The 57,671-nt window shown below is 60.0% G+C and carries 52 protein-coding genes (2 of these 52 running past the window's edge); 19 read left to right on the top strand and 33 right to left on the bottom strand.

Going from position 1 to position 57,671, the window contains the following annotated elements:
• The 5 genes from AC3WRD_RS21670 to AC3WRD_RS21650 all read right to left on the bottom strand — a co-directional run.
• On the bottom strand, nucleotides 1-447 hold the 5' end (the start) of the coding sequence (locus tag AC3WRD_RS21670; RefSeq protein ID WP_102622623.1) for a tetratricopeptide repeat protein. The gene continues 1,692 nt to the left of window position 1, outside the view; only the first 447 of its 2,139 coding nucleotides appear in the window; its start codon is at nucleotides 445-447; its stop codon lies off the left edge, out of view.
• Nucleotides 434-1,630, bottom strand: a complete 1,197-nt coding sequence (locus AC3WRD_RS21665) for a DUF3142 domain-containing protein (RefSeq protein WP_102622624.1) — start codon at nucleotides 1,628-1,630, stop codon at nucleotides 434-436. Before AC3WRD_RS21665 ends, AC3WRD_RS21670 begins: the two co-directional genes overlap by 14 nt.
• Before the next feature lie 80 nt (nucleotides 1,631-1,710).
• Complete coding sequence (locus tag AC3WRD_RS21660; RefSeq protein ID WP_102622625.1) at nucleotides 1,711-2,526, bottom strand: class I SAM-dependent methyltransferase; 816 nt, start codon at nucleotides 2,524-2,526, stop codon at nucleotides 1,711-1,713.
• A gap of 103 nt (nucleotides 2,527-2,629) precedes the next feature.
• On the bottom strand, nucleotides 2,630-3,934 hold the full coding sequence (locus AC3WRD_RS21655) for a glycosyltransferase (protein WP_102622626.1): 1,305 nt from the start codon (nucleotides 3,932-3,934) through the stop codon (nucleotides 2,630-2,632).
• Nucleotides 3,928-5,490 carry a glycosyltransferase gene (locus AC3WRD_RS21650; protein WP_256580668.1) on the bottom strand — a complete coding sequence of 521 codons (1,563 nt, stop codon included), beginning with the start codon at nucleotides 5,488-5,490 and terminating at the stop codon, nucleotides 3,928-3,930. The genes AC3WRD_RS21655 and AC3WRD_RS21650 overlap by 7 nt, the downstream gene beginning before the upstream one ends.
• 424 nt (nucleotides 5,491-5,914) lie before the next feature.
• On the opposite strand from AC3WRD_RS21650, the gene AC3WRD_RS21645 reads away from it, so the two are divergent.
• From AC3WRD_RS21645 to AC3WRD_RS21610, 8 genes are read left to right on the top strand one after another with little or no spacing between them, the layout of a single operon-like run.
• Nucleotides 5,915-6,829: a GDP-mannose 4,6-dehydratase gene (locus tag AC3WRD_RS21645; protein WP_102622628.1), complete on the top strand. Its 915-nt coding sequence runs from the start codon at nucleotides 5,915-5,917 to the stop codon at nucleotides 6,827-6,829.
• Entirely contained in the window at nucleotides 6,826-7,797 is a 972-nt protein-coding gene (gene gmd / locus AC3WRD_RS21640; RefSeq protein WP_096817063.1) for a GDP-mannose 4,6-dehydratase, read from the top strand. Before AC3WRD_RS21645 ends, gmd begins: the two co-directional genes overlap by 4 nt.
• A gap of 3 nt (nucleotides 7,798-7,800) precedes the next feature.
• Nucleotides 7,801-9,243: a mannose-1-phosphate guanylyltransferase/mannose-6-phosphate isomerase gene (locus AC3WRD_RS21635; RefSeq protein WP_096817061.1), complete on the top strand. Its 1,443-nt coding sequence runs from the start codon at nucleotides 7,801-7,803 to the stop codon at nucleotides 9,241-9,243.
• Nucleotides 9,244-10,041: an ABC transporter permease gene (locus AC3WRD_RS21630; protein WP_096817060.1), complete on the top strand. Its 798-nt coding sequence runs from the start codon at nucleotides 9,244-9,246 to the stop codon at nucleotides 10,039-10,041.
• Nucleotides 10,041-11,294: an ABC transporter ATP-binding protein gene (locus AC3WRD_RS21625; RefSeq protein ID WP_096817058.1), complete on the top strand. Its 1,254-nt coding sequence runs from the start codon at nucleotides 10,041-10,043 to the stop codon at nucleotides 11,292-11,294. The genes AC3WRD_RS21630 and AC3WRD_RS21625 overlap by 1 nt, the downstream gene beginning before the upstream one ends.
• Nucleotides 11,291-12,658 (top strand): glycosyltransferase family 4 protein, encoded by a 1,368-nt coding sequence (locus AC3WRD_RS21620; protein WP_102622629.1) that lies wholly within the window; start codon nucleotides 11,291-11,293, stop codon nucleotides 12,656-12,658. Before AC3WRD_RS21625 ends, AC3WRD_RS21620 begins: the two co-directional genes overlap by 4 nt.
• Nucleotides 12,642-13,772 carry a glycosyltransferase family 4 protein gene (locus AC3WRD_RS21615; RefSeq protein ID WP_102622639.1) on the top strand — a complete coding sequence of 377 codons (1,131 nt, stop codon included), beginning with the start codon at nucleotides 12,642-12,644 and terminating at the stop codon, nucleotides 13,770-13,772. Before AC3WRD_RS21620 ends, AC3WRD_RS21615 begins: the two co-directional genes overlap by 17 nt.
• On the top strand, nucleotides 13,773-14,903 hold the full coding sequence (locus tag AC3WRD_RS21610; RefSeq protein ID WP_102622630.1) for a glycosyltransferase family 4 protein: 1,131 nt from the start codon (nucleotides 13,773-13,775) through the stop codon (nucleotides 14,901-14,903).
• 4 nt (nucleotides 14,904-14,907) lie between these two features.
• On the opposite strand, the gene AC3WRD_RS21605 is transcribed toward AC3WRD_RS21610, so the two are convergent.
• The 3 genes from AC3WRD_RS21605 to AC3WRD_RS21595 form a co-directional block, all read right to left on the bottom strand.
• Nucleotides 14,908-16,938 carry a 2Fe-2S iron-sulfur cluster-binding protein gene (locus tag AC3WRD_RS21605; protein WP_102622631.1) on the bottom strand — a complete coding sequence of 677 codons (2,031 nt, stop codon included), beginning with the start codon at nucleotides 16,936-16,938 and terminating at the stop codon, nucleotides 14,908-14,910.
• Between the two features lie 45 nt (nucleotides 16,939-16,983).
• Entirely contained in the window at nucleotides 16,984-17,610 is a 627-nt protein-coding gene (locus AC3WRD_RS21600; protein ID WP_102622632.1) for a glutathione S-transferase family protein, read from the bottom strand.
• A 104-nt stretch (nucleotides 17,611-17,714) separates the two neighbouring features.
• Complete coding sequence (locus AC3WRD_RS21595) at nucleotides 17,715-18,641, bottom strand: LysR family transcriptional regulator (protein ID WP_102622633.1); 927 nt, start codon at nucleotides 18,639-18,641, stop codon at nucleotides 17,715-17,717.
• 228 nt (nucleotides 18,642-18,869) lie between these two features.
• On the opposite strand from AC3WRD_RS21595, the gene AC3WRD_RS21590 reads away from it, so the two are divergent.
• The 6 genes from AC3WRD_RS21590 to AC3WRD_RS21565 all read left to right on the top strand — a co-directional run bounded on the left by AC3WRD_RS21590 (nucleotide 18,870) and on the right by AC3WRD_RS21565 (nucleotide 24,061).
• Nucleotides 18,870-19,646: an ABC transporter substrate-binding protein gene (locus AC3WRD_RS21590; protein ID WP_102622634.1), complete on the top strand. Its 777-nt coding sequence runs from the start codon at nucleotides 18,870-18,872 to the stop codon at nucleotides 19,644-19,646.
• Nucleotides 19,647-19,735: 89 nt separating this feature from the next.
• Nucleotides 19,736-20,425: an ABC transporter permease gene (locus tag AC3WRD_RS21585; RefSeq protein WP_096817045.1), complete on the top strand. Its 690-nt coding sequence runs from the start codon at nucleotides 19,736-19,738 to the stop codon at nucleotides 20,423-20,425.
• A gap of 13 nt (nucleotides 20,426-20,438) precedes the next feature.
• Nucleotides 20,439-21,137, top strand: a complete 699-nt coding sequence (locus AC3WRD_RS21580; RefSeq protein ID WP_102622635.1) for an ABC transporter permease — start codon at nucleotides 20,439-20,441, stop codon at nucleotides 21,135-21,137.
• A gap of 9 nt (nucleotides 21,138-21,146) precedes the next feature.
• Nucleotides 21,147-22,259, top strand: coding sequence for a succinylglutamate desuccinylase/aspartoacylase family protein (locus tag AC3WRD_RS21575; protein ID WP_102622636.1), 1,113 nt, complete (start codon nucleotides 21,147-21,149; stop codon nucleotides 22,257-22,259).
• A gap of 18 nt (nucleotides 22,260-22,277) precedes the next feature.
• Complete coding sequence (locus AC3WRD_RS21570; protein WP_102622637.1) at nucleotides 22,278-23,042, top strand: ABC transporter ATP-binding protein; 765 nt, start codon at nucleotides 22,278-22,280, stop codon at nucleotides 23,040-23,042.
• 110 nt (nucleotides 23,043-23,152) lie between these two features.
• Nucleotides 23,153-24,061, top strand: a complete 909-nt coding sequence (locus AC3WRD_RS21565) for a MurR/RpiR family transcriptional regulator (RefSeq protein ID WP_096817037.1) — start codon at nucleotides 23,153-23,155, stop codon at nucleotides 24,059-24,061.
• Nucleotides 24,062-24,108: 47 nt separating this feature from the next.
• On the opposite strand, the gene AC3WRD_RS21560 is transcribed toward AC3WRD_RS21565, so the two are convergent.
• The 24 genes from AC3WRD_RS21560 to rpmH all read right to left on the bottom strand — a co-directional run bounded on the left by AC3WRD_RS21560 (nucleotide 24,109) and on the right by rpmH (nucleotide 49,465).
• Nucleotides 24,109-25,515 (bottom strand): amino acid permease, encoded by a 1,407-nt coding sequence (locus AC3WRD_RS21560; RefSeq protein ID WP_102622638.1) that lies wholly within the window; start codon nucleotides 25,513-25,515, stop codon nucleotides 24,109-24,111.
• 97 nt (nucleotides 25,516-25,612) lie between these two features.
• On the bottom strand, nucleotides 25,613-27,145 hold the full coding sequence (gene hutH, locus AC3WRD_RS21555) for a histidine ammonia-lyase (protein WP_492574051.1): 1,533 nt from the start codon (nucleotides 27,143-27,145) through the stop codon (nucleotides 25,613-25,615).
• A gap of 2 nt (nucleotides 27,146-27,147) precedes the next feature.
• Nucleotides 27,148-28,839 carry a urocanate hydratase gene (gene hutU, locus AC3WRD_RS21550; RefSeq protein WP_492574052.1) on the bottom strand — a complete coding sequence of 564 codons (1,692 nt, stop codon included), beginning with the start codon at nucleotides 28,837-28,839 and terminating at the stop codon, nucleotides 27,148-27,150.
• Between the two features lie 410 nt (nucleotides 28,840-29,249).
• Nucleotides 29,250-31,082, bottom strand: coding sequence for a glutamine--fructose-6-phosphate transaminase (isomerizing) (gene glmS / locus AC3WRD_RS21545; RefSeq protein ID WP_096822374.1), 1,833 nt, complete (start codon nucleotides 31,080-31,082; stop codon nucleotides 29,250-29,252).
• A gap of 2 nt (nucleotides 31,083-31,084) precedes the next feature.
• Nucleotides 31,085-31,861, bottom strand: coding sequence for a DeoR/GlpR family DNA-binding transcription regulator (locus AC3WRD_RS21540; RefSeq protein WP_085713102.1), 777 nt, complete (start codon nucleotides 31,859-31,861; stop codon nucleotides 31,085-31,087).
• Nucleotides 31,862-31,994: 133 nt separating this feature from the next.
• Nucleotides 31,995-33,362 (bottom strand): bifunctional UDP-N-acetylglucosamine diphosphorylase/glucosamine-1-phosphate N-acetyltransferase GlmU, encoded by a 1,368-nt coding sequence (gene glmU / locus AC3WRD_RS21535; protein WP_096822376.1) that lies wholly within the window; start codon nucleotides 33,360-33,362, stop codon nucleotides 31,995-31,997.
• Nucleotides 33,363-33,480: 118 nt separating this feature from the next.
• A complete protein-coding gene (locus AC3WRD_RS21530; RefSeq protein ID WP_007954164.1) occupies nucleotides 33,481-33,906 on the bottom strand; it encodes a F0F1 ATP synthase subunit epsilon in 426 nt (141 codons plus the stop codon).
• A gap of 45 nt (nucleotides 33,907-33,951) precedes the next feature.
• Nucleotides 33,952-35,331, bottom strand: coding sequence for a F0F1 ATP synthase subunit beta (gene atpD / locus AC3WRD_RS21525; RefSeq protein ID WP_096822377.1), 1,380 nt, complete (start codon nucleotides 35,329-35,331; stop codon nucleotides 33,952-33,954).
• A gap of 27 nt (nucleotides 35,332-35,358) precedes the next feature.
• Nucleotides 35,359-36,219, bottom strand: coding sequence for a F0F1 ATP synthase subunit gamma (atpG, locus tag AC3WRD_RS21520; RefSeq protein WP_092297368.1), 861 nt, complete (start codon nucleotides 36,217-36,219; stop codon nucleotides 35,359-35,361).
• 50 nt (nucleotides 36,220-36,269) lie between these two features.
• On the bottom strand, nucleotides 36,270-37,814 hold the full coding sequence (gene atpA, locus AC3WRD_RS21515; RefSeq protein ID WP_096822378.1) for a F0F1 ATP synthase subunit alpha: 1,545 nt from the start codon (nucleotides 37,812-37,814) through the stop codon (nucleotides 36,270-36,272).
• A gap of 21 nt (nucleotides 37,815-37,835) precedes the next feature.
• The gene (locus tag AC3WRD_RS21510) at nucleotides 37,836-38,372 is read right to left on the bottom strand and encodes a F0F1 ATP synthase subunit delta (RefSeq protein WP_007911956.1); all 537 of its coding nucleotides are present in this window, start codon (nucleotides 38,370-38,372) and stop codon (nucleotides 37,836-37,838) included.
• 12 nt (nucleotides 38,373-38,384) lie between these two features.
• Complete coding sequence (locus AC3WRD_RS21505; RefSeq protein ID WP_007954149.1) at nucleotides 38,385-38,855, bottom strand: F0F1 ATP synthase subunit B; 471 nt, start codon at nucleotides 38,853-38,855, stop codon at nucleotides 38,385-38,387.
• Nucleotides 38,856-38,913: 58 nt separating this feature from the next.
• Complete coding sequence (gene atpE / locus AC3WRD_RS21500) at nucleotides 38,914-39,171, bottom strand: F0F1 ATP synthase subunit C (RefSeq protein ID WP_003097235.1); 258 nt, start codon at nucleotides 39,169-39,171, stop codon at nucleotides 38,914-38,916.
• 134 nt (nucleotides 39,172-39,305) lie between these two features.
• The gene (atpB, locus tag AC3WRD_RS21495) at nucleotides 39,306-40,175 is read right to left on the bottom strand and encodes a F0F1 ATP synthase subunit A (protein ID WP_034152183.1); all 870 of its coding nucleotides are present in this window, start codon (nucleotides 40,173-40,175) and stop codon (nucleotides 39,306-39,308) included.
• A 16-nt stretch (nucleotides 40,176-40,191) separates the two neighbouring features.
• Nucleotides 40,192-40,599 (bottom strand): F0F1 ATP synthase subunit I, encoded by a 408-nt coding sequence (locus tag AC3WRD_RS21490; protein WP_003229783.1) that lies wholly within the window; start codon nucleotides 40,597-40,599, stop codon nucleotides 40,192-40,194.
• Between the two features lie 148 nt (nucleotides 40,600-40,747).
• On the bottom strand, nucleotides 40,748-41,620 hold the full coding sequence (locus tag AC3WRD_RS21485; protein ID WP_064600630.1) for a ParB/RepB/Spo0J family partition protein: 873 nt from the start codon (nucleotides 41,618-41,620) through the stop codon (nucleotides 40,748-40,750).
• 9 nt (nucleotides 41,621-41,629) lie between these two features.
• On the bottom strand, nucleotides 41,630-42,427 hold the full coding sequence (locus AC3WRD_RS21480) for a ParA family protein (RefSeq protein ID WP_007954142.1): 798 nt from the start codon (nucleotides 42,425-42,427) through the stop codon (nucleotides 41,630-41,632).
• Between the two features lie 18 nt (nucleotides 42,428-42,445).
• Entirely contained in the window at nucleotides 42,446-43,090 is a 645-nt protein-coding gene (gene rsmG, locus AC3WRD_RS21475; RefSeq protein WP_007911906.1) for a 16S rRNA (guanine(527)-N(7))-methyltransferase RsmG, read from the bottom strand.
• On the bottom strand, nucleotides 43,087-44,985 hold the full coding sequence (gene mnmG, locus AC3WRD_RS21470) for a tRNA uridine-5-carboxymethylaminomethyl(34) synthesis enzyme MnmG (RefSeq protein WP_102621187.1): 1,899 nt from the start codon (nucleotides 44,983-44,985) through the stop codon (nucleotides 43,087-43,089). The genes rsmG and mnmG overlap by 4 nt, the downstream gene beginning before the upstream one ends.
• A gap of 552 nt (nucleotides 44,986-45,537) precedes the next feature.
• Nucleotides 45,538-46,908: a tRNA uridine-5-carboxymethylaminomethyl(34) synthesis GTPase MnmE gene (gene mnmE, locus AC3WRD_RS21465; protein ID WP_102621186.1), complete on the bottom strand. Its 1,371-nt coding sequence runs from the start codon at nucleotides 46,906-46,908 to the stop codon at nucleotides 45,538-45,540.
• Nucleotides 46,909-46,989: 81 nt separating this feature from the next.
• Entirely contained in the window at nucleotides 46,990-48,672 is a 1,683-nt protein-coding gene (gene yidC, locus AC3WRD_RS21460) for a membrane protein insertase YidC (protein ID WP_096822381.1), read from the bottom strand.
• Between the two features lie 2 nt (nucleotides 48,673-48,674).
• On the bottom strand, nucleotides 48,675-48,920 hold the full coding sequence (yidD, locus tag AC3WRD_RS21455) for a membrane protein insertion efficiency factor YidD (RefSeq protein ID WP_010465488.1): 246 nt from the start codon (nucleotides 48,918-48,920) through the stop codon (nucleotides 48,675-48,677).
• Nucleotides 48,913-49,314, bottom strand: coding sequence for a ribonuclease P protein component (rnpA, locus tag AC3WRD_RS21450; RefSeq protein WP_011336726.1), 402 nt, complete (start codon nucleotides 49,312-49,314; stop codon nucleotides 48,913-48,915). Before rnpA ends, yidD begins: the two co-directional genes overlap by 8 nt.
• A 16-nt stretch (nucleotides 49,315-49,330) precedes the next feature.
• Nucleotides 49,331-49,465 (bottom strand): 50S ribosomal protein L34, encoded by a 135-nt coding sequence (rpmH, locus tag AC3WRD_RS21445; RefSeq protein WP_003213577.1) that lies wholly within the window; start codon nucleotides 49,463-49,465, stop codon nucleotides 49,331-49,333.
• A 567-nt stretch (nucleotides 49,466-50,032) separates the two neighbouring features.
• Between rpmH and dnaA the strand changes: the two genes are divergently transcribed.
• The 5 genes from dnaA (at nucleotide 50,033) to dinD (ending at nucleotide 57,273) form a co-directional block, all read left to right on the top strand.
• Nucleotides 50,033-51,556, top strand: a complete 1,524-nt coding sequence (dnaA, locus tag AC3WRD_RS21440) for a chromosomal replication initiator protein DnaA (RefSeq protein ID WP_096822383.1) — start codon at nucleotides 50,033-50,035, stop codon at nucleotides 51,554-51,556.
• A 39-nt stretch (nucleotides 51,557-51,595) separates the two neighbouring features.
• Nucleotides 51,596-52,699 carry a DNA polymerase III subunit beta gene (dnaN, locus tag AC3WRD_RS21435; RefSeq protein ID WP_096822384.1) on the top strand — a complete coding sequence of 368 codons (1,104 nt, stop codon included), beginning with the start codon at nucleotides 51,596-51,598 and terminating at the stop codon, nucleotides 52,697-52,699.
• Between the two features lie 14 nt (nucleotides 52,700-52,713).
• Nucleotides 52,714-53,817, top strand: coding sequence for a DNA replication/repair protein RecF (recF, locus tag AC3WRD_RS21430; RefSeq protein ID WP_007911886.1), 1,104 nt, complete (start codon nucleotides 52,714-52,716; stop codon nucleotides 53,815-53,817).
• Between the two features lie 5 nt (nucleotides 53,818-53,822).
• The gene (gyrB, locus tag AC3WRD_RS21425) at nucleotides 53,823-56,240 is read left to right on the top strand and encodes a DNA topoisomerase (ATP-hydrolyzing) subunit B (protein WP_007954129.1); all 2,418 of its coding nucleotides are present in this window, start codon (nucleotides 53,823-53,825) and stop codon (nucleotides 56,238-56,240) included.
• A gap of 214 nt (nucleotides 56,241-56,454) precedes the next feature.
• Nucleotides 56,455-57,273, top strand: coding sequence for a DNA damage-inducible protein D (gene dinD / locus AC3WRD_RS21420; RefSeq protein WP_102621191.1), 819 nt, complete (start codon nucleotides 56,455-56,457; stop codon nucleotides 57,271-57,273).
• Nucleotides 57,274-57,296: 23 nt separating this feature from the next.
• Here the strand turns inward: dinD and AC3WRD_RS21415 are convergent, their stop codons facing one another.
• A protein-coding gene (locus AC3WRD_RS21415) for a response regulator transcription factor (RefSeq protein ID WP_102621185.1) crosses the window boundary here: on the bottom strand, nucleotides 57,297-57,671 show its 3' portion. The gene runs 339 nt beyond the window's last position; 375 of the gene's 714 nt are visible here — the last part of the coding sequence; the start codon falls outside the window, past its right edge; the stop codon is at nucleotides 57,297-57,299.

The raw sequence follows: 57,671 nt of genomic DNA, 5'->3' as shown, positions 1-57,671 counted from the left end.
GCGGAAGTACTCGACGGCCAGTTGATGATCACCGGCGCCGAACGCCACGGCGCCCGCCACATACAGACGCAGTTCCGCCGGCAGGTTCGCGCCCTGCACTTCGACCTGACGTGCATCGGTCAGGCTGCGCAGTTGCTTGACCAGCGCCTGCTGCTCCACGCTCAGGCCCTGCTGCTCGGCCTTCTCACGCAGTTCAGCGGGCTCCTTGGGTTCGCCATAGATGTCATCCGGGTTGTAGGTGACCGCCGTGACGTTCTTCAGCCCGGCAATGGTCTTGCCGAGGCGATTGATCTCGAACTTGAAGTTGCCCTCCGGCAGTTCCGCCAGCGATTGCCCGCGATCGTCGAGCAGACGCATCGGGAAATCCGGGCCGCAGGCCAGCGCCGATCCCAGCGGCAGGCTGAGGCTCAGGCAAAGCAGATGGCGGGGCCAGTTACGGGTCAACATGCGAACCTCCTTGATCAATATTTGCGCAACGTGCCCAACCGATCGCACGCTGCCCGCCCGCCGGCAATCGGCCGTCGCGCAAGCGGGTGAAGGTAAGCAGATCCGCAGTCTGTTGCAATGCATAACCGGCGAGCGCATCGGCGCCTTCACAGCCGCTGGCTTTTACCCGAACGCGCGCAGGCCAGGGGCTATCAAGGTTGCCAGCGTTGCCGAGCGTGATGTCGTAGAGGCCGTCCTGCACCTTGAAGCTCAAGTCGAGTTTGCTGGACAGCGCATCGCCTCGGGCCACCGCACGCAACGTGGTCAGACTCCACGCCCGGCGGTCATTGGCCAGCGGCAGGCGGAACCAGATCAGCCCGGCCAGGTGCGCCGGTCGAGCCTCGCGCAGTGCTTTGGCGAGTCGGCTCAGTTGCTGTGGATCGGCCAGCAATTCGCGGCGATCTCCGCCCCGCTCCAGCGTCACTTCGCTTTCCACCACCGGCGCGCCACCGCTGTCCGGCAACAACGCTACACCGTAAGCCGGCAGGGCCAGGTAGAACGGTTTGTCGCTGATCCGCCCCCAGCGCTTCGCCCAGTCGCGCGCCTGCTCAGGGTCGAACAGACCGCGTCGCGGATCACTGACCGCATGCACCTGCAGCACGCTGCTGTCGACCGTTGCCAACAGCGCCGGCAGTTGCGGGCTGTCGAGCCAGGCCGGTAATGCGGTGATGCTCAAGGGCAGTGATGACGGCAACGCTGCGCGCAGATGAAGGAGGAAGTCAGCGTACGCGGGCAGCCGCGCATTGCCGGCATCGTGATCGATCTCGACCCCGGCCAGCGTGAGTCCCTGGCTTTGCCAGTCATCGATCACCTGAAGGATCTGCGCCGTGACCTGATCCTGATCCAGTGCCTTGAGCTGGCCATCGAGGCGAATCACCGCGATCAGAGGCCGGCCATCGCTCTTCAGCAATTGCGGATCGATCCGCGCCCGGCTCCAGCCTGCTTGTGGGAAAGCCTGCAACGCCAATACCCGCAAGGTCGAGAAATCAGTGCGGCTGCCCTTGAGCGCCGCCTCATGGCCCGACGTCCACTGGCGTTGCCAGACGTAGAGTTGTTGATCGAGGGGCGCTGCTTCCTGACGCTCGCAGGCAGACAGCAGCAGGGCTGTGGCAAGCAATGCCGACAGCCCGAAAAGAAACCGCATGACGTGCAAATCCCTGGCAACACAAGGCTGCAAGGTTACACAAAACCGACGGGAGCGCGGCCGCTCCCGGAAAAAACGCGCTACGGTTTACGGGCGATGATGACCTGACTTTTCGCCATGACGCTGTCCAGCGCATGTTTGATCTGCGTGCCACGCGGCGAATTGAGCACGGCCTCCCAGGTCTTGGTCCATTGATTGAGCAACGGATGATCGGGGCTGCCCAGGTCCACGTTGGCTTCCCAGAACAGCAACATCCACAGTGACCGATAGAAACCGTACTGGCTGTGGCTGACGATCTCCAGGCCCGCTTCGCTGACCATGGCCTTGAACTGCTCCTCGCTGATGATGCGAATGTGGTTGGGCTTTTCGAAGTACTCCGGTATGGCGATGCCTTTTTGCACATCTTCGGAACTGGGGTGCGGCACGCTCAGCAGATACAGGGCGCCCGGCTGGCCAATCCGCACCAGTTCGGCGAGGAACTGTGCCGGATCGTCGACATGTTCAAGCACCTCGGTGGACACCACGCGGGTCGCGGTGTTGTCGGCGATCGGCAGCGGATTGCCGTCGGTGACGTGGTACTCGACGCTGCGGGCCGAGGTTTCGCTGAGCCGCTGGCGGGCGGCTTCGATCTTGGCTGCATCGATGTCGGCGACGATGATCCGCGCCCCGCGCATCCCGCAGAACTGCATGTTGCCGCCGTCGCCGCAACCGACGTCGACCAGTGTGTCCTCGGGGCCCACCGTGAAGCCTTTGTACAGCTCGCCGGTGTCATGATTGAACCAGCCGCTGAGCATGGCATCGCGCAAGCCGAGCTGGAACGTGTCGACGTCCTCGACCACCGGCGCGGCAGGCTGTGCAGGCGTCGATGCCGTGAGTTTCTTCAAAAGTCTCAGCATGGGTTGGCTCCAGAAAAAGGGTCGACGTTGGGCGAAAGGGTTTGCAGCGGTTGGCGGGCGATGATCACCGGACGAGGTCGCAGGCTTCGAGTCAGCACGCGGATCATGAGCCGGAGACCTCGACGGTTGTCATCGCACGATGTTCGAACAGCTGCGCCAGAAAGTCCTGCAAGCGCTGCTCGGCCACGGCCTGGCTGCAGAATCCTTGCAGGCTCAGAACAGCTTGAGACGACATTTGTGCATAACGTTGTGGCTGGTTTTTCGCCACGTCGTAACTGTCGCGGTAAGCGACGCAGACCGACGCCCAGTTGGTCACGTAACGCAGCGTGCGGAACGCCTTGCGCGGATCGTGGGGCCACGCGGTGAGTTCGTCGGTGGACTCGACCAGGAACGCATTGTCCTCGCTCAGGTAATCGATCATCGCCGTGGTGCGCGGCGCCACCGCTGGTTTGCCGCAGGACATGAACTCCATCAACGGCAGGCACTGGCCCTCGCCGTAGGACGTGTTCACCACGTAACGGGTCGCCTGCACCAGTCGCTCGTAGTCCGCGTCCGCGAGGTAGCCGTAGATCAGCACGATGCGGCAGCGGTAGGAGCGGTTTTTGTACAGGTGATGAAGGATGTCGCTGAGGGCCTCTTCGGCATCGTGGTGGGTGAGTTTGAGCACCAGCGTTGCGTCCTCGACCTCACGGAATGTCACGCAGAACGCACTGAGCATGTCTTCCCAGTTCTTGCGTCCGTCGCCGGGGTTGAACACCGAGGTGTACACCACGCCATCCAGCAACAACTCTTGCTCGCGAACCGGCGCCTCGAAATCGATGCCCTTGCCACGACGCAGATGCTTCGGGCCGAAGGCGTCGAGATTGAGTTGGCGACTGTCGGCCACCAGTCCCTTGATCTTCAGGCGCACCGGCCCCGTCGAGGGCTGGCCTTGCAGTTGGGCGCCCCGGGCGGCAAAGCGGTCCCACACCGGCGCCGGCACCGCGACAATCGGGTAGTCGGCGCCCATGGCCTCGCGCACCGCGTCGACCGTGTAACTGGAATGGGTGATCGCCGCCCCGCAGGCGCGCAACACCGTGCGCCAGTCATTGCGTGGCTCGCCGTCGAAAGGCTCGTTGGGGATAGTGCTGAACTCCCAGGCGAACACCGGCAACGTCGGGCAAGCCAGATGAATCGGTGTGCGATGGGGCGGCGAGAACGACAGGAACACGCACGGCTCGCCACGGGCCAGGCATTCCAGGTACAGCGCATCGACTTCGCGGGCCGGGTCCGTCACTTCCACCACCCGCCCGAGACGCTCGAGCACCGGCCGGTATTCCTTGAGCACGAAGTAATAGCTGTACTCGGAACGGCCAAGGTTCTGCGCGATGGTGTGCTGGTTGGTTTCCGAATGAATGATGATCAGCATGAGGCGTTGTCCGTCACGGGGGCGGCATCGGCGGCCGCTGGCTCAAGGCCGAAGAAGTCCGCCAGGCGCTGCTGCACCGGGGCGAAGGCGCAGTAGTCGTGCATGCGCTCGACGGCGGCGACCGACATTCGGCGATAGTCCTGCGGTTGCGCCTTGGCCATCCGGTAACTGTTTTCGTAGGCACTTTTGAGCGAGCCCCAGTCCGGCCGGTGACGCAGGGTGCGGTAGATGATGCGGGTGTCCTGCGGCCAGATCGTCAGCTCTTCGCTGGACTTGACGACAAAGGCCACCGAATCGTCGATGTAGTCTTCCATCGCCGTGTGATCCGGAGCGATCACCGGTTTACCGCTGGACATGAACTCCATCAGCGGCAGGCACAGGCCTTCGCAGCGCGAAGCATTGACGTAAAAACTGGCAGCCTGGTAGAGCCGCGCATACTGCGGATCGTCCAGATAGCCGTGCAGCACCAGCACCCGGCAGGCGAACGGCGTCAGTTGCGCGAGCAAGGTCATCAGTTCGCTGTAATAGGACGCCAGATCGTTCTGGGTGATCTTCAGCACCAGCGTTGCGTCAGACGTTTCGCGAAAGGCCCAGCAGAACGCCGTGATCAAGTGATGCCAGTTCTTGCGGCCATCCTTGGGGTTGAACACGGTCACGTAGATCACGCCATCGACCGTGGTTTCGACCACCCCCGAGGTATCCGGAAGATCCAGCGGTGGGGGCTCGTCCACCGCCACTTCATGGGGGCCGGCAATGTTCGGCAGGCGTCGTTCGAGCCAGGCATGGGCCTTGTCCGAGAACAGATCGCGAAAGCCTTCCCAGTAGCCGTGATGCAGGTATTTCACGCGGGCCATGGGCTCAGGTTGATCGCTCGGGTTCAACGCCCACAGACGCAGGTAATGACGGGCGATGACCAGACGGCGCTTGAGTGTCAGGGGCGGCGGACGGCGCGCCTCGATGTCCGCCAGTTGCTCGGCGGTCAGCGGTTTGGGCAGCAGATCATCGGCGCACAGCCCCAGCGTGCGGCTGTCGAAAATGCAGCCCTTGATCGCCAGGGTCGCCCCGGGATTGATCGGCGCGCTGAAAGATTGCTCACGAATGGCCGCGAAGTTTTCCCACAGCGGAGTCGGCAATACCAGGACCGGAAAGTCTTCGCCCATGGCTCGTCGGATTGCCCGGGCAGTGTGGCTCGACAGCGTGATGACCCGTCCCTGTCGGGCAAGCATCTGCGTCCAGTCCTGACGTTGATCGCCATCCCACGACTCATCGGGGATGGAATCGAACTCCCATGCAATCACGCAGATCGTCGGGCATTCCAGATCGGTCGGGGTATTTTGCGGCGGGGTGAAGGACAGAAACACACTGCTTTCGCCGGCAGCGAGCAGTTGTCGATACAGTGGATCGACTTCGTCGCGGGCGGACACCACATGCACCCGCCCCAGACTTTCGAGCACCGGGCGATAGGCCTTGAGCACGAAGTAATAGCTGTATTCGGGACGCCCGAGACTCTGGCTGATGGAGCGGTCGTTGACGTCCGAGTAGAGAATGAAATTCATGGCATCCCACGGTGCGACCGCCATCCCGGCAGCCTCACGCTATGACGGCCAGGCATCGGATCGGGTCGGCATGGCCGACAGTCGTCCTGTGTCCGAAGCACGTCGTCGTTCTTGTTTTAGTGGTCAGTTTCACCGTATTGCGCAACCACTTGGGCAACGCTCGGTAAACCGCGACGAGGGGCATTCTAAACACATCCGTTCAGGATTCGTGAACCGCCCGGCGAGAAAAACCGGGCTACGCTGACGAGAACTGACCGGTCACGGTTTGGTCGGTTGAAATTGCCGAGCAATTGGCACAGATTGGCAACCAAACAACTACAACAACGACTTCACCCGTCTTGCGACCGGATTTTTTCCCGGTCAGACAGACATCCCCTCAAAGCCTGTGGGAAGCGGTGAAAGTTAAAGACCAAGGGGTCGCTGTTTGAAAAAACGTCTGTTCATCACGGGCCTCAGCGGGTTCGTGGGACAACATATCCAGTCGCGCCTGATGCTCGATGACTCGGTGTGGGAACTGCTGCCTGCCGCTTCGCCCTTCGACCTGACGGACCCGCAAAGCCTCATCGACCTCTGGCCGCAATTGCCTGACGCCGTGATTCACCTGGCCGGTCAGACATTCGTCCCCGAGGCGTTCCGCGATCCGGCCCGCACCTTCGACATCAATCTGCTCGGCACCCTGAATCTGTTGCAGGCGCTCAAGGCCAGAGGCTTCAAGGGCCCGTTTCTGTATGTCAGTTCCGGCGACGTGTACGGTCAGGTCGACGAATCCGCACTGGCGATCACCGAGCAACAGCCGCCCTGCCCGCGCAATCCCTACGCAGTGAGCAAACTGTCCGCCGAATTCCTCAGCCTGCAATGGGGCCTGAGCGAAGGCTGGCCAGTGCTGGTGGCGCGTCCGTTCAACCACATCGGCACCGGGCAGAAAGACAGCTTCGTCATCGCCAGCGCCGCGCGGCAGATCAACCGCATCAAGCAGGAGCTGCAAGCGCCGCAACTGGAAGTCGGCGACATCGATGTCACCCGGGACTTCCTCGACGTCGACGACGTGGTTTCGGCCTATTTCGCGCTGCTGGAAAAAGGCACGCCGGGACAGGTCTACAACATTTGTTCGGGCCATGAGCAAAGCATCCGCAGCCTCATCGAGCAGATGGGCGACCTGGCCGAGGTCGAGCTGCAACTGGTTCAGGACCCCGCGCGCATGCGCCGCGCGGATCAGCGTCGTGTCTGCGGCAGCCATCAACGGCTCGCCCGGACCACAGGATGGACGCCGCAAATCTCTATACAACAATCCCTGCGGGCGATCCTGTCCGACTGGGAGAAGCGAGTACGACAAGAATGACAAAAAGTGCATTGATCACAGGGATCACCGGCCAGGACGGCGCGTATCTGGCCAGACTGCTGCTCGACAAGGGTTACAAGGTTCACGGCCTGGTGGCGCGGCGCAGCAGCGACTCGCGCTGGCGCCTGCGGGAAATGGGCGTTGAAGCCGACATCGTGTACCTGGACGGCGACATGGCCGACGCCTGCTCGGTGCAGCGCGCGGTCATCAAGTCGGCGCCGGACGAGGTCTATAACCTCGCCGCACAAAGCTTCGTCGCTGCGTCCTGGGATCAACCGGTGACCACCGGCATCGTCGATGGCCTGGGCGTGACTCACCTGCTTGAAGCCATCCGCCAGTTCAGCCCGCACACGCGCTTCTACCAGGCGTCCACCAGCGAAATGTTCGGTCTGATCCAGGCCGAGCAACAGGACGAGAACACCCCGTTCTACCCGCGCAGCCCGTACGGCGTGGCCAAACTCTATGGCCACTGGATCACCGTCAACTACCGTGAAAGTTTCAACCTGCACGCCAGCAGCGGCATCCTGTTCAACCATGAATCGCCACTGCGCGGCATCGAATTCGTGACCCGCAAGGTCACCGACGCGGCCGCCCGGATCAAGCAGGGCAAACAGCAGGAACTGGCCCTGGGCAACATCGACGCCAAGCGTGACTGGGGGTTTGCCGGCGATTACGTCGAGGCCATGTGGCTGATGCTGCAACAGGACAAGCCTGACGACTTCGTGGTCGCCACCGGGGTGACCACCACCGTGCGCGAGATGTGCCACATTGCCTTCGATCACGTGGGTCTCAACTACCGCGACTACGTGAAGATCGACCCGGCGTTCTTCCGCCCGGCCGAAGTCGAAGTGCTGCTCGGCAATCCGGCCAAGGCCCAGCGCGTGCTGGGCTGGAAACCGAAAACCGACCTCGACACCCTGATCCGCATGATGATGGATGCGGACATGAAACGCGTCGCCAAGGAGTAGGCCATGCTGATCCCCGTGATTCTGTCCGGCGGTGCCGGTACCCGTTTGTGGCCGGTGTCCCGCGAGGGCCACCCGAAACCGTTCATGACCCTGCCCGACGGCCAGTCGCTGCTGGGCAAGACCTATCGGCGTGCCGCCGGTCTGCTGGACGGCTGGGGCGACATCGTCACGGTGACCAACCGCGAGTACTACTTCCAGAGCAAGGATCACTATCAGGCCGCGCGCCTGTCCCGGCATCGCGGGCACTTTTTGCTTGAGCCCACCGGGCGCAACACCGCCCCGGCCATCGCGGCTGCGGCGCTGGCACTGCAAGCCCTGCACGGCGACGAGGCGATCATGGTGGTGATGCCCGCCGACCACTTGATCGTCAACGAAGACGCGCTCAAGAGTGCGGTCGAACACGCGGTCAATCTGGCGAAGGACGGTTATCTGGTGACCTTCGGCGTGGTGCCGACCGCCCCGGAAACCGGCTTCGGCTACATCGAGACCGGTGCGCCGCTGGATGCCAGGGGCGCGGCCAAAGTGCAGCGTTTCGTGGAGAAACCCGACCTGCAAACCGCCACCCACTACCTGGAAAGCGGCAATTTCCTGTGGAACTCGGGGATGTTCTGTTTCTCCATTGCAACGCTGATCGCCGAACTGCAACTGCACGCTCCGGAACTGCTCGAACAGACCCGCACCTGCATGGCGGCAAGCGAGCCGCTGGAGACCACCGGTTACCTGCAACAGGAACTGTCACCGGCGCTGTTCGCCGAGATCACTGACATCTCCATCGACTACGCGTTGATGGAGCGCTCGGAAAAAGTCGTGGTCGTACCCGCCAGTTTCGACTGGAGCGATATCGGTTCCTGGGGCGCCGTCGCGGCGCTGGTGCCGGCCGACGCCGACAACAACCGCGCCAGCGGCGAAGCGATCTTCATCGACAGCCGCAACAATTTCGTTCAAAGCGAAGGCCGGTTGGTGGCCGCCGTGGGTGTGGAAGACCTGATCGTCATCGACACCGCCGACGCCGTGCTGGTGGCCCACGCCGACCGTGCGCAGGATGTACGGCGGGTGGCCAAACAGCTCAAGGACAAGTCCCACGAAGCCTATCGCCTGCATCGCACGGTCAGCCGTCCGTGGGGCACCTACACCGTGCTCGAGGAGGGCCCGCGCTTCAAGATCAAGCGCATCGTGGTCAAGCCTGGCGGCAAGTTGTCGTTGCAGATGCACCATCACCGCAACGAACACTGGGTGGTGGTCGAAGGCATGGCCAAGGTCACCAACAACGGCAGTGGCACGACGCTGGTGGCCAAGAACGAATCGACGTTCATCGCCGCCGGGCACAAGCATCGTCTGGAAAACCCGGGCGTGATCGACCTGGTGATCATCGAAGTGCAAAGTGGCGAATACCTGGGAGAGGACGACATCGTCCGCTTCGAAGACCAATACGGCAGGACGGTTTAAATGCTGTTTTCCCTGTACCGCTCGCTGCATGACTATCGAGGGTTCATTCTCGGCAGCGTGCAGCGAGAGTTTCAATCGCGGTATCGCAATTCACTGCTGGGGGCCTTGTGGCCCGTGTTCAATCCGCTGTCGATGATCATCGTTTACACCGTGATCTTTTCCCACATCATGCGCGCTCGCTTGCCGGGCGTGGATGACAGCATGGCCTACAGCATTTACCTCTGCGCCGGTCTGCTGGCATGGGGGCTGTTTTCCGAAATCACCCTGCGCAGCCAGAACATGTTTCTGGACAACGCCAACCTGCTGAAGAAAATCAGCTTCCCCAGAATCTGCCTGCCGGTGATTGTGCTCTGCAACGCGGCGATCAACTTTGCCATCATCATCGGCCTGTTCCTCGGGTTTCTGCTGATCACCGGGCGCTGGCCGGGCATGGCACTGCTGGCGCTGATCCCCCTGATTGCGCTGCAGATGATGTTCTGCGCAGGACTGGGCATGGTCCTCGGCGTATTGAACGTGTTCTTTCGCGATGTCGGCCAGCTCTTCGCCATCTGCCTGCAGTTCTGGTTCTGGCTGACGCCGATCGTGTACCCGATGAGCATCCTCCCGGAGTGGGTCCAGCGCCTGCTGCAACTCAACCCGTTGACCAACCTGATCGGCAGCTATCAGAACCTGTTCCTGTACGGGCAGTGGCCCGTCTGGAACTCCCTGCTGCCGGTGTTCATTGCCGCGCTGGTGATGTGCCTGATCGGCCTGCGCCTGTTTCGCAGGCGCGTCGGTGAAATGGTGGATGAACTCTGATGGGGCATATCCGCGTAACCGGCCTGGGCAAGGCTTACAAACAGTATCCGACACGCTGGAGTCGCCTGGCGGAATGGCTGATCCCGTTTTCCCCGCTGCGCCACAGCCAGCATTGGGTGTTGCAGGATGTCGCTTTCGAAATCGCCCCCGGTGAGGCGGTGGGCATCGTCGGCGCCAACGGTGCGGGTAAAAGCACGTTGCTGAAGATGATCACCGGCACCACCCAACCCACCTGCGGCAAGATCGAGACTGAAGGTCGCGTCGCCGCATTGCTGGAGTTGGGCATGGGGTTTCACCCGGACTTTACCGGCCGCCAGAATGCGATCATGGCCGGGCAGCTGCTGGGCATGCAGGTCGACGAAATCGAAGCGTTGATGCCCGACATCGAACATTTCGCAGAAATCGGCGAGGCCATCGACCATCCCGTCCGCACCTATTCCAGCGGCATGCAGATGCGCCTGGCCTTCAGCGTCGCCACCGCACGGCGACCGGATATCCTGATCGTCGACGAAGCCCTGTCGGTGGGTGACTCCTACTTCCAGCACAAGAGCTTCGACCGCATTCGCAGCTTCCGCAAGGCGGGCACCACATTGCTGATCGTGTCCCACGACCGCTTTGCGATCCAGTCGATCTGCGACTCGGCCATCCTGCTCAAGGACGGCCACATGGCCATGTACGACAAGCCGGAAGTGGTACTCGATTATTACAACGCCGTGATGGCCGAACGCGAAGGCCAGGTCGTGCGTCAGGAAAAACTCACCGGCGGCGAAGTGCGGACCGTGTCCGGCACCGGTGAGGCCGTCATTCTCGGGGTGCGCCTGCTGGATGAACAGGAGCGTTCCATCGATGCTGTCGAGGTCGGTCAGCCGGTGGTGCTGGAAGTGCAGGTCGAAGTACGCAGCGACATTGAACGACTGGTGCTCGGCTTCCTGATCAAGGATCGCCTGGGCATGATGATGTATGGCATCAATACCCATCGCCTCGACAAGGCACTGACGGACCTGCACGCCGGAGAGCGCTTCACCTATCGCTTTGCCTTCGTGATGGGACTGGGTAAGGGCAATTACTCGGTATCGCTAAGTCTTTCGCGCCTGGACTCCCATCTGGATCGAAACTTCGAGTGGCGCGACTATGGCCTGGTGTTTCATGTGATCAACGGCCGCCAGGAGGATTTTGTCGGTGGCTCGTGGCTCAACGCCAAGGCCTCGATAACCCGCAATGCCGGTGCTGCTCTGACAGAGCGCGCGCCATGACCCGGTTGCTGGTCGAATGCACCCACGTGTTCCGGCACCCGAAAATCAATTCGGGGATTCAGCGGGTGGTGCGCAACGTCATCAAGCAATTGCCGCCGAGCGCCGAAGGTGTCGAGTGCGTGCCGGTGGTCTTGCTCAAGGGCAAGCTGTACCGCGTGACACGTCTGGCGCCACTGGATTCGCCGCTGCTCAACGCCGTCGTCACGTTTGGCGAGCGCCTGGAGCGGCTGGCCCATCGTTTCTGGCAACTGCATCAGCGCCTCGACAGTCGTTGCCGGACCCAACTGACACGACGTGCGCTATACGTCAGCTATCGCCTGGCGTCGTTCGGCCTGTTCGGCATTCCGTTGCGGCTGGTCGAGCAGGTCAACCGCTTTCAGTTGCCCCAGCGCTGCGAGCCTTTGCAACACCGGCCGGGCGATCACCTGGTGTTGCTGGATTCGTCCTGGCACTCGGACTTTTTCCTGCATGCCGAACGGCTCAAACGCGAAGGCGTGGGCATCGTTGCAGTGATCTACGACTTGATTCCCCTGACCCACCCGCAGTTTTACGACACGCGGCTGGTGCAGGTTTTCAGCGAATGGTTCGACTGGATTACCCGCACCGCCGATGGCTACCTGGCGATTTCCGCCACGGTGCGCGATCAGGTTCATGAGGAAGTGCAGCGCCGCCTCGGTTCGGCACAGGTCGAAAAATGCTGGTTCGACTATTTCCACCTCGGGTCGGAGCTGGATCTGCAGAGCGTCGAAGCCACCGTCGAGCCGCGCCTGGAACGTCTGTTCGCCACACCGGAGCCGGTGTTCCTGATGGTCAGCACCATCGAGCCGCGCAAGAACCACGACTATCTGCTGGATGCTTTCGAACGTGCCTGGGCGGCCGGTTCGAATGCTCGGCTGTGCATCGCCGGACGCATCGGCTGGAAGTGCGACGCCCTGCTCGCCCGGGTGCGCAACCACGGCGAACTGAACCGGCGCCTGTTCATGTTCAACGACCTGAGCGACACCAGCCTGGAACACGCGTATGCCCATTCCAGCGCATTGGTGTTCCCGTCGTTCGTCGAAGGCTTCGGCCTGCCGCTGGTGGAAGCCATGCAGCGCGGATTGCCGGCGATGGGCAGCGATATCGCGGTGTTCCGTGAGATCGGCGGCGAGTTCATGGCCTATTTCGATTTGCAGGACCCGCAATGCCTCGCCGACCTGGTGATCGCCTTCGAGCGCAGCGGCCAATTCCCCGCTGCCCGCAATGTGGCCGACTGGCAATGGATCGGCTGGCGCGAAGCCAGTCAGCAACTGGCCGAACGCACCGCACGCCACGTGCTGCAAGCGCCCGCGGCGCAAGCGAGGTCCCATGCGCATAGCCCTTAACGCGCGGATTCTCCAGGCACCGCGCACCGGAATCGGCCACTACGTCGTCGAGCTGGTGAACGCCTTGCACGCGCAAACCGATATCGACGTGGCGCTGTTCCACGGCTGGGGCTGGAGTTCGCAGTTGCCGGAAGCGGCAATGCCCGGTTACTCGCGCCTGACCCCAATGCTGCGCAAGATCCCCGGCGCCTATCAGGCCCGCCGCTGGCTGGAGCAGAAACGCTTCGATCAGGGCCGCACGCCCGACATCGACCTTTACCACGAACCGAGCCTGTGGCCGCTGGCCTTCGACGGCCCGACCGTGATCACCCTGCACGACCTGACGCACCTGCATTTCCCGGACACCCAACCGCAGACACGACTCAGGGAAATCGAACGTCGGCTGGCCGACGGCATCCGGCAGGCGCGGGTGATTCTGACCGACTCGCAAGCCATCGCCGACGAAGCCCAAGACTATTTCGGACTGCCTGCCGAACGCTTCGTGGTGGCGCCCCTGGGTGTCGCCGAGCGCTTTCATCCGCGCGAGCCGCAAGCCATCGACGCGGTGCTCAAGGCGCATGCCGTGGAGGCGCGGGAGTATTTCCTGTGTGTCGGCACCCTGGAGCCGCGCAAGAACCTGGGCCTGGCCCTGCGTGCCCACGCGCTATTGCCTGAAGCCGTGCGCCAGCGCTTCCCGCTGTTGATCGTCGGCATGGCCGGCTGGCAGCGTGAGCAGTTCAGTGACGAATTGCGTCAGGCCCTGGCCAGCGGTCATGTGTGCCTGCTCGGCTACTTGCCGGATGAGCAGGTCGCGCAATTGCTGGCCGGCGCCCGGGCGCTGGTTTTTCCCTCGTTGTATGAAGGTTTTGGCCTGCCGGTGCTGGAAGCGATGGCCAGTGGCACGCCCGTGGTGGTCACCCGATCCTCGGCAATGCCGGAAGTCGCGGGTGCCGCCGGCAACTATATTGAAGCTGACGATGCAGAAGGCTTGCGCGATACGCTGAGCCGCCTGATCGACGATCAAGTGCATTGGCAGGCATGCCGAGAAGCCGGATTGCAGCAGGCACGGCTTTTTTCCTGGAAGCGTTGCGCGCAGGCCACGGCCGGCGCCTACCGCCAGGCTTTGGGAGGTTGAATGCGAGTTCTTCATTTTTTCAAGACGTACCTGCCTGACTCGGTCGGCGGCATCGAGCAAGTGATCTTCCAGCTCTGCGAAAGCGGCGCCCAGCATGGTATCGAAGGCCAGGTGCTGACCCTCAGCGCCAATCCCGAACCGGCGGTGCTGCAACTGGGCCAGCACGAAGTGCATCGGGCCAGGCTCGATATCCAGTTCGCTTCCACCGGGTTTTCCTGGAGCGTGTTCAAGCAGTTTCGCGAACTGGCCGCCGAAGCCGACGTGATCAACTATCACTTCCCGTGGCCGTTCATGGATCTGGTGCATTTCGCCAGCGGTGTGAACAAACCGAGCGTGGTGACCTACCACTCGGACATCATTCGCCAGAAGAACCTGCTCAAGCTCTATCGCCCGTTGATGAACCGTTTCCTCGCCAGCGCCGACCGGATTGTTGCGGCCTCGCCGAACTACCTGCACACCAGCGATGTGTTGCAGCAGTTCCAGGACAAGACCCGCGTCATCCCCTACGGCTTGAACAAAGCCGGTTATCCACAACCCGACGTCGAGCGCATGAACCGCTGGCGCCAGCAGCTTGGGGATAAGTTTTTCCTGTTCGTCGGGGTGATGCGCTACTACAAGGGCCTGCACATCCTGCTCGAAGCCTTGAAAGACGTGGACTACCCGGTGGTGATCGTCGGTGCCGGCCCGCTGGAGCAGGAACTGCACGCCCAGGCCGCTGCGCTGGGGCTGCGCAATATCCACTTCCTCGGACGCCTGAGCGATGAAGACAAGGTCGCCCTGCTGCAATTGAGCTACGCCATTGTCTTCCCGTCGCATCTGCGCTCGGAAGCGTTCGGCATTTCGCTGCTGGAAGGCGCGATGTACGGCAAACCGATGATATCCAGCGAGATCGGCACCGGCACCAGCTACATCAATATCCACAACGAAACCGGGCTGGTCGTGCCGCCGAGTCATCCACAGGCGTTTCGCGAAGCGATGCGCACCCTGTGGGAAAACCCGACTCGCGCCGCCGAAATGGGCGTCAAGGCTGAAGCCCGTTACCGGCAGTTATTCACAGCCGACGAAATGGGTCGCAAGTGGACGGCGCTGTATCAGGAATTGCTGGAGGAAAAGGCGCTGTCCTACGCCTGATCCTCTACAGATCCAGCACCAGCGGCTGGGCACTTTGCGCCGGCACCGCACAGCAAATCAGCACTTGTCCTTCCTCCGGCACGTCGGCCGGGGGCTGTGGATAATTCACCGCACCGCTGATCAGCCGCGTCTTGCAGGTGCCGCATGATCCTCCGCGACAGCTGAACTCGGGACGCAAGCCACGACTTTCCGCCAGCTCCAGCAGACTGCCGCCATCGGGCTGCCACCGCGCTTCCTTGGCCGAACGCTCGAAGACCACCGGCACCGAGGTGGTGACGGCCGGCAATTGTTCGATCACGATGGCGTCCGGATCGGCCTGCCGCTTGAGGGTCGAGGGGCCAAAGGTTTCGGCGTGGATCTGGTCGTCACGCACGTCCAGTTCACGCAGGCTGTCGTAAAGGCCTTGGGTAAAGCCGCCGGGGCCGCAAAGCACAAAGTCGATCTGATCGAAGTCCTCGACGTCCAGCAGGTTCCTCAGCAATGAGCCGTCGATGCGCCCGTGCAGGTCGTAATCCTCGCCTTCCACCAGATCGGGCTCCGGCTGGCTGAGCAGGCGCAACACCCGCACCGCATCGCCGGCGTCCTCCAACAAGCGGTCCAGCTCCGCGCGAAACGGTTGGTCGGCAAGACTGCGAGAACTCTGGATCAGCCAGGTCGGACGAATCCGCCGGGTGCGCAGGCCCTGATACACCACCTCACGCAGCATCGACAGCAACGGCGTGATCCCGACCCCGGCCGCCAGCAGCACCAAGGGCCGACGCTCCAGCGGCGCCACGGTGAAATGCCCTTGGGGCGAGCGCGCCTCCAGCACATCACCGACGCGCACCTGATCGTGCAGATGCGTCGATATCCGCCCTTCACGCTTTACGCTGATCCGGAAGAAATCATCCGACGGCGCACCCGACAGACTGTAAGTGCGGATGAACACCTCGCCATCGAGTTTGAAGCGCAGCGGCAGATGTTGCCCGGCCTGAAATACCGGCAAACCGGCCCCATCCACGGGTTCGAGGTAGAACGAACGAATGTGCTGGCTCTGCGCTTCAATCCGCGTCACCCGCAGCGGCCGCCAGCTGTCACCCAGAGCCTGGGCTTGCAAACGTGCGTCGGCCTGAGCCCAGGTGCCGGTCAACAGACTGGTCGGCGACATGCCGTCGAAGCGCCAGCGCAGGGCCAACGCGCCCGGACGCCGCACCGCTTTTTCCACCTCGAACGTCCACAACCGCTCGGCGCCCTGGAAGGCTGCGATCTGCGGCCCGTCGAGAATGACCTCGGTACGGCCGCTGAGCTGCAACAGATCACCTGTGGAAAAGTCGATGAACAGCAAGCCAGCCCGGGGATTGAGCAGCAGGTTGCCGAGGGTGTTGAAGTGCAGGTTGCCGGCAAAATCCGGGATGGTCAGGCGATTGCCTTCCACCCGCACGAAACCGGCCTGGCCGCCACGGTGCGAAACATCCACCGAACGCTCGCCGTCGACATCGACATAACTGGCGACGAAGAAGGTGTCGGCCGTTTCGATCAGCGCGACCGCCGCGTCATCCAGCCCATCGAAATGCTCGGCACGCCGGGTTCGCGGGTCTGCCAGCGGCACTCGCTGGAACTGGCGCAACTGAATGTACTGCGGGCAGTTGCCGAAGGACTGATCGACCGTCAAGTCGAAGCCGCTCGTACCCAGGTTGCCAATGTGGCCGTTGAGGCGATTGCGCCGACGGGTGTGCAACTCGATGCCGAGCAGGCCGATGGCCGCACCTGCCTGCAACTGCGCCGGGTCATCAAAGGCGGGCAGACTGTCGAAGTGCAACTGCGTCGGTTCCGGAGAGTGCGCGAAACCCGGCTCACCCTCCAGCACACTGGCCCAGGGACGGCCATCGGCATCCACCGCGCCGAACAGCATGAAGGGTAATTGCTGATAGAACTGACGGTGCTGATCCGGCATCCAGGTGCGAATCACCTTACGACCGAATTCCTCCATGCGCTCGGCAACGCCGACCTGCGCTTGCAGTTGTCGCTCGCCGGCGTGCCAGGGTGAACGTTCCATGACGACCTCTCCCCCACGCCAGCGGCGCAGTCTGGATGGTGAACCTCAGGCGCTGGTTTGCAGACCGGCGACGGTACGTGGCATGCCGATAAAACCGGGCAATGCTTCAACCCGCGCCAGCCAGGCGCGCACGTTGGCATAGTCGTCCAGCGACACATTGCCTTCCGGCGCATGGGCGATGTAGCTGTAGGCCGAGACGTCGGCGATGGTCGGCTCGCTGCCGACCAGGAACGGAGTCTTGCCCAGTTCCAGATCCATCACCTTGAGCAGGTTGTGCGCACGGGTGATCGCCTCATCGGCGTTGAGTTTCGCCCCGAACACCGTGACCAATCGCGCTGCTGCCGGGCCAAAGGCAATCGGCCCCGCCGCTGCCGACAGCCAGCGCTGGACGCGCGCCGCGCCGACCGGGTCGCTCGGCAGCCAGCGACCGTTGCCGTACTTCTGCGCCAGATACACCAGAATCGCATTGGAATCGGCCAGCACCACGCCGTTGTCATCAATGGCCGGCACTTGCCCGAAGCTGTTGATCGCCAGGTAATCAGGTTGTTTGTGCTCGCCCTTGGCCAGATCGACGAAGATCAGTTCGGTCGGCAGTTGCAACAGGGACAGCATCAGCTCGACCCGGTGGGCGTGGCCGGAACGAGGGAAGTTGTAGAGTTTGATCGCTTGCATGGTCGACTCCGCAGGGCTTAGGCGCCGCTCAGGAGGGTCGGCGGCCGTGGCAGTCATCTTCCACCTATCGCGAAAACAACAGAATCACCAGCAAACGCAATCCATTATTTCTCTGGATGAAATAACGCCGCGTTTTTCAGGGCCGGATGCTCACGCAAGGCGTTCACGGTGTAATCGACAAAACTGCGCACCCGGGCCGGCGCCTTGCGCCCGCCCTGATACACCACGTGGATTGGCAGCGGCGGCAACTCGTACTCGGCGAGAACGATTTCCAGCTCACCGGAGGCGATCTTGCCGGCAACCTGATAAGACAGCACCCGAGTCAATCCAAGTCCCAGGCAAGCGGCCGCAATCGCGGCCTGATTGGCGGTGACCACCAGCCGAGGCTCGGGCCTGACGCTCAAGGGTTCACCGTCCTCCAGGAATGGCCAGCTGCGCAGTTGGCCGATGGCCGAAGTCGCCACCACCGGCGCGCCCGCCAACGCCTGTGGATGGGTTGGCCGACCGTGAACGGCAAAATACCCAGGCGAGCCGCAAATCACCCGGCGCACCTCACCGACCCGGATCGCATGCTGATTGCTGTCCGGCAAATCACCGATGCGGATCGCCACATCGACCCCTTCCTCGACCATGCTCACCACGCGATCCAGCAGCAAGGCGTTGATGGAAACGTCCGGGTACTGCGTCAGATAACCCGCCATCACCGGTGTGACAAACAGCTCGCCGAACAATACCGGCGCAGTCACCGTCAATTGCCCACGGGGCTGGGTGTGGCTGCCGGCGGCGGAGTCTTCCGCTTCCTGCACCTCGGCAAGAATCCTCCGACAGTCTTCCAGGTAACGCTGGCCCGCCTCGCTCAGATGCACGCTGCGGGTGGTGCGAATCAGCAATTGCGTACCGATCCGCTGCTCCAGCGCCGCCACCGCCCGGGTAATGCTGGCCGCCGACAGACCCAAGCGCCGCGCCGCCGCGGAAAAGCCCTGCTCCTGAGCAACGGCCGCGAAAACCTGCATTTCCTGGAAGCGATCCATGGTGTCCCCGAAGTGGATGAAAAACCGCCTCGCATTATAGGCAGTCCCCGATCTTCAACGGGCATGGCCGAACGACCGCCGATCCAGAATTGATATTTTTATTTTCAGTTGTATTGATGAATGATTTATTTCGTGTCATTTATAGCCTCGCCGATCACAGGAATGATCCAGCGCGCCACCCGGATGGCGGGCACCTGTTTTCCTAACGCCCTCCCAGGAGTCGACAAAATGAACAAGACAGAACTTCTAGGTGCTCTGGCGCTGTGCGCATTCAGCTTCATGGCCCATGCCGATGAAGACAGCCTGCGTATCGGTATCGAAGCCGCCTACCCACCCTTTTCCTACAAAACGCCGGAAGGCAATGTCAGCGGGTTCGACTACGACATCGGCAACGCCTTGTGCGAAGAGATGAAGGTCAAGTGCGAGTGGGTCATTCAGGAGTTCGACGGCATGATTCCGTCGCTCAAGGTGCGCAAGATCGACGCCGTGCTGTCGTCGATGTCGATCACCGAAGACCGGATGAAGTCGGTCGACTTCAGCAAAAAGTACTACCACACGCCGGGCAAGTTCGCGATGAAGGCCGGCAGCGTAATCAACGACCCGCTGGTGGACCTCAAGGGCAAGAAACTCGGCGTGCAACGCTCATCGACCTATGACCGGTTTGCCACCGAGCAACTGGAAAAGGCCGGCGTCGTCGTGGTGCGCTACGGCTCGCAGAACGAAGCCTTCCTCGACCTTGCCTCGGGTCGCCTGGACGCCACCCTCGCCGACATCGTCAACACCGACGAAAGCTTCATCAAGACACCGGCCGGACAAGGTTTCGCCCTGACCGGGCCGGACATCAACGACCCGAAATACTTCGGCCGTGGTGCCGGGATCGCGGTGCGCAAAGGTGACGTCGCCAACACGGCGCGCCTGAACGCGGCGATCGACGCCATCCGCGCCAACGGCAAATACCAGCAAGTGATGGGCAAGTATTTCGCCTTCGATATCTACGGCGAATAAACCGTCGCCTCCGCCCGGCGCCAGCCCGCTGCAGGCGCCCTTCGGGCTTGTCTTGCGCGCCTTCGGGCGCACGCTTGAGGAACTTCATCATGCTCCACGGCTACGGATCGAGCATTCTCGATGGTGCCTGGCTGACCATCAACCTGGCCCTGACCTCCATGTCGCTGGCCATTGCCCTGGGCCTGATCGGCGCGGCGTTTCGCCTGTCGCCGCTCAAATGGCTGGCCATGCTCGGGGAAGGCTACACGACCCTGATTCGCGGCATTCCCGATCTGGTGCTGATCCTGCTGATTTTCTATGGCGGCCAGGATCTGGTGAACCGCATCGCCCTGGCGTGCGGTTACACCCGCTACATCGACATCAATCCCTTCATCGCTGGTGTCTGCACCATGGGTTTCATTTTTGGTGCCTATCTCTCGGAAACCTTTCGCGGTGCCTTCATGGCCATCCCCAAAGGTCAGGCGGAAGCCGGTGCGGCCTATGGCATGCGCGGCACGCAAGTGTTCTGGCGGATTCTGGTGCCGCAGATGATTCGCTTCGCCATTCCGGGGTTCACCAACAACTGGCTGGTGCTGACCAAATCCACCGCGCTGATTTCGGTCATCGGCCTGCAGGACATGATGTTCAAGGCCAAGAACGCCGCCGACGCCACTCACGAGCCGTTCACGTTTTTCATTGCGGTGGCGGCGCTGTACCTGATGCTCACCAGCGTGTCGCTGCTGGTGCTGCGCGCTCTGGAAAAACACTATTCGGTCGGCATCAAAGCCGCCGAGTTGTGAGGAGAACCTGCCGATGATGCTCGACTACAACCTGATCTGGGAAAACCTGCCGCTGTATTTCGACGGCGCCTTGTTGACCCTCAAAGTCCTGCTCATTTCCCTGAGCCTGGGGCTGGTCCTGGCGGTTCCGCTGGCGCTGATGCGGGTGTCGCGCTCGCCGCTGCTCAGCTTCCCGGCGTGGCTCTACACCTACGTGATTCGCGGCACGCCGATGCTGGTGCAACTGTTCCTGATCTATTACGGCCTGGCGCAGTTCGAATCGGTGCGCCAAAGCGTGCTCTGGCCCTACCTCTCCAGCGCCACGTTCTGTGCCTGCCTGGCGTTCGCCATCAATACCAGTGCCTACAGCGCGGAGTTGCTGGCGGGCAGCCTGAAGTCCACGTCTCACGGCGAAATCGAAGCCGCCCGGGCAATGGGCATGTCCCGCCTGACCCTGTACCGCCGCATCTTGCTGCCATCGGCCTTGCGCCGGGCACTGCCGCAGTACAGCAACGAAGTGTTGATGATGCTGCAAACCACGAGCCTGGCCTCCATCGTCACGCTGGTGGATATCACCGGCGCGGCACGCACGGTGAGCTCGCGGTTCTATATGCCGTTCGAAGCGTTCATCACCGCCGGCCTCGTCTACCTCGCCCTGACTTTCATTCTGGTGCGCCTGTTCAAGCTGGCCGAACGCCGCTGGCTGGCCTACCTGGCACCGCGCAAGCACTAAGGAGCTGACATGGAAAAGATTCAATACCTGTTGCCGTGGAGCGCTTCGGGCACCGAACGGTCACTGTCGGTGTTCCGGTTTGGCGCCGGCCCGCGCAAGGCGTACATCCAGGCCTCCCTGCATGCCGACGAGCTGCCGGGGATGCGCGTGGCCGTCGAGCTCAAGCGCCGCCTGCTGGAACTGGAAGCACAGGGTCGCCTGAACGGCGTGATCGAGCTGGTGCCGATGGCCAACCCGATCGGCATCGCCCAGATGTTCCAGGCCACCCATCAAGGTCGCTTCGAGTTCGCCAGCGGCAAGAACTTCAATCGCGACTTCCCGGAGCTGGCCGAAGCCGTGGCGCCATTGCTCAAAGGCCGGTTGGGCGATGACGCCGACGCCAACGTCGCGCTGATCCGCCGCGCCTTGATCGACACCCTCGCCGACATGCCGCCACCGGCCTCGGAACTCGATGGCCTGCGTCGCCTGTTGCTGCAACATGCCTGTGACGCCGATGTGGTGCTCGACCTGCATTGCGATTTCGAGTCGGTGATGCTGCTCTACACCATGCCGCAACACTGGGGACGCCTGCATTCACTGGCCGCACGCCTGGGTGCCGAGGTCACGTTGCTGGCCGAAGACGCTGGCGGCAGTGCATTCGACGAGGCCTGTGCGGTGCCGTGGCTGCGCCTGACCGAACTGTTCCCGGAAGCCAACATTCCCTTGGCCTGCGCGGCGACCACCATCGAATTGCGCGGCATGGCCGACACCGAACGCGAGCAATGCACTCACAGTGCGCAGGCGATTCTCGGCTACCTCGCCGAACAGGGGTTGATCAGCGGTGAATGGCCGCCAGCGCCGTCGAGCCGTTGCGAGGCGATGCCGTTCGCCGGCGCGCAGTACGCCTGTGCGCCGCACCCGGGCGTGGTCAGTTTCCTGCAACCGCTGGGGGCGCGGGTCAAGGTCGGCGATCCGCTGTTCGAAGTCCATGATCCGCTCAACGACCGTCACAGCATCGTCCGCGCCTGCACCGACGGCGTGCTCTATGCCCGCGAACGCCTGCGCTTTGCCCAACCCGGTCTGTGGCTGGCCAAGGTCGCCGGTTTCACCCCTATTCGCCAAGGCCGCTTGCTCAGCGACTGATGCCAGAGAGTTCACACCATGTACAAACTTGAAATTCAGGACCTGCACAAAAGCTACGGCGCCCACCAGGTGCTCAAGGGCGTGTCCCTGCAGGCCCAGGCTGGCGATGTGATCAGCATCATCGGCTCCAGCGGGTCAGGCAAAAGCACCTTCCTGCGTTGCATCAACCTGCTGGAACAACCCAACGCCGGCAGCATTGTGCTCAATGGCGAACCGCTGAAACTGGTGGCGAATAAACTGGGCGAACTCAAGGCAGCCGAACCCCGACAGTTGCAACGCATGCGTTCACGGTTGTCGATGGTGTTTCAGCACTTCAACCTGTGGTCGCACATGAGCGCCCTGGAAAACGTCATGGAAGCCCCGGTGCATGTACTGGGCGTGGGCAAGAAAGAGGCCCGGGAAAAGGCCGAGCACTATTTGAACAAAGTTGGCGTGGCGCATCGCAAGGATGCCTGGCCCGCCCACATGTCGGGTGGCGAACAGCAGCGCGTGGCAATTGCCCGCGCACTGGCCATGGAACCGGAAGTGATGCTGTTCGACGAACCGACTTCGGCGCTCGATCCCGAACTGGTGGGCGAAGTGCTGCGGGTCATGCAGGACCTCGCCCAGGAGGGTCGCACCATGGTGGTTGTGACCCACGAAATGGGCTTCGCCCGTGAGGTTTCCAATCAATTGGTGTTCCTGCACAAAGGGCTGGTCGAGGAGCGCGGAGATCCACGTGAAGTGCTGGTCAATCCGCAGTCAGAACGCCTCCAGCAGTTTCTGGCCGGGAGCCTGAAGTAAGCCCGACCGCTTCGCTCGGCGTTGTCCTGCAACGGTTGGCTTCGGATACACTCCAGCCAACCTTGTCAGGCGCAGCCCTTCTCTCACTTTCAGGAACTGTTGATCCGGATATGCCCAGCCCATCGAAAGACACCACGGTCTACGCCGCACCGGTCATGCGCAAACTGGCGGAAATCGTTGCCGATCTGCCGCCGTCGCTGCGCAAGGTGGCTGACTTCATCCTGCGTCATCCGCTGAAAGCCGCGACGCTGACGATCGAGGAAATGGCCCACGAAACATCGACCTCGCCCGCCGCCGTCAACCGACTGGCCAAGGCGATGGACCTCGGTGGTTATATGGGCATGAGGGCTGAACTGGTAGCGACGTTGCAGCAGATGGTGTCGCCGGTCGACAAGCTGCGTAATGAACTGGCTCATCGTCCGGGCGGAGCGTTTGGCCTGCATGAGCAGATCGAGAGCGCCAGCAGCAACCTGGCCACGGCGGCGACCAACAACCACGCCGAAGCCTTCGAAGCGTTCGTCACCCGGCTGACCACTGCGCGCAAGATCTACATCCTCGGGTTCGGCAACAGCGTCTACTTCGCCGGCCTCGCCGCCTCGACCCTGATGCCGTTCTGCGCCGACGCCACCGCCATCAGCATGGAGGGCGGCAACGAAAACGCCGCGTACCGACTGGCCGCGATCACCGATCAGGATGTGTTGCTGGCGATTTCCCTGCCGCGTTATTCCCTCGACACCCTGCAACTCGCCCGATTCGCCAACCAACGCGGTGCGTCGGTACTGGCGATCACCGACTCACCGGCCTCGCCGCTCACCAGCATTGCCGAGCATGTGCTGTTTGCGCCTTGCGATCATCCGGTGCTGACCAGTTCCAACGTGGCCATGCTGGCGTTGATCGAGGGACTGGTCGCGGGCGTAATGGCGCGCAACAAGGAAGCGGTCAAACTGGCGACCGAGCTGACCGAAAGCGTGATGTCTTACCTGCACATCCCCAACGGCAGCAAATCGCCGAAGAAGTGATGCGTGAAGGGGGCGCCGGTATATCCCGGGCGCCCCCTTCGATCAGATCAAGGCTGAGAAACCGGCTGATCGCTGGTCACCCGCGCAGCCTGCCCGGCCGCCGGTTTGACCCACGTCAGATAAGCCAGCACCAGCAACACGATCCAGACCACGCCGACGATCAGCGCTGCCTGGGTGTCCGGGAAGTAACCCAGCACGCCGAACACGAACAGCATGAAGGCAATCGCCGCCATCGGTGCGTACGGCCAGAACGGTACCGGGAATTTCAGTTGCGCCACCTGCTCGGCCGTCATCGAACGACGCATGGCCACCTGGGTGAACAGAATCATCAGCCAGACCCACACCGTGGCGAAGGTCGCGATGGAAGCGATCAGCAGGAACACGTTTTCCGGGATCAGGTAGTTCAGCAACACGCCCAGCAGCAGCGCGCAGCTCATCACAATCACCGTCAGCCACGGCACGCCATTGCGTGACAGCTGAGCGAAGCCTTTCGGCGCATGCCCTTGCTGAGCCAGGCCGTACATCATGCGGCCCGCACCGAAAATGTCGCTGTTGATGGCCGACACCGCCGCCGAGATCACCACAATGTTCAGAATCGTGGCCGCCGAGCTGATGCCCAGGTGGTCAAAAATCTGCACGAACGGGCTGCCCTGGCTGCCAATCTGCTGCCACGGGAAGATCGACATCAGCACCAGCATCGTCAGCACATAGAACAGCAGGATGCGCAGCGGCACGGCGTTGATCGCCTTGGGCAGCACACGGTGCGGGTCCTTGGCTTCACCGGCAGTCACACCGATGATTTCGATACCACCGAAGGCAAACATCACCACCGCAAACGAGGCGATCAGGCCACCTATGCCATTGGGCATGAAACCGCCCTGGGTCCACAGGTTGCTGATATCGGTCGCCTGACCGGGGGCGGTGCTGATGCCGAACAACATGATGCCGAAGCCGCCGAGGATCATCGCGACGATAGCCGCGACCTTGAGCAACGACAGCCAGAACTCCATTTCACCGAAGACTTTGACGTTGCACAGGTTCAGGCCGCCGACCACCGAAACGATGCCCAGCACCCAGATCCAGCGCGAGACTTCCGGAAACCAGAAGCCCATGTAGATGCCGAACGCCGTCACATCGGCCATGCCGACGATGACCATTTCGAACGCGTAGGTCCAACCGAGGATGAAGCCCGCCATCGGGCCGAGATAGGTGCTCGCGTAATGCCCGAACGAGCCGGCGACCGGGTTGTGTACCGCCATCTCGCCCAAGGCGCGCATGACCATGAACACCGCCGCGCCACCAATCAGGTAAGCGAGCAGAACGGCAGGACCGGCCATCTGGATGGCCGAGGCAGAACCGTAGAACAACCCGGTACCGATCGCGGATCCCAGGGCCATGAAGCGAATGTGTCGGGCCGAAAGCCCGCGTTTCAAACCTTTTGCTGGCTGCTGCATTTTTCGTCCTTATTTATTGTTATTCGACGCAAAAATCGAAACGCCAACAGGCCGGCCTCCACGCAGAGTGGAAGACAGCCTGTTGGCGATGAGGCACTTACAGACTCGGCAGCAAGTTCGCCGGAACCAACTCATTCAGAGTCCGCGAAGCCAGCAGCTCAGTCGCTGCATTGATGTCCGGCGCGAAGAAGCGGTCCTTCTCGTAGAACGGCACTTCGCGACGCAGAATCGCCCGGGCCTGTTCCAGTTTGGTCGAGGTCTTCAGGCCGTTGCGCAGGTCCAGACCTTGCGCCGCCGCCAGCCATTCCACCGCGAGAATCCCGCGAGTGTTCTCGGCCATTTCCCACAGGCGCTTGCCGGCAGCCGGGGCCATCGACACGTGGTCTTCCTGGTTGGCGGAGGTTGGCAGGCTATCCACCGAATGCGGATGGGCCAGTGCCTTGTTCTCGCTGGCCAGTGCGGCCGCAGTCACTTGGGCAATCATGAAACCGGAGTTCACGCCACCGTTGGCCACCAGGAACGGCGGCAGTTGCGACATGTGTTTGTCCATCATCAACGAGATACGGCGCTCGCTCAGCGAACCGATTTCCGCAATGGCCAAAGCCATGTTGTCGGCAGCCATGGCCACCGGTTCGGCGTGAAAGTTGCCGCCGGAAATCACGTCGCCTTCAGCCGCGAATACCAATGGGTTGTCGGACACGGCGTTGGCTTCGATCACCAGCACCTCGGCAGCCTGACGGAACTGGGTCAGGCAGGCGCCCATGACTTGCGGCTGGCAGCGCAGCGAGTACGGGTCCTGGACCTTTTCGCAATTCTGGTGCGAATCGGACACTTCACTGCGCTCGCCCAGCAGATCGCGGTAAGCAGCAGCGGTGTCAATCTGGCCTTTCTGGCCACGAGCGGCGTGGATACGGGCGTCGAACGGCGAACGCGAACCGAGCACCGCTTCAACTGTAAGACCACCCAGCGCCAGCGCGCCGGCAAACAGGTCTTCACCTTCGAACAGGCCGCGCAGCGCGAATGCGGTAGAGACCTGAGTACCGTTGAGCAGCGCCAGGCCTTCCTTCGCAGCCAGTGTCAGCGGGGTCAGACCGGCGACTTTCAGCGCTTCGGTCGCTTCCATCCACTCGCCCTTGTAGCGCGCCTTGCCTTCGCCCAGCAGTACCAGCGACATGTGCGCCAGCGGTGCCAGGTCGCCGGATGCACCGACCGAACCTTTCAACGGAATGTGCGGGTAAACCTCGGCGTTGATCAGGGCGATCAGCGCATCGATCACCACGCGGCGGATGCCGGAGAAACCACGGCTCAGGCTGTTGACCTTGAGCACCATGATCAAACGCACCAGCTCATCGCTGATCGGCTGACCAACGCCAGCGGCGTGGGACAGCACCAGCGAACGCTGGAGGTTTTCCAGGTCTTCGCTGGCGATGCGGGTCGAGGCCAGCAGGCCGAAACCGGTGTTGATGCCGTAGGCAGTGCGGTTCTCGGCGAGAATCTGCTCGACGCAGGCGACGCTGGCTTCGATCTGGGCAGCAGCGCTGTAATCGAGGCTCAGTTTGACCGGGTTCTGGTAGACGTCACGCAGTTGGGACAGGCTCAGTTGGCCAGGGATCAGGTTCAGTGCAGTCATGTTCAGGCTCCTTTAACCGAAGTAATCATTGGCAGGTTCAAGCCCTGCTCCTTGGCGCAGTCGATGGCGATCTGGTAACCGGCATCGGCGTGGCGCATCACACCGGTGCCCGGGTCGTTGTGCAGCACACGAGCGATACGCTCGGCCGCTTCGTCTGTACCGTCGCAGACAATCACCATGCCCGAGTGCTGCGAGAAGCCCATGCCGACGCCGCCACCGTGGTGCAGCGACACCCAGGTTGCGCCGCTCGCGGTGTTCAGCAGCGCGTTGAGCAGTGGCCAGTCGGAGACGGCATCGGAACCATCCTGCATCGATTCGGTTTCACGGTTCGGGCTGGAGACCGAGCCGGAGTCGAGGTGGTCGCGACCGATCACGATCGGTGCCGACAGCTCGCCACGACGGACCATTTCGTTGAACGCCAGGCCGAGCTTGGCGCGCTGGCCCAGACCCACCCAGCAGATGCGTGCCGGCAGACCCTGGAAGCTGATGCGCTCGCGGGCCATGTCCAGCCAGTTGTGCAGGTGCGCGTCGTCCGGGATCAGTTCCTTGACCTTGGCGTCGGTCTTGTAGATGTCCTGTGGATCACCCGACAGCGCCGCCCAGCGGAACGGGCCGATGCCACGGCAGAACAGCGGACGGATGTAGGCCGGGACGAAGCCCGGGAAGTCGAAGGCGTTTTCCACGCCCTCTTCCTGGGCCATTTGACGGATGTTGTTGCCGTAGTCGAAGGTCGGGATGCCTTGCTTCTGGAAGTCCAGCATCGCTTTGACGTGGACGGCCATCGATTGCTTGGCGGCTTTGATTACAGCGGCCGGTTCGGTCTTGGCGCGGGCGCGGTATTCGTCCCAGGTCCAGCCGGCCGGCAGGTAACCGTTCAATGGATCGTGGGCGCTGGTCTGGTCGGTGACCATGTCCGGGCGCACGCCGCGACGAACCAGTTCCGGGAGGATTTCCGCAGCGTTGCCCAGCAGCGCGATGGAGATCGCCTTGCCTTCTTTGGTGTACTTGGTGATGCGCGCCAGGGCGTCGTCGAGGTCTTTGGCTTGCTCGTCGACGTAGCGGCTTTTCAGGCGGAAATCGATGCTCACCTGCTGGCATTCAATGTTCAGCGAGCAGGCACCGGCCAGGGTCGCGGCCAGTGGCTGAGCGCCGCCCATACCGCCGAGGCCGGCGGTCAGGACCCAGCGGCCCTTGAGGTTGGAGTTGTAATGCTGGCGACCGGCTTCGACGAAGGTTTCGTAGGTGCCCTGGACGATGCCCTGGCTGCCGATGTAGATCCAGCTGCCGGCGGTCATCTGGCCGTACATGGCCAGGCCTTTGGCGTCGAGTTCGTTGAAGTGTTCCCAGGTCGCCCAGTGCGGCACCAGGTTGGAGTTGGCGATCAGTACGCGCGGCGCATTGCTGTGGGTCTTGAACACGCCGACCGGTTTGCCGGACTGCACCAGCAGGGTTTCGTCGTCGTTCAGGTTGGTCAGGCTTTCGACGATCTTGTCGTAGCACTCCCAGTTGCGCGCAGCGCGGCCGATGCCACCGTAAACCACCAGTTCTTTCGGGTTCTCGGCCACTTCCGGGTCAAGGTTGTTCATCAACATGCGCAGCGGCGCTTCGGTCAGCCAGCTCTTGGCGGTCAGCTTGTTGCCGCGGGCGGCGCGGATTTCAACGTCACGGAATTTGGTGCGGTTGTTGTCAGTCACGAAAAAGACTCCTCAGCGATCAATTCAAACCAACCCTGGCGATGGGCAAGCGGCTTGTGCGCCCCTTGGCGCGACAAGCGAATCAGTGGACGTGATGCTCGGTTTCTTTCAACTCGTATGCATACGTCTTTACTTGTACATACAAGCATATGCAATTGAACGGCCAACTTGTTGAGAAGCTATTCAACAAGAACCGCAGACATGGCTGGAGAGCGCCAAAATCAAGGGTTGCGGCGTATTTCAGTTTTTTTACAGGGAGTGTTTTGAGCGGCAGGGGACTGTTACAGAAGCGTGGCGTTGCGCCTTGCTGGGGTGTTCGGTAACAAAAAGTGGGGAACATGCCACAACCTGGAGGCCCCAATGGGCCTCCAGGCTGTGACCGTTTATTACGGGTTACCCTTGTGGATAACTTATTCCACCGTCACCGACTTCGCCAGGTTGCGCGGCTGATCCACGTCGGTGCCTTTGAGCACAGCGACGTAGTACGACAGCAGTTGCAACGGGATGGTGTAGAGGATCGGCGACAGGATGTCGTGGATGTGCGGCATCTGCACCACGTGAGTGCCTTCGCCGTTGGTCATCCCGGCCTTTTCGTCAGCGAACACGATCAGTTCGCCGCCACGTGCACGGACTTCCTGCAGGTTGGACTTGAGCTTCTCGAGCAGTTCGTTGTTCGGCGCCACGGTGACCACCGGCATGTCGTTATCCACAAGTGCCAGCGGGCCATGCTTCAGTTCGCCGGCCGGATAGGCTTCGGCATGGATGTAAGAGATTTCCTTGAGCTTCAGCGCCCCTTCCATCGCTACCGGGTATTGCGCACCACGACCGAGGAACAGGGTGTGGTTCTTGTCGGCGAACAGTTCGGCGATTTTTTCCACGGTGCTGTCCATGGCCAGCGCTTCGCCCAAGCGAGTTGGCAGGCGACGCAATTCTTCGACCAGTCGGGCTTCAACGCCTTTTTCCAGAGTGCCGCGGACCTGGCCCAGGGACAGGGTCAGCAGCAGCAGGCCGACCAGTTGCGTGGTGAACGCCTTGGTCGAGGCCACGCCGATTTCGCGACCGGCCTGGGTCAGCAGGGTCAGGTCGGATTCGCGCACCAGCGAACTGATGCCGACGTTGCAGATCGCCAGGCTGCCGAGGAAACCCAGCTCCTTGGCGTTGCGCAGGGCGGCCAGGGTGTCGGCGGTTTCGCCGGACTGGGAGATGGTGACGAACAGTGTATCCGGCTGCACCACCACCTTGCGGTAGCGGAACTCACTGGCAACTTCGACCTGACACGGAATCCCCGCCAGCTCTTCGAGCCAGTAACGGGCAACCATACCGGCGTGATAACTGGTGCCGCACGCCACGATCTGCACATTGCGCACCTTGGCGAACAGTTCGGCGGCCTGCGGGCCGAACGCCTGCACCAGCACCTGATCCGAGCTCAATCGACCTTCCAGCGTGCGTTGCACCACGGATGGCTGCTCGTGGATTTCCTTGAGCATGTAGTGGCGGAACTCGCCTTTGTCGGCGGCTTCGGCACCGTCGGTGTACTGCACGGTCTGGCGCTCGACGGCTTTGCCGGTCACGTCCCAGATCTGCACCTTGTCACGCTGGATTTCGGCGATATCGCCCTCTTCCAGGTACATGAAACGGTCGGTGACCTGACGCAGGGCCAGTTGGTCGGAAGCGAGGAAGTTCTCGCCCAGACCCAGGCCGATCACCAGCGGGCTGCCGCTGCGAGCCGCGACCAGGCGATCCGGTTGCAGCGCGTGGATGACCGCCAGACCGTAGGCGCCATGCAGTTCCTTGACCGTTGCCTTCAGGGCGTCGGACAGGTCCGGCAGCGCCTTGAGTTTTTCAGTCAGCAGGTGGGCGATGACTTCGGTATCGGTGTCGGAAGAGAACACGTAACCCTGCGCCTTGAGTTGCTCACGCAGCGCTTCATGATTTTCGATGATGCCGTTGTGCACCACCGCGACGTTACCGGAGAAATGTGGGTGGGCATTGCGCTCGCTCGGCGCGCCATGGGTTGCCCAGCGGGTGTGGGCGATACCGAGACGGCCAATCAGCGGATGTTCAGCCAGGGCTGCGTCCAGTTCGCTGACCTTGCCGACACGACGGGTGCGTTCCAGCGTGCCGTCATTGGTGTACACCGCCACACCGGCACTGTCATAACCCCGGTATTCGAGGCGCTTGAGGCCCTCGACCAGGATGGCGGTGATGTTACGTTCAGCTACCGCGCCGACAATTCCACACATGCTTATTTCTCCTGACTGACCGTCGCGCAAATCAAATTGATACCGCGAGCCTGAATCTGATCCCGTGCCTCCTGCGGCAGGCGATCATCGGTGATTAGGGTATGGACACTGCTCCACGGCAGCTCCAGGTTTGGAATCTTGCGGCCGATCTTGTCGGCCTCGACCATCACGATCACTTCCCGCGCCACTTCCGCCATCACCCGGCTCAGGCCGAGCAGTTCATTGAAGGTGGTGGTGCCACGCACCAGATCGATGCCATCGGCACCGATAAACAACTGATCGAAGTCGTAAGAGCGTAGTACCTGCTCGGCGACCTGGCCCTGAAAGGATTCCGAATGGGGATCCCAGGTACCACCGGTCATCAGCAGGACAGGTTCGTGTTCGAGTTCGCTCAAGGCGTTGGCGACGTGCAGGGAGTTGGTCATCACCACCAGACCCGGCTGCTGGCCGAGCTCGGGAATCATCGCGGCCGTGGTGCTGCCGCTGTCGATGATGATGCGGGCGTGTTCGCGGATACGTGTGACTGCAGCGCGAGCAATCGCCTGTTTGTATTTGGAAACGTTCTGACTGACGTCGGCCACCAGTTCCTGAGGCATGGTGATCGCTCCGCCGTAACGGCGCAGTAGCAGACCATGGCTTTCCAGTGCGGCCAGATCTTTGCGAATCGTAACTTCCGAGGTTTCGAAACGCTTGGCGAGCTCGTCGACACTGACTTCGCCCTGCTCATTGAGCAAGGCCAGAATGTTGTGGCGACGTTGGGGTGTGTTGCGTTTCGACATGGCGCGCTAAGTTTCGATTCGAAAGATAATGAAAGCAATCAAAACCTATCGCAGCAAAACCGTCAAGACGGAGGATGAAAAAAAATCGCTGCCCGTAGGCAGCGATTTTTCAGATTGAAGCGCTGTGGATAACTCAGCTCTTCTTGATCTTCTCCGGCCGCTTCCAGCCATCGATGTTCTTCTGCCGCGCACGGCCGACGGCCAACTGGGCGTTATCCACATTCTGGGTGATGGTCGAACCGGCTGCGGTGGTTGCACCCGCGGAGATATCCACAGGCGCCACCAGCGAGTTGTTGGAGCCGATGAACACATCTTCGCCCAACACGGTTTTCCACTTGTTCGCACCATCGTAGTTGCAGGTGATGGTGCCGGCGCCGATGTTGGTGCGGGCACCGATCTCGGCGTCGCCCAGATAGGTCAGGTGTCCGGCCTTGGCACCCTCGCCCATGCGGGCGTTTTTCAGTTCGACAAAGTTACCCACATGGGCGCGAGCCTCCAGCACGGTGCCCGGGCGCAGGCGTGCAAACGGGCCGGCATCGCTGCCTTCACCGAGCACTGCACCTTCGATATGACTGTTGGCCTTGATCACCACGCCTTTGCGCAGAGTACTGTCCTTGATCACGCAGTTCGGGCCGATCACCACGTCGTCTTCGATGACCACCTTGCCTTCGAGAATGACGTTGACGTCGATCAGCACATCGCGACCGGCGGTCACTTCACCACGCACGTCAAACCGCGCCGGGTCACGCAGGGTCACACCCTGAGCCATCAGACGACGGCCAGCACGCAACTGATAGTGGCGCTCCAGTTCGGACAGTTGCTTGCGATCGTTGGCGCCCTGCACTTCCATCGGATCATGGGGTTGCTCGGTCGCAACCACCAGGCCATCACCGACCGCCATTTCAATTACGTCGGTCAGGTAATACTCGCCTTGGGCGTTGTTGTTCGACAGACGACCCATCCAGTCAGCCAGATGGCTGGCAGGCACCGCGAGAATGCCGGTATTGCCTTCGGTGATCGCACGTTGTGCTTCGCTGGCATCCTTGTGCTCGACAATCGCCGCGACCTTGCCGCTGGCGTCGCGCACGATGCGGCCATAACCGGTCGGGTCGTCCAGTTCGACGGTCAACAACCCCATCTGCCCTGGCACAACGTGCTTGAGCAGACGCTGCAGGGTTTCGACTTCGATCAGCGGCACGTCACCGTAGAGAATCAGAACAGTGTCGGCGGTGATGAACGGCACAGCCTGGGCAGTCGCATGACCGGTGCCCAACTGCTTGTCCTGCAACACGAAATTGAGATCATCGGCGGCCAGCCGCTCGCGCACCACATCGGCGCCATGGCCGATGACCACGTGAATGCGCTGTGGATCAAGTTGACGGGCACTGTGGATAACATGGCCGAGCATCGAGTCACCGGCAATCGGGTGCAGCACTTTCGGCAGTGCCGAACGCATACGGGTGCCTTGACCGGCCGCGAGGATAACGATTTCAAGAGACATGACTGGCTACCAATCCTGGGTGGTCAGCAACTGCGACCGGGTTTTTGAAAGTCGGAAAAGAAAAAAGGGTAGCCGAGGCTACCCTTTTTTATCAATCGCACAACAAGTGGCTGACGGATTAACCGCCAAACTTCTTGCGGATCTGCTGGACGGTGCGCAGCTGAGCTGCAGCCTCGGCCAGACGTGCGGACGCAGCTCCGTAGTCGAAATCTGCGCTCTTCTCATGCAGAGCAGCTTCGGCAGCCTTGAGAGCTGCTTGAGCCTGAGCTTCATCCAGGTCGGCGGCACGTTGCACGGTATCGGCAAGCACCTTGACCATGTTCGGCTGAACCTCGAGGAAACCACCGGAGATGTAGAACACCTCGGCTTCCCCGCCTTGCTTGATCAGGCGGATCGGACCCGGCTTGAGATTCGTGATCAGCGGCGCGTGGCCCAGAGCGATACCAAGATCACCCAGAGCACCGTGCGCAATCACCATCTCGACCAGGCCGGAAAAGATTTCTCCTTCCGCGCTGACGATATCGCAATGGACTGTCATAGCCATCTGATTGCCTCAACCTAAATGAGCGCCCGTTGCCGGGCGCCGGGATTACAGTTTCTTGGCTTTCTCGATCGCTTCTTCGATGCCGCCAACCATGTAGAACGCTTGTTCTGGCAGGTGGTCGTAGTCACCGTTGAGGATGCCTTTGAAGCCAGCAATGGTGTCTTTCAGGGAAACGTATTTACCCGAAGCACCGGTGAAGACTTCAGCCACGAAGAACGGCTGCGACAAGAAACGCTGGATCTTACGAGCACGGTTTACCAACTGCTTGTCGGCTTCCGACAGCTCGTCCATACCCAGGATCGCGATGATGTCCTTCAGTTCTTTGTAACGCTGCAGCACGTACTGAACACCACGAGCGGTCTCGTAGTGATCGTTGCCGATCACGTTCGGGTCCAGCTGACGCGAAGTCGAGTCCAGTGGGTCTACCGCTGGGTAGATACCCAGGGAAGCGATGTCACGGGACAGAACGACGGTGGCGTCCAAGTGAGCAAACGTGGTCGCTGGCGACGGGTCAGTCAAGTCGTCCGCAGGTACGTATACCGCTTGGATCGAAGTGATCGAACCTTCCTTGGTCGAAGTGATACGTTCTTGCAGAACGCCCATCTCTTCAGCCAGGGTCGGCTGGTAACCTACTGCCGAAGGCATACGGCCCAGCAGTGCGGATACTTCAGTACCGGCCAGGGTGTAACGATAGATGTTGTCGACGAACAGCAGAACGTCGTTACCTTCGTCACGGAACTTCTCGGCCATGGTCAGGCCGGTCAGTGCTACGCGCAGACGGTTTCCCGGCGGCTCGTTCATCTGACCGTAAACCAGTGCCACTTTGTCCAGAACGTTGGAGTCCTTCATCTCGTGGTAGAAGTCGTTACCCTCACGAGTACGCTCACCCACACCGGCGAACACGGAATAACCGCTGTGCTCGATGGCGATGTTACGGATCAGTTCCATCATGTTTACGGTTTTGCCTACACCGGCACCACCGAACAGACCGACTTTACCGCCTTTGGCAAACGGGCAAACCAGGTCGATAACCTTGATGCCGGTTTCCAGCAGGTCGTTGCCGCCTGCCTGTTCAGCGAACGAAGGCGCTGGACGGTGAATGCCCCAACGCTCGTCGGTGTCGATCGGGCCAGCTTCGTCGATCGGGTTACCGAGGACGTCCATGATCCGGCCCAGGGTCGCTTTACCGACCGGTACGGAGATGGCTGCGCCAGAATCGGTAACTTCCAGACCGCGCTTCAAGCCCTCGGTGGAACCCATCGCAATGGTGCGAACCACGCCGTCGCCCAGCTGTTGCTGAACTTCCAGAGTGGTTGCGGCCGCGCTTTGAACTGTCAGCGCGTTGTAGATGCTCGGTACGCTGTCGCGTGGAAATTCCACGTCGATAACGGCGCCGATGATTTGAACGATACGTCCGCTACTCATAGCTGGATCCTCTGAATATTTGAACCGTTAAACCGCGGCAGCGCCGCCGACGATTTCCGAGATCTCTTGGGTGATCGCAGCCTGACGCGCCTTGTTGTAGATCAGCTGCAAATCGCTGATCAAATCACCGGCGTTGTCGGTAGCGTTCTTCATCGCGATCATCCGCGCAGCTTGTTCAGCCGCGTTGTTCTCGACCACCGCCTGGTAGACCTGCGACTCCACGTAACGGACCATCAAGCCGTCCAGCAGCTCCTTGGCATCCGGTTCGTAGAGATAGTCCCAGTGGTGCTTGAGTTCTTGATCCGGGGTTGCCACCAGTGGAATCAACTGCTCCACGGTAGGCTGTTGCGTCATGGTGTTGATGAACTTGTTGGATACCACGGACAGGCGGTCAATACGGCCGTCCAGATAAGCATCCAGCATCACCTTGACACTGCCGATCAGATCATTGATCGACGGCTCTTCACCCAGGTGGCTGATAGCTGCAACGACGTTACCGCCGAAGTTGCGGAAAAAGGCCGCACCCTTGCTACCAACGACACACAGATCAATCTCGACGCCGTTTTCGCGGTTTACCGCCATGTCCTTGACCAGGGCCTTGAACAGGTTGGTGTTCAAGCCGCCGCACAGACCACGGTCACTGCTCACTACGACATAACCAACGCGCTTGATGGCGCGGTCGATCATGAACGGGTGGCGGTATTCCGGGTTGGCGTTGGCCAGATGCCCAATTACCTGGCGGATACGCTCCGCATAAGGACGGCTAGCAGCCATGCGCATTTGTGCCTTGCGCATTTTGCTGACCGCCACTTTTTCCATGGCGCTGGTAATCTTTTGCGTGCTTTTGATGCTCGCAATCTTACTGCGAATCTCTTTTGCGCCTGCCATGTAACACCTATCAGGTTAGCAAGCGGGAGCCTTGCGGCTCCCGCTGCGGCTTACCAGGTTTGGGTGGCCTTGAACTTCTCGATACCGGCTTTCATGCCAGCGTCGATTTCGTCATTGAAGTCACCCTTCACGTTGATCTTCGCCATCAAATCGGCGTGATCGCGGTTGAAGAAAGCAATCAGCGCTTGTTCGAAGCTGCCGATCTTGGCGATTTCAACGTCAGTCAGGAACCCACGCTCAGCGGCATACAGCGACAGCGCCATGTCAGCGATCGACATTGGTGCGTATTGCTTCTGCTTCATCAGCTCGGTAACGCGCTGACCATGCTCAAGTTGCTTACGGGTCGCTTCGTCCAGGTCAGAAGCGAACTGGGCGAATGCCGCCAGTTCACGGTACTGAGCCAGAGCGGTACGGATACCACCGGACAGCTTCTTGATGATCTTGGTCTGAGCGGCACCACCCACACGGGATACCGAAACACCGGCGTTCACTGCAGGGCGGATGCCCGAGTTGAACATGGCCGATTCCAGGAAGATCTGACCGTCGGTGATGGAAATCACGTTGGTCGGAACGAACGCGGAAACGTCGCCAGCCTGGGTTTCGATGATCGGCAGTGCGGTCAGGGAACCGGTTTTGCCGGTCACTGCGCCGTTGGTGAACTTCTCTACGTATTCTTCCGAAACGCGGGATGCGCGCTCCAGCAGACGGGAGTGGAGATAGAACACGTCGCCTGGGTAAGCTTCACGGCCTGGTGGACGGCGCAGCAGCAGGGAAATCTGGCGGTAAGCCACTGCTTGCTTGGACAGATCGTCATAAACGATCAGCGCGTCTTCACCGCGGTCGCGGAAGAATTCACCCATGGTGCAACCGGAGTACGGTGCCAGGAATTGCAGTGCAGGAGATTCCGAAGCACTGGCAGCCACGATGATCGTGTTGGCCAGGGCGCCGTTTTCTTCCAGCTTGCGAACCACGTTGGCGATGGTCGATTGTTTCTGACCGATTGCAACGTAGACGCAGAAAATGCCGCTGTCTTTCTGGTTGATGATCGCGTCGATCGCCAGAGCGGTCTTACCGATCTGACGGTCACCGATGATCAGCTCACGCTGGCCACGGCCGACAGGGATCATGGCATCGACAGCCTTGTAGCCAGTCTGTACAGGCTGGTCTACCGACTTACGCCAGATCACGCCTGGAGCAACTTTCTCGACCGCGTCGGTCAAGGTGTTGTTCAGCGGACCTTTGCCGTCAACAGGGTTACCCAGTGCGTCGACAACGCGACCCAGCAGTTCCTTACCAACCGGAACTTCGAGGATGCGGCCGGTGCACTTGGCGCTCATGCCTTCAGCCAGAGACTGGTAGGAGCCCAATACAACGGCACCTACGGAGTCTTGCTCCAGGTTGAGGGCCATACCGTAGACGCCGCCCGGAAACTCGATCATCTCGCCGTACATGACGTCGGCCAGACCGTGAATCCGCACGATGCCGTCAGATACGCTGACGACAGTGCCTTCGTTACGGGCTTGGGAGGTCACATCGAGCTTGTCGATGCGGCCCTTGATAATTTCACTTATTTCGGAAGGATTGAGTTGCTGCATTGCTCTGCTGCCCCTTCAAACTCAAGATTTCAATGCTTCGGCAAGTTTCGCGATTTTGCCGCGAATCGAGCCATCGATAACCAGGTCGCCGGCGCGGATAACGACACCACCTATAAGGGCAGCATCCTCCGCAACTTGCAGGCGCACTTCCCGGTTGAGTCGTGCACTGAGAACCTTGGCGAGTTTGTCTTGCTGTTCTTGGTTCAATGCAAAAGCACTGGTCACTTCAACGTCTACCGATTTCTCTTGTTCGGCCTTGTACAGGTCGAACAGAGCAGCAATCTCCGGCAGAAGCGGGAGACGGTCGTTTTCGGCAACGACATTGATGAAGTTCTGTGCCTTGGCATCAAACTTGTCGCCGCACACGTCAATGAACGTGGCGGCCTTTTCTGCGCTCGTCAGTCGCGGGGCCTTGAGCACGCGCTGCATGGTGTCGTCTTGCGACACCGCTGCAGCCAGGCCGAGCATGGCTGACCAATTGGCCAGTTGCTGGTGGGCCTGAGCGTGCTCGAAGGCCGCCTTAGCGTAAGGTCGGGCCAACGTGGTCAGTTCTGCCATGATCGCCCTCGCTTAGATTTCAGCAGCCAGTTGGTTAACCAGCTCTGCGTGCGCGTTTTGATCGATTGTGGCACCCAGGATCTTCTCGGCGCCGCCGACAGCCAGCAAGCCCACTTGGGCGCGCAGCTTGTCTTTGACACTGTTCAGTTCCTGTTCGATCTCGGCTTGAGCCTGAACCTTCACACGGTCAGCGTCGACGCGGGCCTTTTCAACGGCCTCTTCGACAATCTGGTTACCGCGTTTCTTGGCTTGCTCGATGATTTCAGCTGCCTGAGCTTTCGCTTCGCGCAGTTGCTGACCCGCTTTCTCTTGGGCCAACTCCAGGTCGCGAGCTGCTCGGCTGGCAGCGTCCAGACCATCAGCGATCTTCTTTTGACGTTCGTGCAGAGCTGCGATGACCGGAGGCCATACGAACTTCATGCAGAACAGTACAAAAATCAGGAACGCAACGGACTGGCCAATCAGGGTCGCATTAATGTTCACGCCAACACCTCGCAGTTACGTTGTCCATCACACCAAATCACTCGGAAAATCCGAATGATTAGCCAGCGATTTGACCAACGAACGGGTTCGCAAAGGTGAAGAACAGAGCGATACCAACACCGATCATGGTTACGGCGTCGAGCAGACCGGCAACGATGAACATTTTAACTTGCAGCATTGGAACCATTTCTGGCTGACGCGCTGCGCCTTCCAGGAACTTGCCGCCCAGCAGGCCGAAACCAATTGCGGTACCCAGTGCGCCCAGGCCGATCAACAGTGCAACAGCGATAGCGGTTAGACCAACTACAGTTTCCATCTTTCCTCCCGACTTTTACGTCGTATGGTTTAGGTTTTTTAGATTAAAGCGGTAAAACAAATCGTTTCATGGTGCCCCGTGAGGAGCCCCTTCCCGTTTTACCGGGAAGGACATCAGACTAGTCGAGACTGGTCTTAATGGTTTTCTTCGTGCGCCATCGACAGGTAGACGATGGTCAGCATCATGAAGATGAACGCCTGCAGGGTGATGATCAGGATGTGGAACACAGCCCACGCCCACTGCAGAACAACGCCCAGGCCGCTGAGCCAGAGCAGGCCGCTGCCGAACATCACAGCGATCAGGATGAACACCAGCTCGCCGGCATACATGTTGCCGAACAGACGCAGAGCCAGAGAGATCGGTTTGGCGATCAGGGTCACGAATTCCAGCAGGAAGTTCACCGGGATCAGCAGCGCCTGAACGAAGATGTTCTTGCTGCCGAACGGGTGCAGGGTCAGCTCGCCGATGAAGCCGCCGAGGCCCTTGACCTTGATGCTATAGAAAATGATCAGTGCGAAAACCGAGAACGCCATGCCCAGGGTCGCGTTCGGGTCGGTAGTCGACACGGCGCGGAACGGGATGTGGTGGTCGCCGGTAATCAGGATGGCCAGCTGAGGAATCCAGTCGACCGGTACCAGGTCTACGGCGTTCATCAGGAACACCCAGACGAAGATGGTCAGTGCCAGCGGTGCAATCACCGGGCTACGGCCATGGAAGCTGTCTTTCACGCTGCCATCGACGAATTCGACCAGCACTTCAACGAAGTTCTGCAGTGCACCTGGCTGACCGGAAGTCGCCTTCTTGGCCGCCATGCGGAAAAGAAGAACGAAAATCAGACCCAGCGCGACCGACCAGCCGAGGGTATCGACGTGGAAAGCCCAGAAGCCCATTTCCTTGGCTTCTGCTGCGGTGTGGGCAAAGCCCCAGCCGCCGTTGGGTAGCTGACCAAAGGTCAGGTTCTGCAAGTGGTGCTGGATATAGCCCGAAGCGGTTGTTTCTGCCATGGTTGCCTCAAACGCCCTAAGGTCTCGAAAGTCTTGTTCTCATCAGCAGGGGAGCGAACCAGCTGACCGACTGAGTCAGCACGAAGGCGCCGAATACTGCAATCGGCGCCAGTGGCTTCACACCTGCAAACACCAGTGCAAACAGCACTGCCGTCAAAATCAGTTTGCCTGCCTCGCCGGCGTAGAACGACCGGACGATGGACTGGGCTGCTCGGGCGCCGGAAAACCGAAATGCCTTGTGAGCGAAATAAACATTGGGCAGCAAGGCTATCAGGCCTCCGCAAAGTCCCGAGTATCCGGCAACGACTCCGTGCCATTGCCAGAGCGCCAAAGCGGCAATGAGCAAAATGACAAATTGAGCCATTAACACCGGAAAAACCGCCAGGCGATGGAACGGCAGGCGGTTTGGCTTGCGGGTTTCCATCACTATTGCTCTCCAATGGTCGGCTGCCGAAATTCAATAACTTGGCATAATTTGTGCCGACAAAATGCGCGCAGAGTATAGGGGCGGTTCTGCCCCTATTCAACTGTCAGGTAGTGATTTCCGACTGCGCGCTACAAGAGGAATTGTTTCAGCGGATGTGTGCGAGCACACCCTGAAGCTCATCGAGAGAGTTGTAACCGATCACCAACTGACCCTTTCCCTTCTTCCCGTGGCGGATCTGCACCGCAGAGCCTAGGCGCTCGGCCAGACGTTGCTCGAGGCGAGCGATATCCGGGTCGGGTTTGGAGGGTTCGACAGGCTCGGGTTTGCCACTCAACCACTGACGAACCAGTGCTTCAGTCTGGCGCACGGTAAGACCGCGTGCGACAACATGTCGCGCCCCTTCCACCTGCTGATTGTCCGGCAGACCGAGCAATGCACGGGCATGGCCCATTTCCAGGTCGCCGTGGGACAGCATGGTCTTGATGACTTCCGGCAGCGCAATCAGGCGCAACAGGTTGGCCACGGTGACGCGGGACTTACCCACAGCCTCGGCGACCTGTTGCTGGGTGAGCTGGAATTCCTGCTGCAGGCGCTGCAGAGCCACCGCTTCTTCGATCGGATTCAGGTCTTCGCGCTGGATGTTCTCGATCAGCGCAATGGCGATCGCGGTTTCATCCGGCACATCACGGACCATGGCCGGGATGGTTTCCTGCCCGGCCTGCTGGCTTGCACGCCAGCGACGTTCACCGGCGATGATTTCAAAGCGGCCACCACCAATCGGGCGAACCACGATTGGCTGCATCACGCCCTGAGCCTTGATCGACTGCGCCAGCTCTTCCAGCGCCTGCGGATCCATGTCCCGGCGTGGCTGATACTTGCCGCGCTGCAACAGGTCCAGTGGCAGGTGCTGCAACTCACGGCTGTCAGCCTGCGCCGCTTGTTCTTCCAGCGAGCTGACAGTCGGACCGCTCAGCAGTGCATCCAGTCCTCGTCCGAGACCTCGTTTCTTGACGGCCATGGGGATTCCTTAAGTTGGCTGAGCAGCGGCGATGCGTGAATTTTTGCGCTGACGGCGAACCATCTCGCCCGCCAGGGCCAGATAGGCCAGCGCGCCACGCGATTGCTTGTCGTAAGCCAGCGCCGGCATGCCGTAGCTCGGGGCTTCGGCCAGGCGGATGTTGCGCGGGATCACCGTGTCGTACAGCTGATCGCCGAAGTGTTCCTTGAGCTGGGCCGATACATCGTTCATCAGGCTCAGGCGCGGGTCGTACATGGTCCGCAGCAGACCTTCGACTTTCAGGTTCGGGTTCAGCAGTTCGGCGATGCGCTTGATGTTATCCACAAGGTCGCTCAAACCTTCGAGCGCAAAGTACTCGCATTGCATGGGGATAATCACCCCGTCAGCGGCGACCAGTGCGTTCAGTGTGAGCATCGACAGCGACGGCGGGCAGTCGATCAGAATGTAATCGTAGTTTTCACGGATCGGCGCCAGCGCGCTGCGCAGACGACTTTCCTTCATCTGCATTTCCAGCAGCACCACTTCGGCCGCCGTCAGATCGCGGTTGGCCGGCAGCAGTTGATAACCACCGTGTTCGGAGTAGTGCATGGCCTGGGCCAGATCGCATTCGCCGATCAGCAGGTCGTAGACCGAGTTTTCCAGGCCATGTTTATCCACACCGCTACCCATGGTGGCGTTGCCCTGTGGATCGAGATCGATCAACAGCACCCGGCGCTTGGTCGCGACCAGGGATGCTGCGAGGTTGATGCAGGTGGTGGTCTTGCCCACACCACCCTTCTGGTTCGCTATCGCGAATACCTTAGCCATTCTTGCTTGTGTTCCCAATCATGCCGTGCGGCGCAGTATCAGCAGATGGCGTTGGCCTTGGCAACCGGGTACGGCCAGGGCGTGTTCGCTATCGAGTTTGAAGTCTGCCGGCAATGCTACCAGCTCATCGGCCGGATGGACGCCCTTCATTGCCAGCCAGCGTGTATCGGCGTCGCCGAGGTGGCGAGTCCAGTTGGTGAAGTTCTCCATGCTGCTGAACGCCCGGGAAATGATCCCGTTGAACGGCTGTGCAGGCTGGAACGCTTCGACGCGACTGTGGATAACTTGTAGGTTATCCAGTTTGAGTTCGAGTTTGACCTGGGTCAGGAAGCGGGTTTTCTTGCCGTTGCTGTCCAGGCAGGTCACTTGCGAGTCCGGGTACAGGATCGCCAAAGGGATCCCCGGCATGCCGCCACCGCTACCGACGTCCAGCCAGCGGCCGTTTTCGATGAACGACATCACGCTGAGGCTATCGAGCAAGTGACGGGAAACCATTTCGTCCGGATCGCGGACGGCGGTCAGGTTGTAGGCCTGGTTCCATTTGATCAACAGGGCCAGATAACCCAGCAGCAATTCGTGCTGGGTTTCAGTGAGATTGACACCGAGCTCGCGGGCTCCTGTGGATAACTCTTCGGCGTGTTGCGAAGTGACCTTAGAACTCAAGCGCTTTGCTCCAACTGACGGCCCGCGCCGCGTTTTTTCAAATGAATCATCAACAGCGAAATCGCTGCCGGGGTCACACCCGGGATCCGCGAAGCCTGGCCCAGCGTCTCGGGACGAGTCGCGCCAAGCTTGCTCTGGATCTCCTTGGAGAGACCGGAAATGTTGGTGTAATCGATATCCACAGGCAGTTTCGTGTCTTCGCTTGCACGCAGACGGGCGATTTCGTCCTGTTGACGGTCGATGTAACCGGCGTATTTGGTCTTGATCTCGACCTGTTCGGCGACCTGTGGATCTTCGGCGCCCTGCCCGGTCACTTCGACCAGACCAGCGTAGTCGATTTCCGGACGACTCAAGAGGTTGAGCAAGTTGTATTCGTGAGTCAGCGGCGTGCCGAATTTCTCGGCAATCGCATCGCCCTGCTGAGTGCCTGGGCGAACCCAGGTGCTTTTCAGGCGCTGTTCTTCGAGTTCGATGCTTTCGCGTTTCTTGCAGAACGCTGCCCAACGCGCGTCATCGACCAGACCCAGTTCGCGACCTTTTTCGGTCAGACGCAAGTCCGCGTTGTCCTCACGCAGGATCAGGCGGTACTCGGCACGGGAAGTGAACATGCGGTACGGCTCTTGGGTACCGAGGGTAATCAGGTCGTCGACCAATACTCCGATGTACGCCTCATCGCGACGCGGGCACCAGGCTTCTTTGCCTTTCGCACGCAGTGCGGCGTTCGCGCCAGCCAGCAAACCCTGGGCGCCGGCTTCTTCGTAACCGGTGGTGCCGTTGATCTGGCCAGCGAAGAACAGACCGCCGATAACTTTGGTTTCCAGGCTGTACTTCAGGTCGCGTGGATCGAAGTAGTCGTATTCGATCGCATAACCCGGACGCACGATGTGCGCGTTTTCCATGCCGCGGATCGATTGCACGATCTGCAATTGCACGTCGAACGGCAGGCTTGTGGATATCCCGTTCGGATACAGCTCATGGGTGGTCAGACCTTCCGGTTCGATGAACACCTGATGGCTTTCCTTGTCGGCAAAGCGGTGGATCTTGTCTTCGATCGACGGGCAATAACGCGGGCCAATGCCTTCAATCTCGCCGGCAGCGGAATACATCGGCGAACGATCGAGGTTCGCGGCGATGATTTCGTGGGTACGGGCGTTGGTGTGAGTAATCCAGCAACTGACCTGGCGTGGATGTTGTTCCTTGTTGCCCATGAACGACATCACCGGGATCGGCGTATCACCCGGTTGCTCGGTCATCACCGAGAAATCCACAGACTTGCCGTCGATTCGCGGAGGCGTACCGGTTTTCAGGCGACCGACACGCAGCGGCAGTTCACGCAGACGATGCGCCAGGGCAATCGACGGCGGATCACCGGCGCGACCGCCGGAAAAATTCTGCAAACCGATGTGGATAAGTCCGCCCAGGAACGTACCGGTGGTCAACACCACGGAATCCGCGAAGAAACGCAGACCCATTTGCGTGACAACACCGCGTACTTGTTCCTGCTCGACGATCAGGTCGTCAGCGGCTTGTTGAAATATCCACAGGTTCGGTTGGTTTTCCAGAATTTCGCGGACAGCGGCTTTGTACAAAATCCGGTCGGCTTGCGCACGGGTCGCTCGTACGGCCGGGCCTTTGCGGCTGTTCAACACGCGAAACTGGATGCCGCCCTTATCGGTGGCCATGGCCATCGCGCCGCCGAGGGCGTCGATTTCCTTGACCAGATGGCTTTTGCCGATGCCACCGATGGCCGGGTTGCAACTCATGGCTCCGAGGGTTTCCACGTTATGCGTCAGCAGAAGGGTTTTTGCACCCATGCGTGCTGAGGCCAGTGCTGCCTCGGTACCGGCATGACCGCCGCCGATGACGATCACTTCAAAACGGGAAGGGAAATCCACCACGCACCTCGTGCCTGCTTAAGTAGGTAATTCAGGAATAGTTTGAGATCAGGTTTCTGGACCTGGTCGACAAGTATAGGGACTTCGCCCTTCCTAAAGAACCCTTTGCACAAAATTTAACCAGCTGTGGAGAACTCGCGGTTAAAAGAATAAAAAAGAGAGAAATTTATAAAACCTTTGTTTTAAAGCTTATTCTTACTGCCCCACATTTCTGTGGATAGATTGCTACAGGCCTTAATATTCAATATGTACAGCGATTCAAAACCCTGTGCCCATGTGGTCAGGAGGCCCTTGGATAACCGGTGTAAGCCTGTGGATGAATGAGGTGGTTATCCACAGAGGCAGTTATGTTCAGTTTTCAGGCCCTGTTATCAACTGCCCTCAGCGGCAGTTATTCACAGGGCTTAATCCACAGAAATCGGACGAATGAAGGAATCGCGGACGCGGAAAATCCGCTCAGGAACAGAAAATCTGTCCGGCACTGGAGGAAGGGAAGTCAAAGAGGAGAGACAGACAGGTCGCGAATGGACCTGTCTGTGGACAACGGAAGGGCTATTTACCGATGCAGAAGCTGGAAAAGATCCGTCCCAGCAGATCATCGGAGCTGAACGCCCCGGTAATTTCCCCGAGGGAATGCTGAGCCTGGCGCAGATCTTCTGCCAACAGTTCGCCGGCACCCGCCAGAGTCAGCTGCGCGCGACCGTGTTCAAGAGCCGCACTGGCATGACGCAAGGCTTCCAGGTGACGACGGCGTGCGCTGAAGCTGCTTTCCGAGGTCTGCTCGTAACCCATGCAGGCTTTCAGGTGATCACGCAGCAGGTCCAGGCCTTCACCGGCAGACTTGGCGCTCAGGCTGATGGTCACGTGGCCATCGTCACTGACTTCCAGGGCAATGGCTTCACCGGTGAGATCAGCCTTGTTGCGAATCAGGGTGACCTTCGCCGGATCTGGTCGGGTTTCAAGGAATTCTGGCCACAACGCGAACGGATCCGCAGCTTCCGGGGCCGTAGCATCGACCACCAACAGCACTCGATCGGCTTCGCCGATGGCCTTCAACGCTCGCTCTACACCGATCTTTTCCACATGGTCGTCGGTATCACGCAAACCGGCAGTGTCCACGACATGCAGTGGCATGCCGTCGATGTGGATATGTTCGCGCAGGATATCCCGGGTGGTGCCGGCGATCTCAGTCACGATGGCGGCTTCTCGACCGGCCAATGCGTTGAGCAGACTGGATTTGCCGGCATTCGGACGACCGGCGATCACCACGGTCATGCCGTCACGCAGCAATGCACCCTGTCCGGCTTCGCGCAAGACGGTGGATAACTCGTCACGAACCTTGTCGAGCATGCTCAGCACGTGGCCATCGGCGAGGAAGTCGATTTCTTCTTCCGGGAAATCGATGGCTGCCTCGACATAAATCCTCAAGCCGATCAGTTGTTCGGTGAGGTTATGCACACGCTGGGAAAACGCACCCTGTAAGGAACGCAAGGCATTGCGTGCAGCCTGTGCAGAACTGGCTTCGATCAGGTCGGCGATGGCCTCGGCCTGGGCGAGGTCGAGTTTGTCATTGAGGAATGCTCTTTCGCTGAACTCGCCGGGACGGGCCAGGCGGCAGCCCAGTTCCAGGCAACGCTTGAGCAACATGTCGAGGACGATCGGACCACCGTGGCCCTGCAGTTCCAGCACATCCTCGCCGGTGAACGAGTTCGGCTCGGGGAAATAAAGCGCCAGACCTTCATCCAGCACCTGTTGATCGTCACTGAAGAACGGGCCGTAGTGGGCAAACCGCGGTTTCAGTTCTCGGCCGCTGATGGCTTTGGCCGCAACGCTGGCCAGCGGCCCGGAAATTCGAACGATGCCCACGCCGCCACGGCCCTGAGCGGTGGCGACGGCTGCGATGGTTTCACGAGGTGCGCTCATAAACCGGTATCCAGACAAAAGTGGCAGATAGCAAAACGCCCCACTAGGGGGCGTTTTGAGTGGTGTTATCCACAGAGTAAGTTACGCCTCGGCTTTTTTCGTCGCCGCTTCGATCTTACGCGTGATGTACCACTGTTGAGCAATCGACAGGCAGTTGTTCACAACCCAGTACAGCACCAGACCAGCCGGGAACCACAGGAAGAAGAACGTGAAGATGATTGGCATCATTTTCATGACCTTGGCCTGCATCGGATCCGGAGGAGTCGGGTTCAGACGCTGCTGGATGAACATGGTCGCGCCCATGATGATCGGCAGGATGAAGAACGGATCCTTGATCGACAGGTCGGTAATCCACAGCATGAACGGCGCCTGGCGCATTTCCACGCTTTCCAGCAGAACCCAGTACAGCGAAAGGAAAACCGGCATCTGCACCAGGATCGGCAAGCAGCCACCCAGCGGATTGATCTTCTCTTTCTTGTACAGCTCCATCATGGCTTGCGACATTTTCTGCCGGTCATCGCCATGTTGCTCTTTCAGTGCTGCCAGTTTCGGAGCCACGGCACGCATGCGGGCCATCGACTTGTAGCTGGCGGCCGACAGAGGGAAGAAAATCCCCTTGATCAGCATGGTCAGGAAGATGATCGACCAGCCCCAGTTGCCGACGATGGCGTGGATATGTTGCAGCAGCCAGAAGATTGGCTGGGCAATGAACCACAGAATGCCGTAGTCGACGGTCAGTTCCAGACCTGGGGACAACTCTTTCAGCACCGCCTGGCTTTTCGGACCGGCGTACAGAACAGCGCTGGTCTCGACTTTTGCACCCGGTGCAGCGGTCAACGAAGGACCGGTGTAACCGATGATGTAGTTGCCTTTGCTGTCTTTACGGGTCTGAACGACGTTGTTTTCGCCTTTCGGAGCAACCCATGCAGTCACGAAGTAGTGTTGCAGCCAGGCTACCCAGCCACCGGTGACGGTTTCCTTGAGCTGACCTTTGTCCATGTCCTTCATGGACACTTTCTTGTACGGCTCGGAACTTGTCCACAGGGCGGCGCCCAGGTAAGTCGCGGTGCCGGTAGCAGTGGTCGACGATGGATCGGCGCTTGCATCGCGTTTCAGCTGGGCAAACATCGAACCGGACCAAGGCTGAGCGCTCTGGTTGTCGATCAGATAAGTGACGGTCACGTCATACAGGCCACGTTTCAGGGTGAAACGCTTGATGTAGTTGACGCCGTCCTTGCTGAACTTCAGGTCGACGACCAATTGGTCCTGACCGTCAGCCAGTTGATAAGTCTTCTTCTCCGAGGAGTAGATCGGGCGACCGGCCGGGCTTGCGTCCGGACCGTTGGTGCCGATCAGACCGCTTTGCGCCAGATAAGTACGCTCGCCGCCGTTGTCGAACAGCTGGAACGGAACGTCCGGACGATCCTGACGACGTGGATACAGAGGCAAGGTCAGTTGAGCAACATCGCCACCCTGTGGATCGATCGACAGATCGAGCACGTCGGTTTTGATCTGGATCAGATCCTTGCTGGCGGCGACCGGCGTTTCGGCAGGTGCGCTGGTATCGCTTGCGGCGCGCGGAATATCGTCACTGGCGGCAGCGTTATTGCCAGTGGCGGTGTCCGGCAAACCGGATGTAGTCGTACTGGAAGCAACATTCTGAGTCGGCAGGGCAGCCTGACCATAGTCCTGGTTCCATTTAAGAACCATGACGTAGGACACGATTGCCAGGGCGACGATCAGGATCGTGCGTTTGATATCCATGATTACTCGGCCATCGAAGAAGAACGGGAGGTAGGGATAGGTGGAACCGGGTCATAACCACCGGGATTCCACGGATGACAGCGACCTAAACGACGAAAGGTCAGCCAGCCACCGCGCAGAAGGCCATGATTTTCGATGGCTTCATACGCGTAGCAAGAACAACTGGGGTAGAAACGACAGTGACTGGCCATCAAGGGACTAATGGCGTAGCGATAAAACTGGATCGGAACGAGTGCCAGTTTACGCATCTGGACTGTCTACCCCTACAGTTTCGGTTTTGACTGCTGGTACCGGCTTGTTGCGTGCCAGACGTTTCCAGAGTTTGCCGAAATGCTGAATCAATTCGGGGTTTTCTACGTCACCCAAACCTTTGCGCGCGACGATAACGATGTCCCAGCCGACCAGTGAATCCTGGTGCAGGCGAAACGATTCGCGCATCAGACGTTTGAGGCGATTGCGCTCGACGGAGAGCTTTACGCTCTTTTTCCCGATAACCAGCCCGAGACGGGGGTGATCGAGATCGTTGTTGCGCGCAAGGAGCAGGAGATTTTTCCCCGGAACCTTGCCGGTAGGGGAGTCAAAGACTGCCTTGAAATGCCGGGGAGTAAGCAGACGCTTTTCCCGACTGAAGTCCTGACTCACCTCCAGTGCCGGATTATCAAACTGCCAGACGTGCGCGGCCTTTGGCGCGACGACGCGACAGTACTGCACGACCGTTCTTGGTAGCCATGCGAGCACGGAAACCGTGGGTACGAGCGCGTTTGATAGTGCTTGGTTGGAAAGTACGTTTCATGTCGTGTTACCTGGTTCGTCCACAACGGGCCGGAATGGCCCCCGTTTTAAGAGACCGGGGATTCTAGAGAAAGCAAGCCAATAGGTCAATTTCCAACCAACGTTTCCTTATAAATAGATCTCCAGAGCTATCCCCCCGTGAATTCCGTCCAGCCAGATATAAAAATAAAGAAGCGAAGTATTTAAAGCTTTTCTGTAAAGCTTATAAAAGCTAGACCCGGCCTCATCTGTGGATAACTGACTCGAGGCCTTGTTTTCAGCACTGTACAGAGAATGACAACTACAGTGGAAAACCGTGTTCAGCCTGTGCTGCGCTATCGGATAACCTGTGGGTGGAAACGGTGTTTATCCACAGGCTGGTTATCCACCGGGTTCGACCCCCAGTTGTCCAGTGTGCTCAGATGGGGTTATCCACAGAGCTTATTCACACACCGTTGGTCGCTTTTTCACCGGATAAGGCATTGATAAATCATGTCCACCGGACAACCTGCATGTGGATAAGTGGACGGCTGGCCGCTACAATGGCCGCTTGTTTTTGCCTCACCGGCTTTCAAATTAGGGGATTTCCGTGTCAGTGGAACTTTGGCAGCAGTGCGTGGAGCTTTTGCGCGAAGAGCTGCCAGCCCAACAATTCAACACCTGGATCCGTCCATTACAGGTCGAAGCCGAAGGCGACGAGTTGCGTGTCTACGCACCGAACCGTTTTGTTCTGGACTGGGTCAACGAAAAGTACCTGGGGCGCGTCCTTGAACTGCTGGATGAGCATGGCAATGGCCTGGCGCCGTCGCTCTCCTTATTAATAGGCAGCAAGCGCAGTTCTGCGCCGCGTGCTGCGCCGAACGCGCCACTGGCCGCGGCCGCTGCATCGCTGGCTCAAGCCAGTTCCGCGCCCGTCAGTGCTCCGGCACCCGCGCCGGCCCCAACCCCGGCCAAGCGCGCGACGCAAAAAACCGAGGAAGTCAGCGAAGAGCCGTCCCGCGACAGCTTCGACCCGATGGCGGGCGCCGCCTCCCAGCAAGCGCCGGTGCGTGCCGAACAGCGCACGGTGCAGGTCGAAGGCGCGCTCAAGCACACCAGCTACCTGAATCGCACCTTTACCTTCGAGAACTTCGTCGAAGGTAAGTCCAACCAGCTCGCCCGTGCGGCGGCCTGGCAAGTGGCGGATAACCCCAAGCACGGCTACAACCCGCTCTTCCTTTATGGTGGCGTGGGTCTGGGTAAGACGCACTTGATGCACGCGGTGGGTAACCACCTGTTAAAGAAAAACCCGAATGCCAAGGTCGTGTACCTGCATTCCGAGCGTTTCGTGGCCGACATGGTCAAGGCGCTGCAACTGAACGCGATCAACGAGTTCAAGCGTTTCTACCGTTCGGTGGACGCCCTGTTGATCGACGACATTCAGTTCTTCGCCCGCAAGGAACGTTCCCAGGAAGAATTTTTCCACACCTTCAACGCCCTGCTTGAAGGTGGCCAGCAGGTCATTCTCACCAGTGACCGCTATCCGAAGGAAATCGAAGGCCTTGAAGAGCGCCTGAAATCCCGCTTCGGCTGGGGCCTGACGGTTGCCGTCGAGCCGCCGGAGCTGGAAACCCGCGTAGCCATCTTGATGAAGAAGGCCGACCAGGCCAAAGTCGAGTTGCCACACGATGCGGCGTTCTTCATTGCCCAACGTATTCGCTCCAACGTCCGTGAGCTGGAAGGCGCGCTGAAACGCGTGATCGCCCACTCGCACTTCATGGGCCGCGATATCACCATCGAGTTGATTCGCGAATCCCTGAAAGACCTGTTGGCGTTGCAGGACAAACTGGTCTCTGTGGATAACATTCAGCGCACCGTCGCCGAGTACTACAAGATCAAGATCTCCGACTTGCTGTCCAAGCGCCGTTCGCGCTCGGTCGCTCGCCCGCGTCAGGTCGCCATGGCACTGTCCAAGGAACTGACCAACCACAGCCTGCCGGAAATCGGCGATGTGTTTGGCGGTCGCGACCACACGACGGTGTTGCACGCCTGCCGCAAGATCAACGAACTTAAGGAATCCGACGCGGACATCCGCGAGGACTACAAGAACCTGCTGCGTACACTGACCACTTGATGAACACCAGCGCAGCTTATTAAGGCAAGGGACTAGACCATGCATTTCACCATTCAACGCGAAGCCCTGTTGAAACCCCTGCAACTGGTCGCAGGCGTCGTCGAGCGCCGACAGACCTTGCCGGTACTGTCCAACGTGCTGCTGGTCGTCGATGGCCAGCAACTGTCGCTGACCGGTACCGACCTGGAAGTCGAGCTGGTCGGTCGCGTGCAACTCGAGGAGCCGGCTGAAACAGGTTCCATCACTGTGCCTGCGCGCAAGCTGATGGATATCTGCAAAAGCCTGCCGAACGATGCGCTGATCGATATCAAGGTCGACGAGCAGAAGCTGGTGGTGAAAGCCGGCCGTAGCCGCTTCACCCTGTCGACCCTGCCGGCCAACGACTTCCCGACTGTGGAAGAAGGCCCGGGTTCGCTGACCACCAGCCTGGATCAAAGCAAGCTGCGTCGCCTGATCGAACGCACCAGTTTCGCCATGGCCCAACAGGACGTGCGTTACTACCTCAACGGCATGTTGCTGGAAGTGTCGACCGGTGTGATCCGTGCCGTGGCCACCGATGGTCACCGTCTGGCAATGTGCTCGATGCAGGCCGACATCGGTCAGCAGGATCGCCACCAGGTGATCGTGCCGCGCAAAGGTATTCTCGAACTGGCGCGTCTGCTCACCGAGCCGGACGGCAACGTCAGCATCGTGCTGGGTCAGCACCACATCCGCGCGACCACCGGCGAATTCACCTTCACCTCGAAACTGGTCGACGGCAAGTTCCCTGACTACGAGCGCGTTCTGCCGAAGGGCGGCGACAAGCTGGTACTGGGTGATCGTCAGGCGCTGCGCGAAGCGTTCAGCCGTACCGCGATTCTGTCCAACGAGAAGTACCGTGGCATCCGTCTGCAACTGGCCAACGGTCAGCTGAAGATCCAGGCGAACAACCCGGAACAGGAAGAAGCGGAAGAAGAAGTAGGCGTGGAATACAACGGCGGCTCCCTGGAAATCGGCTTCAACGTCAGCTATCTGCTCGACGTGCTGGGCGTGATGACCACCGAGCAGGTTCGTTTGATCCTGTCCGACTCCAACAGCAGTGCGCTGGTGCAAGAGTCCGACAATGACGATTCGGCTTACGTTGTCATGCCGATGCGTCTGTAATCAGCTGACTCTGGATGTCGCTAAGTCGCGTCTCGGTCACCGCGGTGCGCAATCTGCACCCGGTGACCTTCTCCCCCTCCCCCCGAATCAACATTCTTTACGGCGCCAACGGCAGCGGCAAAACCAGTGTTCTGGAAGCCATTCACCTGCTGGGGCTTGCCCGTTCGTTTCGCAGCACGCGGCTGTTGCCGGTCATCCAGTATGAGCAACTCGCCTGTACCGTATTCGGTCAGGTGGAGCTCGCCGAGGGTGGCCACAGTGCATTGGGGATCTCTCGCGACCGTCAGGGCGAGTTCCAGATCCGCATCGACGGCCAGAATGCCCGCAGCGCCGCGCAACTGGCGGAGATCCTGCCGCTGCAGTTGATCAACCCCGACAGCTTCCGCCTGCTGGAAGGTGCGCCGAAGATTCGCCGGCAGTTCCTCGACTGGGGCGTGTTCCACGTCGAACCGCGGTTCATGGCCACCTGGCAGCGTTTGCAGAAGGCCTTGCGCCAGAGAAACTCCTGGCTGCGGCATGGTACACTTGACGCCGTTTCGCAAGCGGTTTGGGACAGGGAACTGTGCCAGGCCAGCGCTGAAATCGATGAATACCGCCGCGCTTACATCAAAGCCTTGAAACCAGTCTTTGAACAAACCTTGAGCGAACTGGTTGAGCTCGAAGGTTTGACGCTCAGCTATTACCGAGGCTGGGACAAGGACCGGGAATTGAGTGCCGTACTTGCCGGTTCCCTGCAGCGGGACCAGCAAATGGGTCATACCCAGGCCGGACCGCAACGCGCTGACTTGCGTCTTAGATTGGGCGCTCACAATGCCGCGGACATCTTGTCCCGGGGTCAGCAGAAGTTGGTGGTTTGTGCCTTGCGCATTGCCCAGGGGCATCTGGTGAGCCAGGCCCGACGCGGCCAGTGTATTTATCTGGTGGATGACTTGCCGTCCGAGCTGGACGAAAGCCACCGTCGCGCGCTGTGCCGCTTGCTGGAAGACTTACGCTGCCAGGTCTTTATCACCTGTGTAGATCACGAATTATTGAGGGAAGGCTGGCAGACGGAAACGCCAGTCGCTCTGTTCCACGTGGAACAGGGCCGTATCACCCAGACCCACGACCATCGGGAGTGAAGGCATTGAGCGAAGAAAATACGTACGACTCATCGAGCATTAAAGTGCTGAAAGGCCTGGATGCCGTGCGCAAACGTCCCGGTATGTACATTGGTGACACCGACGATGGCAGCGGTCTGCACCACATGGTGTTCGAGGTGGTCGACAACTCGATCGACGAAGCCCTCGCCGGCCATTGCGACGACATCAGCATCATCATCCACCCGGATGAGTCCATCACCGTTAAAGACAACGGCCGTGGCATCCCGGTAGACGTGCACAAAGAGGAAGGCGTTTCCGCCGCCGAGGTCATCATGACCGTCCTCCACGCCGGCGGTAAGTTCGACGACAACTCCTACAAAGTATCCGGCGGTCTGCACGGTGTAGGTGTTTCTGTTGTGAACGCGCTGTCCGAAGAGCTGGTACTGACCGTTCGCCGCAGCGGCAAGATCTGGGAACAGACCTACGTCCACGGCGTACCTCAGGCACCGATGGCGATCGTTGGCGACAGCGAAACCACCGGTACCCAGATTCACTTCAAGGCTTCCAGCGAAACCTTCAAGAACATTCACTTCAGCTGGGACATCCTGGCCAAGCGCATTCGTGAACTGTCTTTCCTCAACTCCGGTGTCGGCATCGTCCTCAAGGATGAGCGCAGCGGCAAGGAAGAGCTGTTCAAGTACGAAGGCGGCCTGCGTGCGTTCGTTGAATACCTGAACACCAACAAGACTGCGGTCAACCAGGTGTTCCACTTCAACATCCAGCGTGAAGACGGCATCGGCGTGGAAATCGCCCTGCAGTGGAACGACAGCTTCAACGAGAACCTGTTGTGCTTCACCAACAACATTCCACAGCGCGACGGCGGCACCCACTTGGTGGGCTTCCGTTCTGCACTGACGCGTAACCTGAACAACTACATCGAGCAGGAAGGTCTGGCGAAGAAGCACAAAGTCGCCACCACCGGTGACGATGCCCGTGAAGGCCTGACCGCGATCATCTCGGTGAAGGTGCCGGATCCGAAGTTCAGCTCCCAGACCAAAGACAAGCTGGTGTCTTCCGAAGTGAAGACCGCGGTCGAACAGGAAATGGGCAAGTACTTCTCCGACTTCCTGCTGGAAAACCCGAACGAAGCCAAACTGGTCGTCGGCAAGATGATCGACGCTGCCCGTGCCCGTGAAGCGGCGCGCAAGGCCCGTGAGATGACCCGCCGCAAAGGTGCGCTGGACATCGCCGGCCTGCCGGGCAAACTGGCTGACTGCCAGGAAAAAGACCCGGCGCTGTCCGAACTGTACCTCGTGGAAGGTGACTCCGCGGGCGGCTCTGCCAAACAGGGACGTAACCGCAAGACCCAGGCCATCCTGCCGCTGAAGGGCAAGATCCTCAACGTCGAGAAAGCGCGTTTCGACAAGATGATCTCGTCCCAGGAAGTGGGCACCCTGATCACCGCGCTGGGCTGCGGTATCGGCCGCGAAGAGTACAACATCGACAAACTGCGCTATCACAACATCATCATCATGACCGATGCTGACGTCGACGGTTCGCACATCCGTACCCTGCTGCTGACCTTCTTCTTCCGTCAGTTGCCGGAGCTGATCGAGCGCGGCTACATCTACATCGCCCAGCCGCCGCTGTATAAGGTCAAGAAAGGCAAGCAAGAGCAATACATCAAAGACGACGACGCCATGGAAGAGTACATGACGCAGTCGGCCCTGGAAGATGCGAGCCTGCACCTGAACGAAGACGCCCCGGGCATTTCCGGCGAAGCGCTGGAACGTCTGGTGAACGACTTCCGCATGGTGATGAAGACCCTCAAGCGTCTGTCGCGCCTGTACCCGCAGGAGCTGACCGAGCACTTCATCTACCTGCCGGCCGTCAGCCTGGAAATGCTCGGCGACCACGCCAAGATGCAAGACTGGCTGGCCCAGTACGAAGTTCGTCTGCGCACCGTCGAGAAGTCCGGTCTGGTCTACAAGGCCAGCCTGCGTGAAGACCGCGAACGTGGCGTGTGGCTGCCAGAGGTCGAACTGATCTCCCACGGCCTGTCGAACTACGTCACCTTCAACCGCGACTTCTTCGGCAGCAACGACTACAAGACTGTCGTCACCCTCGGCGCTCAACTGAGCACCCTGCTCGACGACGGCGCGTACATCCAGCGTGGCGAGCGCAAGAAAGCGGTCACCGAGTTCAAGGAAGCCCTCGACTGGCTGATGGCCGAAAGCACCAAGCGCCACACCATTCAGCGATACAAAGGTCTGGGCGAAATGAACCCGGATCAGCTGTGGGAAACCACCATGGACCCAAGCGTGCGCCGCATGCTGAAAGTCACCATCGAAGACGCCATTGGCGCAGACCAGATCTTCAACACCCTGATGGGTGATGCGGTCGAACCTCGCCGTGACTTCATCGAGAGCAATGCTCTGGCGGTTTCCAACCTGGATTTCTGATCCGTTTGCACGCATGATCGAAGTCATAACAAGCCCGGTGGATCTCTGATTCATCGGGTTTTTTTATGCTCGAATACGCCTCTAAACCGACGGCCTTTTTCCGACAACAATGTATGCATTTGTAAGCCACCATTGATTCTATAGAGGTGTCAGTGTGAATCTCTTCCGGGTCAATGGAAGGATTCAGATCACCCCAATCCGTGGAGGATTTACTTTGAGCGAGCAGCATCGGTCTTTCGAAGACCTGAAGCACCAGTCGGAAGATGGCTTGGAATACTGGTCCGCCCGAGAGCTTGCCCCACTCTTGGAATACCGGGATTGGCGGAACTTCGAAAATGTCGTTAACAAAGCGGTGCAGGCCTGCGAACTCAGTAATCATCGCATCGCAGACCATTTCGTTGACGTCACCAAAATGGTTTTGCTTGGATCCGGATCCCAGCGATCAGTGAAGGATATGCAGCTCTCTCGGTATGCCTGTTATCTGATAGTTCAGAACGGAGACCCAATCAAACCGGTTATTGCCGCAGGGCAGACCTATTTCGCAATCCAGACCCGACGTCAGGAATTGGCGGACGACGCTTCATTTCAGAAACTGAGGGATGATCAAAAACGCCTGCTTTTGCGTAATGAGTTACGTGAGCACAACAAGCAATTGGTGGAAGCTGCACAGCAGGCCGGCGTTGAAACCGGCCTGGATTTCGCCATTTTCCAGAACCACGGTTATCAAGGGCTATATGGCGGCCTCGATCAGAAAGCTATTCACCAACGCAAAGGGCTAAAAAAGGGTCAGAAAATTCTTGATCACATGGGATCGACCGAACTGGCTGCCAACTTGTTCCGTGCAACACAGGCTGAGGACAAACTGCGTCGCGATAACGTCCAAGGCAAGCAGCAGGCTAATCAAGTTCATCTGGAAGTTGGTAGAAAGGTGCGAGAAACCATCACAGAGTTGGGCGGAACCATGCCGGAAGATTTGCCGGTTCCGGAGAACAGCATTAAAGAGGTTGAGTCCGCAGCCAAGAAACTACAGTGAGTTTTCCGATCAAAAACTGCTCGCTAGCCCGCCGCCACACTCTCCAACCGATACCCATACCCATAAATCGTCAGCAACTGCCAACCCCGATCCGCCGTCAGCCCGAGCTTGTTGCGCAGGCGATAGATGTGGGTATCCAGTGGTCGCGACGAGGCCATTTCTTCGTGGGGCCAGAATCTTTCGTATAGATAGTCCCGTGACAGAGGTCGGCCGAGGTTACTGAACAGGCAATGCGCGAGCCGATACTCGCGCTCGGTCATCATGATTGGTTTGCCTTCGCGGGTGACGGTCAGCTCGGCGTCGTCGAACACCAGATCATTGAAACGCAGAACATTGGCCACGCTCGGGCGTTGATGGCTGTGCCGGCGCAGTACGGCGGTGACTCGAGCCTTCAACTC

This window comes from Pseudomonas sp. FW215-R2 (assembly GCF_058789255.1).
This window is presented reverse-complemented; position numbering and strand designations above follow the sequence as displayed.

Bases quoted from the DNA above. Each gene is read 5' to 3' on its own strand.
- AC3WRD_RS21665 (WP_102622624.1), bottom strand. From the start codon at position 1,630: ATGCGGTTTCTTTTCGGGCTGTCGGCATTGCTTGCCACAGCCCTGCTG.
- AC3WRD_RS21660 (WP_102622625.1), bottom strand. From the start codon at position 2,526: ATGCTGAGACTTTTGAAGAAACTCACGGCATCGACGCCTGCACAGCCT.
- AC3WRD_RS21655 (WP_102622626.1), bottom strand. From the start codon at position 3,934: ATGCTGATCATCATTCATTCGGAAACCAACCAGCACACCATCGCGCAG.
- AC3WRD_RS21650 (WP_256580668.1), bottom strand. From the start codon at position 5,490: ATGAATTTCATTCTCTACTCGGACGTCAACGACCGCTCCATCAGCCAG.
- gmd (WP_096817063.1), top strand. From the start codon at position 6,826: ATGACAAAAAGTGCATTGATCACAGGGATCACCGGCCAGGACGGCGCG.
- AC3WRD_RS21635 (WP_096817061.1), top strand. From the start codon at position 7,801: ATGCTGATCCCCGTGATTCTGTCCGGCGGTGCCGGTACCCGTTTGTGG.
- AC3WRD_RS21630 (WP_096817060.1), top strand. From the start codon at position 9,244: ATGCTGTTTTCCCTGTACCGCTCGCTGCATGACTATCGAGGGTTCATT.
- AC3WRD_RS21625 (WP_096817058.1), top strand. From the start codon at position 10,041: ATGGGGCATATCCGCGTAACCGGCCTGGGCAAGGCTTACAAACAGTAT.
- AC3WRD_RS21620 (WP_102622629.1), top strand. From the start codon at position 11,291: ATGACCCGGTTGCTGGTCGAATGCACCCACGTGTTCCGGCACCCGAAA.
- AC3WRD_RS21615 (WP_102622639.1), top strand. From the start codon at position 12,642: ATGCGCATAGCCCTTAACGCGCGGATTCTCCAGGCACCGCGCACCGGA.
- AC3WRD_RS21610 (WP_102622630.1), top strand. From the start codon at position 13,773: ATGCGAGTTCTTCATTTTTTCAAGACGTACCTGCCTGACTCGGTCGGC.
- AC3WRD_RS21605 (WP_102622631.1), bottom strand. From the start codon at position 16,938: ATGGAACGTTCACCCTGGCACGCCGGCGAGCGACAACTGCAAGCGCAG.
- AC3WRD_RS21600 (WP_102622632.1), bottom strand. From the start codon at position 17,610: ATGCAAGCGATCAAACTCTACAACTTCCCTCGTTCCGGCCACGCCCAC.
- AC3WRD_RS21595 (WP_102622633.1), bottom strand. From the start codon at position 18,641: ATGGATCGCTTCCAGGAAATGCAGGTTTTCGCGGCCGTTGCTCAGGAG.
- AC3WRD_RS21590 (WP_102622634.1), top strand. From the start codon at position 18,870: ATGAACAAGACAGAACTTCTAGGTGCTCTGGCGCTGTGCGCATTCAGC.
- AC3WRD_RS21585 (WP_096817045.1), top strand. From the start codon at position 19,736: ATGCTCCACGGCTACGGATCGAGCATTCTCGATGGTGCCTGGCTGACC.
- AC3WRD_RS21580 (WP_102622635.1), top strand. From the start codon at position 20,439: ATGATGCTCGACTACAACCTGATCTGGGAAAACCTGCCGCTGTATTTC.
- AC3WRD_RS21575 (WP_102622636.1), top strand. From the start codon at position 21,147: ATGGAAAAGATTCAATACCTGTTGCCGTGGAGCGCTTCGGGCACCGAA.
- AC3WRD_RS21570 (WP_102622637.1), top strand. From the start codon at position 22,278: ATGTACAAACTTGAAATTCAGGACCTGCACAAAAGCTACGGCGCCCAC.
- AC3WRD_RS21565 (WP_096817037.1), top strand. From the start codon at position 23,153: ATGCCCAGCCCATCGAAAGACACCACGGTCTACGCCGCACCGGTCATG.
- AC3WRD_RS21560 (WP_102622638.1), bottom strand. From the start codon at position 25,515: ATGCAGCAGCCAGCAAAAGGTTTGAAACGCGGGCTTTCGGCCCGACAC.
- hutH (WP_492574051.1), bottom strand. From the start codon at position 27,145: ATGACTGCACTGAACCTGATCCCTGGCCAACTGAGCCTGTCCCAACTG.
- glmS (WP_096822374.1), bottom strand. From the start codon at position 31,082: ATGTGTGGAATTGTCGGCGCGGTAGCTGAACGTAACATCACCGCCATC.
- AC3WRD_RS21540 (WP_085713102.1), bottom strand. From the start codon at position 31,861: ATGTCGAAACGCAACACACCCCAACGTCGCCACAACATTCTGGCCTTG.
- glmU (WP_096822376.1), bottom strand. From the start codon at position 33,362: ATGTCTCTTGAAATCGTTATCCTCGCGGCCGGTCAAGGCACCCGTATG.
- AC3WRD_RS21530 (WP_007954164.1), bottom strand. From the start codon at position 33,906: ATGGCTATGACAGTCCATTGCGATATCGTCAGCGCGGAAGGAGAAATC.
- atpD (WP_096822377.1), bottom strand. From the start codon at position 35,331: ATGAGTAGCGGACGTATCGTTCAAATCATCGGCGCCGTTATCGACGTG.
- atpG (WP_092297368.1), bottom strand. From the start codon at position 36,219: ATGGCAGGCGCAAAAGAGATTCGCAGTAAGATTGCGAGCATCAAAAGC.
- atpA (WP_096822378.1), bottom strand. From the start codon at position 37,814: ATGCAGCAACTCAATCCTTCCGAAATAAGTGAAATTATCAAGGGCCGC.
- AC3WRD_RS21510 (WP_007911956.1), bottom strand. From the start codon at position 38,372: ATGGCAGAACTGACCACGTTGGCCCGACCTTACGCTAAGGCGGCCTTC.
- atpE (WP_003097235.1), bottom strand. From the start codon at position 39,171: ATGGAAACTGTAGTTGGTCTAACCGCTATCGCTGTTGCACTGTTGATC.
- atpB (WP_034152183.1), bottom strand. From the start codon at position 40,175: ATGGCAGAAACAACCGCTTCGGGCTATATCCAGCACCACTTGCAGAAC.
- AC3WRD_RS21490 (WP_003229783.1), bottom strand. From the start codon at position 40,599: ATGGAAACCCGCAAGCCAAACCGCCTGCCGTTCCATCGCCTGGCGGTT.
- AC3WRD_RS21485 (WP_064600630.1), bottom strand. From the start codon at position 41,620: ATGGCCGTCAAGAAACGAGGTCTCGGACGAGGACTGGATGCACTGCTG.
- AC3WRD_RS21480 (WP_007954142.1), bottom strand. From the start codon at position 42,427: ATGGCTAAGGTATTCGCGATAGCGAACCAGAAGGGTGGTGTGGGCAAG.
- mnmE (WP_102621186.1), bottom strand. From the start codon at position 46,908: ATGAGCGCACCTCGTGAAACCATCGCAGCCGTCGCCACCGCTCAGGGC.
- yidC (WP_096822381.1), bottom strand. From the start codon at position 48,672: ATGGATATCAAACGCACGATCCTGATCGTCGCCCTGGCAATCGTGTCC.
- yidD (WP_010465488.1), bottom strand. From the start codon at position 48,920: ATGCGTAAACTGGCACTCGTTCCGATCCAGTTTTATCGCTACGCCATT.
- rpmH (WP_003213577.1), bottom strand. From the start codon at position 49,465: ATGAAACGTACTTTCCAACCAAGCACTATCAAACGCGCTCGTACCCAC.
- dnaN (WP_096822384.1), top strand. From the start codon at position 51,596: ATGCATTTCACCATTCAACGCGAAGCCCTGTTGAAACCCCTGCAACTG.
- recF (WP_007911886.1), top strand. From the start codon at position 52,714: ATGTCGCTAAGTCGCGTCTCGGTCACCGCGGTGCGCAATCTGCACCCG.